This window comes from Bradyrhizobium sp. S3.12.5, from assembly GCF_040548225.1.
GTDB lineage: Bacteria > Pseudomonadota > Alphaproteobacteria > Rhizobiales > Xanthobacteraceae > Bradyrhizobium > Bradyrhizobium cytisi.
The window spans coordinates 57,498-114,898 of record NZ_JBEPRF010000020.1 but is presented as its reverse complement, the minus strand read 5'-3'; the positions used below and the strand labels follow the sequence as shown (position 1 = coordinate 114,898).

At 61.8% G+C, this 57,401-nt stretch carries 54 protein-coding genes (2 of these 54 cut by a window edge); 33 read left to right on the top strand and 21 right to left on the bottom strand.

Annotated features, from left to right (window positions below):
* The 5 genes from ABIC09_RS27195 to ABIC09_RS27175 form a co-directional block, all read left to right on the top strand.
* A protein-coding gene (locus ABIC09_RS27195) for a glycosyltransferase family 4 protein (RefSeq protein WP_354034603.1) crosses the window boundary here: on the top strand, nt 1–144 show its 3' portion. Its footprint begins 1,044 nt before the window's first position; 144 of the gene's 1,188 nt are visible here — the last part of the coding sequence; its start codon lies beyond the left edge, outside the window; it ends in the stop codon at nt 142–144.
* A 51-nt stretch (nt 145–195) separates the two neighbouring features.
* Nucleotides 196–1,395, top strand: a complete 1,200-nt coding sequence (locus ABIC09_RS27190; RefSeq protein ID WP_354034605.1) for a glycosyltransferase family 4 protein — start codon at nt 196–198, stop codon at nt 1,393–1,395.
* 3 nt (nt 1,396–1,398) lie between these two features.
* Entirely contained in the window at nt 1,399–2,811 is a 1,413-nt protein-coding gene (locus ABIC09_RS27185; protein ID WP_354111174.1) for a hypothetical protein, read from the top strand.
* A gap of 182 nt (nt 2,812–2,993) precedes the next feature.
* The gene (locus ABIC09_RS27180; RefSeq protein ID WP_354034609.1) at nt 2,994–4,436 is read left to right on the top strand and encodes an oligosaccharide flippase family protein; all 1,443 of its coding nucleotides are present in this window, start codon (nt 2,994–2,996) and stop codon (nt 4,434–4,436) included.
* Between the two features lie 131 nt (nt 4,437–4,567).
* A complete protein-coding gene (locus ABIC09_RS27175) occupies nt 4,568–5,332 on the top strand; it encodes a hypothetical protein (RefSeq protein WP_354111173.1) in 765 nt (254 codons plus the stop codon).
* 61 nt (nt 5,333–5,393) lie between these two features.
* On the opposite strand, the gene ABIC09_RS27170 is transcribed toward ABIC09_RS27175, so the two are convergent.
* A complete protein-coding gene (locus ABIC09_RS27170) occupies nt 5,394–6,494 on the bottom strand; it encodes a glycosyl hydrolase 53 family protein (protein WP_354034613.1) in 1,101 nt (366 codons plus the stop codon).
* A 246-nt stretch (nt 6,495–6,740) separates the two neighbouring features.
* Between ABIC09_RS27170 and ABIC09_RS27165 the strand changes: the two genes are divergently transcribed.
* The 4 genes from ABIC09_RS27165 to ABIC09_RS27150 all read left to right on the top strand — a co-directional run bounded on the left by ABIC09_RS27165 (nt 6,741) and on the right by ABIC09_RS27150 (nt 15,029).
* Entirely contained in the window at nt 6,741–7,853 is a 1,113-nt protein-coding gene (locus tag ABIC09_RS27165; RefSeq protein WP_354111172.1) for a glycosyltransferase, read from the top strand.
* A 274-nt stretch (nt 7,854–8,127) separates the two neighbouring features.
* The gene (locus ABIC09_RS27160; RefSeq protein WP_354111171.1) at nt 8,128–12,255 is read left to right on the top strand and encodes a beta strand repeat-containing protein; all 4,128 of its coding nucleotides are present in this window, start codon (nt 8,128–8,130) and stop codon (nt 12,253–12,255) included.
* Between the two features lie 189 nt (nt 12,256–12,444).
* Nucleotides 12,445–13,545, top strand: coding sequence for an acyltransferase family protein (locus tag ABIC09_RS27155; RefSeq protein WP_354111170.1), 1,101 nt, complete (start codon nt 12,445–12,447; stop codon nt 13,543–13,545).
* Nucleotides 13,546–13,682: 137 nt separating this feature from the next.
* Nucleotides 13,683–15,029, top strand: a complete 1,347-nt coding sequence (locus ABIC09_RS27150; RefSeq protein WP_354111169.1) for an acyltransferase family protein — start codon at nt 13,683–13,685, stop codon at nt 15,027–15,029.
* Between the two features lie 5 nt (nt 15,030–15,034).
* Here the strand turns inward: ABIC09_RS27150 and ABIC09_RS27145 are convergent, their stop codons facing one another.
* The 4 genes from ABIC09_RS27145 to ABIC09_RS27130 are packed head-to-tail and all read right to left on the bottom strand — an operon-like array spanning nt 15,035 to nt 19,836.
* A complete protein-coding gene (locus ABIC09_RS27145; protein ID WP_354111168.1) occupies nt 15,035–16,132 on the bottom strand; it encodes an acyltransferase family protein in 1,098 nt (365 codons plus the stop codon).
* A complete protein-coding gene (locus ABIC09_RS27140) occupies nt 16,129–17,235 on the bottom strand; it encodes an acyltransferase family protein (RefSeq protein WP_354034625.1) in 1,107 nt (368 codons plus the stop codon). The genes ABIC09_RS27145 and ABIC09_RS27140 overlap by 4 nt, the downstream gene beginning before the upstream one ends.
* 22 nt (nt 17,236–17,257) lie before the next feature.
* Nucleotides 17,258–18,598: a hypothetical protein gene (locus ABIC09_RS27135; protein WP_354034627.1), complete on the bottom strand. Its 1,341-nt coding sequence runs from the start codon at nt 18,596–18,598 to the stop codon at nt 17,258–17,260.
* A 14-nt stretch (nt 18,599–18,612) separates the two neighbouring features.
* Nucleotides 18,613–19,836, bottom strand: a complete 1,224-nt coding sequence (locus tag ABIC09_RS27130; RefSeq protein WP_354111167.1) for an acyltransferase family protein — start codon at nt 19,834–19,836, stop codon at nt 18,613–18,615.
* 371 nt (nt 19,837–20,207) lie between these two features.
* On the opposite strand from ABIC09_RS27130, the gene ABIC09_RS27125 reads away from it, so the two are divergent.
* The 6 genes from ABIC09_RS27125 to ABIC09_RS27100 all read left to right on the top strand — a co-directional run bounded on the left by ABIC09_RS27125 (nt 20,208) and on the right by ABIC09_RS27100 (nt 26,956).
* Nucleotides 20,208–21,563, top strand: a complete 1,356-nt coding sequence (locus ABIC09_RS27125; RefSeq protein ID WP_354034631.1) for an O-antigen ligase family protein — start codon at nt 20,208–20,210, stop codon at nt 21,561–21,563.
* Nucleotides 21,564–21,584: 21 nt separating this feature from the next.
* Nucleotides 21,585–22,253: a hypothetical protein gene (locus ABIC09_RS27120; RefSeq protein ID WP_354111166.1), complete on the top strand. Its 669-nt coding sequence runs from the start codon at nt 21,585–21,587 to the stop codon at nt 22,251–22,253.
* Between the two features lie 114 nt (nt 22,254–22,367).
* Nucleotides 22,368–23,051, top strand: a complete 684-nt coding sequence (locus tag ABIC09_RS27115) for a transglutaminase-like cysteine peptidase (protein ID WP_354111165.1) — start codon at nt 22,368–22,370, stop codon at nt 23,049–23,051.
* Between the two features lie 232 nt (nt 23,052–23,283).
* Complete coding sequence (locus tag ABIC09_RS27110; RefSeq protein ID WP_354111164.1) at nt 23,284–23,904, top strand: hypothetical protein; 621 nt, start codon at nt 23,284–23,286, stop codon at nt 23,902–23,904.
* A 27-nt stretch (nt 23,905–23,931) separates the two neighbouring features.
* Nucleotides 23,932–26,181 (top strand): polysaccharide biosynthesis tyrosine autokinase, encoded by a 2,250-nt coding sequence (locus ABIC09_RS27105; protein ID WP_354111163.1) that lies wholly within the window; start codon nt 23,932–23,934, stop codon nt 26,179–26,181.
* A 55-nt stretch (nt 26,182–26,236) separates the two neighbouring features.
* Nucleotides 26,237–26,956, top strand: coding sequence for a hypothetical protein (locus tag ABIC09_RS27100; RefSeq protein WP_354111162.1), 720 nt, complete (start codon nt 26,237–26,239; stop codon nt 26,954–26,956).
* 108 nt (nt 26,957–27,064) lie between these two features.
* Here ABIC09_RS27100 and ABIC09_RS27095 read toward each other — a convergent pair whose 3' ends face one another.
* A complete protein-coding gene (locus tag ABIC09_RS27095) occupies nt 27,065–28,489 on the bottom strand; it encodes an undecaprenyl-phosphate glucose phosphotransferase (protein ID WP_354084920.1) in 1,425 nt (474 codons plus the stop codon).
* A gap of 344 nt (nt 28,490–28,833) precedes the next feature.
* On the opposite strand from ABIC09_RS27095, the gene ABIC09_RS27090 reads away from it, so the two are divergent.
* The gene (locus ABIC09_RS27090) at nt 28,834–29,160 is read left to right on the top strand and encodes a hypothetical protein (protein WP_354111161.1); all 327 of its coding nucleotides are present in this window, start codon (nt 28,834–28,836) and stop codon (nt 29,158–29,160) included.
* Between the two features lie 121 nt (nt 29,161–29,281).
* The gene (locus ABIC09_RS27085) at nt 29,282–30,016 is read left to right on the top strand and encodes a metallophosphoesterase family protein (RefSeq protein WP_354111160.1); all 735 of its coding nucleotides are present in this window, start codon (nt 29,282–29,284) and stop codon (nt 30,014–30,016) included.
* Between the two features lie 33 nt (nt 30,017–30,049).
* On the opposite strand, the gene ABIC09_RS27080 is transcribed toward ABIC09_RS27085, so the two are convergent.
* The 3 genes from ABIC09_RS27080 to rfbC form a co-directional block, all read right to left on the bottom strand.
* Nucleotides 30,050–30,472: a hypothetical protein gene (locus ABIC09_RS27080; protein ID WP_234681973.1), complete on the bottom strand. Its 423-nt coding sequence runs from the start codon at nt 30,470–30,472 to the stop codon at nt 30,050–30,052.
* 110 nt (nt 30,473–30,582) lie between these two features.
* Nucleotides 30,583–31,479 carry a dTDP-4-dehydrorhamnose reductase gene (rfbD, locus tag ABIC09_RS27075; protein ID WP_354084922.1) on the bottom strand — a complete coding sequence of 299 codons (897 nt, stop codon included), beginning with the start codon at nt 31,477–31,479 and terminating at the stop codon, nt 30,583–30,585.
* A gap of 1 nt (nt 31,480) precedes the next feature.
* A complete protein-coding gene (rfbC, locus tag ABIC09_RS27070) occupies nt 31,481–32,035 on the bottom strand; it encodes a dTDP-4-dehydrorhamnose 3,5-epimerase (RefSeq protein WP_354034854.1) in 555 nt (184 codons plus the stop codon).
* An 86-nt stretch (nt 32,036–32,121) separates the two neighbouring features.
* On the opposite strand from rfbC, the gene rfbA reads away from it, so the two are divergent.
* The 3 genes from rfbA (at nt 32,122) to ABIC09_RS27055 (ending at nt 34,381) form a co-directional block, all read left to right on the top strand.
* Complete coding sequence (rfbA, locus tag ABIC09_RS27065; protein ID WP_354111159.1) at nt 32,122–33,003, top strand: glucose-1-phosphate thymidylyltransferase RfbA; 882 nt, start codon at nt 32,122–32,124, stop codon at nt 33,001–33,003.
* Nucleotides 33,004–33,015: 12 nt separating this feature from the next.
* Nucleotides 33,016–34,080 carry a dTDP-glucose 4,6-dehydratase gene (gene rfbB, locus ABIC09_RS27060; protein WP_354034653.1) on the top strand — a complete coding sequence of 355 codons (1,065 nt, stop codon included), beginning with the start codon at nt 33,016–33,018 and terminating at the stop codon, nt 34,078–34,080.
* A 94-nt stretch (nt 34,081–34,174) separates the two neighbouring features.
* Complete coding sequence (locus tag ABIC09_RS27055; RefSeq protein WP_354111158.1) at nt 34,175–34,381, top strand: hypothetical protein; 207 nt, start codon at nt 34,175–34,177, stop codon at nt 34,379–34,381.
* Nucleotides 34,382–34,398: 17 nt separating this feature from the next.
* Here ABIC09_RS27055 and ABIC09_RS27050 read toward each other — a convergent pair whose 3' ends face one another.
* Nucleotides 34,399–34,668: a hypothetical protein gene (locus tag ABIC09_RS27050; protein WP_354034655.1), complete on the bottom strand. Its 270-nt coding sequence runs from the start codon at nt 34,666–34,668 to the stop codon at nt 34,399–34,401.
* Nucleotides 34,669–35,229: 561 nt separating this feature from the next.
* On the bottom strand, nt 35,230–35,385 hold the full coding sequence (locus ABIC09_RS27045) for a hypothetical protein (RefSeq protein ID WP_354111157.1): 156 nt from the start codon (nt 35,383–35,385) through the stop codon (nt 35,230–35,232).
* Nucleotides 35,386–35,973: 588 nt separating this feature from the next.
* On the opposite strand from ABIC09_RS27045, the gene ABIC09_RS27040 reads away from it, so the two are divergent.
* From ABIC09_RS27040 to ABIC09_RS27025, 4 genes are all read left to right on the top strand, one after another.
* A complete protein-coding gene (locus tag ABIC09_RS27040) occupies nt 35,974–36,147 on the top strand; it encodes a hypothetical protein (protein WP_354034658.1) in 174 nt (57 codons plus the stop codon).
* Between the two features lie 566 nt (nt 36,148–36,713).
* A complete protein-coding gene (locus ABIC09_RS27035; protein ID WP_354111156.1) occupies nt 36,714–36,878 on the top strand; it encodes a hypothetical protein in 165 nt (54 codons plus the stop codon).
* 142 nt (nt 36,879–37,020) lie between these two features.
* A complete protein-coding gene (locus tag ABIC09_RS27030; RefSeq protein WP_354111155.1) occupies nt 37,021–38,613 on the top strand; it encodes an EAL domain-containing protein in 1,593 nt (530 codons plus the stop codon).
* Between the two features lie 152 nt (nt 38,614–38,765).
* Nucleotides 38,766–39,131, top strand: coding sequence for a VanZ family protein (locus ABIC09_RS27025; RefSeq protein WP_354034662.1), 366 nt, complete (start codon nt 38,766–38,768; stop codon nt 39,129–39,131).
* Nucleotides 39,132–39,185: 54 nt separating this feature from the next.
* Here the strand turns inward: ABIC09_RS27025 and ABIC09_RS27020 are convergent, their stop codons facing one another.
* The 4 genes from ABIC09_RS27020 to ABIC09_RS27005 form a co-directional block, all read right to left on the bottom strand.
* Entirely contained in the window at nt 39,186–39,614 is a 429-nt protein-coding gene (locus ABIC09_RS27020; RefSeq protein ID WP_354111154.1) for a CHRD domain-containing protein, read from the bottom strand.
* 130 nt (nt 39,615–39,744) lie between these two features.
* A complete protein-coding gene (locus ABIC09_RS27015; protein WP_354111153.1) occupies nt 39,745–40,029 on the bottom strand; it encodes a hypothetical protein in 285 nt (94 codons plus the stop codon).
* A gap of 126 nt (nt 40,030–40,155) precedes the next feature.
* The gene (locus ABIC09_RS27010; RefSeq protein ID WP_354111152.1) at nt 40,156–40,602 is read right to left on the bottom strand and encodes a hypothetical protein; all 447 of its coding nucleotides are present in this window, start codon (nt 40,600–40,602) and stop codon (nt 40,156–40,158) included.
* A gap of 149 nt (nt 40,603–40,751) precedes the next feature.
* A complete protein-coding gene (locus ABIC09_RS27005) occupies nt 40,752–41,693 on the bottom strand; it encodes a methyl-accepting chemotaxis protein (protein ID WP_354111151.1) in 942 nt (313 codons plus the stop codon).
* Between the two features lie 264 nt (nt 41,694–41,957).
* Between ABIC09_RS27005 and ABIC09_RS27000 the strand changes: the two genes are divergently transcribed.
* Together ABIC09_RS27000 and ABIC09_RS26995 are read left to right on the top strand one after the other, a co-directional pair.
* Complete coding sequence (locus ABIC09_RS27000; protein ID WP_354111150.1) at nt 41,958–42,626, top strand: hypothetical protein; 669 nt, start codon at nt 41,958–41,960, stop codon at nt 42,624–42,626.
* Between the two features lie 19 nt (nt 42,627–42,645).
* Nucleotides 42,646–44,796 (top strand): CHASE2 domain-containing protein, encoded by a 2,151-nt coding sequence (locus tag ABIC09_RS26995; protein WP_354111149.1) that lies wholly within the window; start codon nt 42,646–42,648, stop codon nt 44,794–44,796.
* A gap of 203 nt (nt 44,797–44,999) precedes the next feature.
* On the opposite strand, the gene pobA is transcribed toward ABIC09_RS26995, so the two are convergent.
* On the bottom strand, nt 45,000–46,172 hold the full coding sequence (pobA, locus tag ABIC09_RS26990) for a 4-hydroxybenzoate 3-monooxygenase (protein ID WP_354111148.1): 1,173 nt from the start codon (nt 46,170–46,172) through the stop codon (nt 45,000–45,002).
* A gap of 50 nt (nt 46,173–46,222) precedes the next feature.
* On the opposite strand from pobA, the gene ABIC09_RS26985 reads away from it, so the two are divergent.
* Entirely contained in the window at nt 46,223–47,128 is a 906-nt protein-coding gene (locus ABIC09_RS26985) for a helix-turn-helix domain-containing protein (protein WP_148755416.1), read from the top strand.
* Between the two features lie 8 nt (nt 47,129–47,136).
* Here the strand turns inward: ABIC09_RS26985 and ABIC09_RS26980 are convergent, their stop codons facing one another.
* Nucleotides 47,137–47,526, bottom strand: a complete 390-nt coding sequence (locus ABIC09_RS26980) for an SPW repeat protein (protein ID WP_354084931.1) — start codon at nt 47,524–47,526, stop codon at nt 47,137–47,139.
* A gap of 94 nt (nt 47,527–47,620) precedes the next feature.
* The gene (locus ABIC09_RS26975; protein WP_502917703.1) at nt 47,621–48,571 is read right to left on the bottom strand and encodes a GlxA family transcriptional regulator; all 951 of its coding nucleotides are present in this window, start codon (nt 48,569–48,571) and stop codon (nt 47,621–47,623) included.
* 119 nt (nt 48,572–48,690) lie between these two features.
* Here ABIC09_RS26975 and ABIC09_RS26970 point away from each other — a divergent pair, with 119 nt between their 5' ends.
* Nucleotides 48,691–49,080, top strand: a complete 390-nt coding sequence (locus ABIC09_RS26970) for a nuclear transport factor 2 family protein (protein ID WP_148755413.1) — start codon at nt 48,691–48,693, stop codon at nt 49,078–49,080.
* Between the two features lie 534 nt (nt 49,081–49,614).
* On the top strand, nt 49,615–50,229 hold the full coding sequence (locus tag ABIC09_RS26965) for a LabA-like NYN domain-containing protein (protein WP_354111146.1): 615 nt from the start codon (nt 49,615–49,617) through the stop codon (nt 50,227–50,229).
* A 25-nt stretch (nt 50,230–50,254) separates the two neighbouring features.
* Here the strand turns inward: ABIC09_RS26965 and pcaG are convergent, their stop codons facing one another.
* Both pcaG and pcaH read right to left on the bottom strand, forming a co-directional pair.
* Nucleotides 50,255–50,881: a protocatechuate 3,4-dioxygenase subunit alpha gene (gene pcaG / locus ABIC09_RS26960; protein WP_354111145.1), complete on the bottom strand. Its 627-nt coding sequence runs from the start codon at nt 50,879–50,881 to the stop codon at nt 50,255–50,257.
* Nucleotides 50,882–50,885: 4 nt separating this feature from the next.
* A complete protein-coding gene (gene pcaH, locus ABIC09_RS26955) occupies nt 50,886–51,668 on the bottom strand; it encodes a protocatechuate 3,4-dioxygenase subunit beta (protein ID WP_354111202.1) in 783 nt (260 codons plus the stop codon).
* A 106-nt stretch (nt 51,669–51,774) separates the two neighbouring features.
* On the opposite strand from pcaH, the gene ABIC09_RS26950 reads away from it, so the two are divergent.
* From ABIC09_RS26950 to ABIC09_RS26940, 3 genes are all read left to right on the top strand, one after another.
* Entirely contained in the window at nt 51,775–52,695 is a 921-nt protein-coding gene (locus tag ABIC09_RS26950; protein WP_354034678.1) for a LysR family transcriptional regulator, read from the top strand.
* 79 nt (nt 52,696–52,774) lie between these two features.
* Complete coding sequence (pncB, locus tag ABIC09_RS26945; protein WP_354111144.1) at nt 52,775–54,079, top strand: nicotinate phosphoribosyltransferase; 1,305 nt, start codon at nt 52,775–52,777, stop codon at nt 54,077–54,079.
* A gap of 234 nt (nt 54,080–54,313) precedes the next feature.
* Nucleotides 54,314–55,621, top strand: coding sequence for a GGDEF domain-containing protein (locus tag ABIC09_RS26940; RefSeq protein WP_354111143.1), 1,308 nt, complete (start codon nt 54,314–54,316; stop codon nt 55,619–55,621).
* Nucleotides 55,622–55,630: 9 nt separating this feature from the next.
* Here ABIC09_RS26940 and ABIC09_RS26935 read toward each other — a convergent pair whose 3' ends face one another.
* Nucleotides 55,631–56,251 (bottom strand): TetR/AcrR family transcriptional regulator, encoded by a 621-nt coding sequence (locus tag ABIC09_RS26935; protein WP_354111201.1) that lies wholly within the window; start codon nt 56,249–56,251, stop codon nt 55,631–55,633.
* Between the two features lie 672 nt (nt 56,252–56,923).
* Between ABIC09_RS26935 and ABIC09_RS26930 the strand changes: the two genes are divergently transcribed.
* On the top strand, nt 56,924–57,401 hold the 5' end (the start) of the coding sequence (locus ABIC09_RS26930) for an acyl-[ACP]--phospholipid O-acyltransferase (RefSeq protein WP_354111142.1). It continues 2,930 nt past the right edge of the window; 478 of the gene's 3,408 nt are visible here — the first part of the coding sequence; the start codon lies at nt 56,924–56,926; the stop codon falls past the right edge of the window.

Below are 57,401 nucleotides of genomic sequence, written 5' to 3'. Positions count from 1 at the left end.
CAGGCCATCAGCGAAGCGCCGAAATGGAAGCAGACTTTTCCGCCTCGGCCTGACTTTGCAGACAGCTTCACACCGGAAGCTGTCACCGGACAATATCTCGACGTCTATTTAGAAGGCAGCTCGAACACCGATGGAGAAAGATGAGAAGGGCTCTCGGGGTTCGTTCACAGATGATTATTGGATGAGATCCTTCCCATGAGGATATTGATCACATCGTCACTGTACCCGACACCGGGCGCACCGAAGGTGGTCGGCGGGGCCGAGATATTCGTGCGCCGCGTTGCCGACGGCCTTCTGAAGAATGGCGATGAAGTCGAAGTCGTTCGCGCCGCCTCGCTTCCTGAGCAGGCGATGGAGACAAGCAACGGCATCGACGTGTACTCGGCGCCGGTCAAGAACATCTACCGGCCCTTCACCGGACAGCGAAGCGCGCCTGCGCGCGGATTGTGGCACGCGACGGAGGACTGGCGTCAAAGCGCCGAACTTGTTGCCGACAGGATCAAGGCATTCAAGCCCGACGTGCTGCACTCGAACAACCTCTCGGGCCTCACCACGGCGGTATGGAAGACGGCGGCCGAGCTCAATGTGCCGGTGCTCCACACATTGCACGACTACTACCTCACCTGCCCGCGGTGCTCGCGCTTCTCGAAGGGGAAGGCCTGCGAGCATACCTGCATGAGCTGCAGGCTGCTGACCATCAACCGCCGAAGCGCAACCAGATATCTGCGCGGCGTCGTCGGCGTGAGCCAGCGCATCCTCGACATCCATCTGGAGGCGGGCCTGTTCGCCGATACGCAGCTGCGCAAGATCATCCCCCACGCATCGACGGTACCGGTCTCCGCGCCTTCGAAGTATTCCGCGGGTCCCGTCCTGACCCTCGGATTCATCGGCCGTGTGACCGAAGAAAAAGGCATCTACAATCTCGTCAAGGCGTTGGCCTATCTTCCCCATGACCGGGTGCGCCTTGTCATCGCGGGTGTCGCAGAGGCGGAGATGCAGGACGAGCTCAGGACCTTGGCGCCGAAGGCGAGCATCGAATTTCTCGGCTTCGTCGAGCCCGAGACGTTCTACAGCCAGATCGACGTCGTCGTGATTCCGCCGATCTGGGAGGAGCCGGGTCCGCTCGTCGTCGCCGACGCCCAAGCGGCGCGAAAGCCTTTCCTCGGGACGCAATTCGGGGGGATTCCCGAGGCCGTGAGGCGCGGTGCCGTCGGCTGGTTGACCGCGCCCGACCCGAAGTCGCTCGCGGACAGCATTCTGCGCATCATGTCGAATCCCGAGGAGCTGGCGGCGATGGTCGACGAGCTCGCCGAGAAGAACGACCATCGGACATTCACCGACGTCATCGCCGAATATCGCGACGCCTTCGAGCTCCTGAGCCGGCACAAGCAATAGCCCATGACCCGTCTGTTCGCGCTTGTCGGGGTCGTCTACCAGAGTGCGGCGGCGATCATCCTCATCTTTCTGCTCGGCCGTATCCTCTCGCCGCTCGCTTACGCCAATTTCTCCCTCACGCTCGCCTCCAGTCAGCTGCTCAGCGTGCTGATGTTCGAATGGCTGCAATTGGCCGGCGTGCGCTTTCTGGCCGCCGCCATGCAGGACGACGCCGCGCGACTGAGATATTCCCTGTTCGGCGCCGCGCTCGCCAGCGCGCTCGCACTTCTGGCGATCGGGGGCCTCGCCGTTTCGATCGCGACTCCGATCGCCACGAGCATAGGCTTGGTCGGCCTTGCGCTGGCCGTAGCCCAGGGCGCGACCGATCTCCACTTCATGGTCGTCCGCGTCTCGCACCGGCTTGGCGCAGCCGCGTTTCTCCTCATTCTGAGAGCCACGCTGATGGTGGGCGGCGCGACGGCCGGCGCGTGGCTCCACGGCACGGCGCACGCGGCGCTGCTCGGCATGCTGGGCGCCCAAATCGCCAGCCTGATCGCCGGGCAGTTGCTGCATCCCCACAAACTTCAGAAAGTGACGCGTCCGGCCCTGCTGGAGGATTGGAGCGGCTTCGCTCGCTACGGGATGCTCGCCGCCGGCGCCTCGGTGCTCCACCTCTCCGTCCCGGTCTCGATACGCTTCGTCGTCGTTTCAGCGCTGGGTGCGAGCGCTCCCGCGGTCACCGCGGGCTTCTCGATGGCGATCGACCTGCTGCAGCGGCCGTTTGCAGTGCTGGTCGCGGCCATCCACACCGTCAACTATCCCGAAGTCGTCCATCAATACGAACGCGGCAGTGCCGGCGACTCCCGCGCGGCCGTCGCGCATCTGCTCGATTTCATCATCTGCGCCACGTTGGTGATGCTTGGAGGCCTAATCGGCTTTCTGCCGGACGCGGGACAATTGTTCGTCCCCGCGCCCATCCTGGCAAGCTTTCTCCAGACCTCGGCGGCCGCAGCCGGCTTCTATTTCATGCACTGCCATCTGCAATCCACGCTCGCGATCGCACCCCATTTGACGAAGTCCGCCACGCGCCTCGTCGTCGTCGCCCTGTGCCAATTGTTGCTCGTCCTGGCGGTGGCGGTGCCGACGCAGGCGATCACAGGAGCGCCGACCTATGTCCTGGTCGGTGCGATCGTCGCAACTGCGATCGTCACCGTGCTCGCGGCGGGACCAATGGTGCGGTTCGGCGCAGCGCCGCGATGGGGGCTGCTGGCGACATCCATCGCAGGCGCCGCCTTCATCGGCGCATTTTCGGCCGTGCCCTCGGCGTCCGCGATTGCGCTGGTTGCGAAGATTGCGGCCGCAACCGCCATCGTCGCACTCCTCGCGTGGAAGGGGCGCTTCCTCGAGGCTGCCGGCGCATCCCGATCGGATGTGTAACGACGGCGTGACGCCGCGATGCTGCCCAGAATGAAAAATGGCCTGCCCAACAACTTGGCAATGCCTGCTGCCCGATTGCTTGTCTTGCCAGTTGTGCATGTGCGAGATAAACGCGCGGGTGCAGGGCTGGGCCGTATGGAACCTGAGTGGGCGTCATCCCGTGGCGCCCGGAGATCGACGTAATGCTGAAAAATCTGCTGTCGATGTCCGGCATGAACGTTCTCAAATCCGGCCTGCAGTTCGCGATGACCGTCATGATGACGTATTTCGCGGCACCGGCCGAATTCGGTCTCGTCACCTTTTCACTGCCGTTCGTCGGATTCATCGCGCTGTTAACCGATCTGGGCATGTCGAGCGCCATGGTGCAGCGGCCGACGCTGGATCGGGACGACGCGGGTGCCGCGATCACGCTGATCTGCGCCATCGGCTTGCTCTGCGCCGTGATCCTGGCGGTCATCTCCGCGCCTCTCGCTGCCGGTCTCGAGATGGAGGGATTGGGAAGCGTTCTCGCCACGCTGTCGATTTCGGTGGTGCTCTCCATTGCCGCTCTCGGCCCGCGTGCCGTGCTCGAACGGCACCTGCGCTACCAGGTCGTGGCGAGCGTCGAGATCATCGCCGTCATCGTGTCGGTGCTCACATGCGTTCTGGGCGCCTTCCTGGGCTGGGGCGTCTGGGCGCTGGTCGCCTACTATGTCGTCGTCCAGATCGTTCGCGCCGCGGCCTTCGCCATCATCGCGCGAAAGGATGTACAGCTCAACTTTCAATGGGGCCGCGTGCGCTCGATCCTGACCTTCGGCGGCTGGGTGCTGGCGAGCAATCTTCTCAACTTTGCCGGTCGCGCGGTTGGCAACGTCCTGATCGGCGGTGCCGTGGGCGCGGCCGCCGTCGGTCTGTACGGTCTGGCTTACCAGATCATGATCCTTCCGCTGATGGTGATCACCTGGCCTGGCAGCGGCGTGCTCATGGCGACACTCAGCCGCCAGGCCGCAAAAGGATCGCTGCAGGAACGCAACGAGATCATTTGCGGCGTGCTGTCGCTGACGGCCGCCGCGGTCTTTCCCGGCATGCTCTATCTCACGTTCGGCGCCGACTATCTTTTCACCGCGTTCTTTCCGGCCAAGTGGACCGGCATCATTCCGCTGGTCGGGCTGATGTCGATTGCCGGCGCAGCGCAGTCGATCACTGCTTATAGCGGCGCCATGCTGCTGTCGCGGGGCAAGGCTCAGCTGCAATTCTGGGTTTCGACCGCGAACAGCATCTCGACCATCGTGGCGTTCGTCATCGGCCTGAGATTTGGGCTCATCGGGATCATCAAGATCTATCTTGTGGTGACGCTCATCGTGTCCGTCGCCACGATGCTGATCACCTGCTGGGAAACCAGGCTGCCGGTGCTCGATCTGGTCAAGGCGCTCGCGCCCGCAACGGTCGCCACGACGCTCGGCCTCGTTGCCGCAAATCGCGTCATGGAGATGGCCGCCACGCCGAAGTCAGCCTGGCTGCTTGGCACGACCGCATACGTCCTGACGATCGCGATCAGCTACCTGCTGTTTCATCGCCAGCTGGCACGAAGCCTGCTCGGCCTGCGCGATCTCGAACTGAACAAGGAGCGCGTCGCTGCCATCTAGCCATCCGCTCGATGGCCGCGCGCGCGAACGGCCTGGAACCCTTCACACCATCGGACAAACCTGCAAGACTTCGACGAGCCATCGACAGCATTGCCGCAACGTCTCGCGCCGGACCGCGAGGGATTGATGAGATGACATCGAAAGGACCCATGAATATCCTGATCATGACGGCGACCATCACGCCGAAAGCCGACGTGCGAAGCCTCGGCCGGAAAGATCCCGCCCTCCGCCGCAAGGACTATGAGGATGCGCTCTGGTTCTACGGCCGGCTGGTCGGCCAGTGCATCGACCAGATCGTCTTCGTCGAGAACTCGGAATCCGACTTGTCCAGTCTCCAGGCCATCGCCGAGCAGTTGAACATCGCCGACAAGATCGAGTTCATTTCCTTTCCGGGGCTCGACTATCCCCAGATGTACGGCCGCGGCTACGGCGAGCTGTTCCTGCTCGACCACGCGATGGCGAATTCGCGCTTCATCAGGGAATGCGATGCCAACACCCCGATCTGGAAGGTCACCGGCCGCTACATCGTCCTGAATCTCGCCAAGCTGATCCGGAAGACCCCGAAAGGGTTCGCTTTCTACTGCAACATGCGGAACTACCCCAAGAGGGTGGTCGACATGTACATGATGGCGTGGACCACTGCGGGTTATCGCCAATATCTCCAGGGCAGATGCAAGCTCTACGAGGACTCTCCCGCTGCCGCGTTTCCCGAAAAGGCGCTGCGCGACGATTTCGAGGCGGCGCCGAAAACGTCAAAATTCGTTCCACGGTTCCGGACGGTGCCGCTCGTCAGCGGCATCCGCGGCCTCGACAACAAGGGATATGCAACCGACAACATCTGGAAGTTCTACATCCGGGTCGCACTGGACACCGTTTGCCCGTGGCTCTGGATCTAGGCCGAATGTTGCTATTGACGCGGCTCTTGGACGCGGCTCTTGGGTGCGGCTCTTGCCGCGCCTACATTCCTCGCTTGGTCAGCTCCTCCGCCTCGTGCGGCGCCAGGTTCTTTCCTGCAAACCGTGACAGCATATAGAGCGGGACCTTCGGTGTGTTGAGGTCGTACATCAGGCCGAAGCGGTTTTCCGGCGGCGCCTTCTTCGGCTCATCGAACAACTCGTAGATCAGCACGCTCTCGACGTTGGCATCGACCTGATTGGCGATGAAGCTCAACGTGGCGTGCAGGCTCTTGTAGCACGCCTCGGTGAGGGGTTTGCCGGCTTCGTTCTCATAGGCCGGCTTGTAGATCTCCGCGCAATTGACCTCATTGAAGACGACCGGCTTGCCATACGTCGCGAGCTTCTTGAACAGATTGTAGGGCTGCCTGCTGCCGCCCCAGGCGCGGTTTGGATTCTGATTCAGGGATTCATAATAGTGGTAGGAGATGACGTCGAATCCGACACCCTTCGACGCCATGAAATCGAGGAAGCCGAACATCGTCGAGGTGGTGTTGAGCACGCGCCGCAAATGCAGCCCGTGCTCGCGATTGATCTTGTCGATCGCATCCGACATGCCTTTGAGGATCGCGACCCAGTCATTCATGACCGGCATGTCGAATTCCTCGGCGGTCCAGCCGCGGCCGTAGAGCTTCTTGCCGGCGGGATCCAGCGCCAGAAGGTTGATCTCGTTGCCCATCTCCCAGTCCTTGATCTGATCCTTGAAATTGATCACGAAAGTGTAGGTTCTCGAATAGGCCTGCTGATACAGCGCATTCCAGTCGCCGGCCGGATACTTGCCGCCATCGGTGCGATCCCCCCAGGCAAACGGGGTCGCCAATATCGGCTTGAGCGTGATGCCGTAGGTCTTGGCCAGCGCCAGCATGTCCCGGTACATCTGGACCTCGTAGGGATCGGTGTCCCGCGCGAGATTTGCACTGACCCTGTACTGCGTGAGCCCGCGGGCTCGCATGACCTCGAAGATCGCCTTCAGGTCTGCGCGCCGTCCGTCCGGGCCATCGACCCCCCAGGTGAGCGGACCTGCACCGGCATTCTCGACGGATGCCACCAGACCGAGTGCCAGCAACAGCGCGGCCAGAACCACTCTCTTCATTGCCAGGAACATTGCGCCTCCGTGCGCCCGAGAAACTGCATGCATCCGTTTCCGATCCATCATCACCTGCATCTGCGCGACCGACCTTCACAATATGATCACAATAGACTCTCACCGGCAAAGCGCCGCCGCTGCCGGAGCGAACGACACGTTTGCACGCTTTTGTGGCGAAAATTGCCGGAGGAATTGCCGTTCCAATTCGACTGAGTATCTATAATGTCGCCCGGATGGAACGACTTAACGCCAAGCGAGAGTAAATTGTCGAACGCTCCCCTCGAATCGAAGCCACAGATCGTCCTCAATCGCTCGACCGAAGCGGGGCGCTCGGTCGCATGTGTGATCGTGACTTACGGGCGACGCGAGCAGCTGGTGCGGCGGACAGTTGCTGCCGTTCAGGCCAGCCCCGCGGTCAAACGTGTGATCGTGGTCGACAATGGATGCAACCGACCGGTGATGCTTGACGATTTCGCAACCATGCCCCCCGTCGATGTCATCAGGCTCGCCTCAAATCTGGGATCGGCCGGCGGCTTCCACGCCGGCATCACCGCGGCCCAGCGGCTCGATGACGACGATTTGGGGTTCGTCCTCATTCTGGACGACGATAATGTCGGCGAGGACGGCTTCCTGGACCGCTTGCTCGCGCTGCATACGGCACTCGGCGCGACGGACGATATCGGGCTGTGCGCATTGCGCAGGCATCGGGGCATCTATCCGACGTTACTCGCCGATCAGAATGCCGTGGCCATCCGCGCCAACTCGTTCCTGAACTTTCATCTCGCCTCGCTTCCGTCGAAACTGTGGCGGCGGTTGGCGCGTTCCGCGCGGCGAGTTCCGGAGAATTACGGAGGGTTTCATCTGCGCCGGATCGAGACCGCTCCGTATGGCGGGCTCCTGCTGCCGATTGCCGCGGTTCGGAAGGTCTCGCCTCCGAACAAGGAGTTCGTCCTCTATAGTGACGACCACGACTACTCGCTGCGCCTGATGGACGCCGGCGTTGCCATCTATCTGACCGATGTCGGTTGCATCAACGACGCGGAAGAATCCTGGGACACGAAGCCGAGCACCAGCGCGCGAAGCGCGCTCGTCAGCCCCGACGCGCCGGCGTGGCGGCTCTATTATGCCTGCCGGAACCGGATCTTGATTGAGAAACGGTATACGACCTCCCCGATTGTCTATCGTATCAACCGAACGAGCTACGTCGGCCTGCTCGCGATCGAGGCCATCCTGGCTTATCGAAATCTTAATGCCGCCAGAAAGGCGCTTCGTCCGCTGCTCGAAGCCATCGCCGACGGCGATGCCCAGCGACTCGGTTGGCGGACCGAGTATCAATTGCCCGGCGCATCACCATCGAGCACCACGTCCGCGCGTTAGCGCGCGACGAATCATTTTCGTTTGCGCAAACGATTCGATTCACGTCGCTCTCATGGAACATTCCGTAGAACAACGGGCCAATAGTGAATCGCAATTGGGCAATCGCGGCGAGTTCCCGTGCGGAACAAGCAGTGTCGCGCAATGTGCTGAAAATACTTGCAGTTCGTCCCGCGAAAAGCCGCGGATACCTACATCTTTAGCCTTCTTTCTAACGTCACTGACAAACTCTGCCGCTACGCATGAAGCAACACAGCGTGCATCACCAGAGTGACTCATGACGACCATCACCAGCAGCGATCAAACTGTTCTCTCGGCAAGCGCATTCACAAGTTCAATCGGCGTCAACACGCACGTCTCATATGCGTGGGGCAGCTACAACAATCTCGCACTCGTCGAAGCCGACCTCAAATATCTCGGCGTCACCACGCTTCGTGACAGCTTGACGAATATCCCGGGAGCGCAGCCGGTGCTCGACGGTTTGGCGAACGCTGGATACAAGTTCGATCTCGGCGTTTCATCGTCGGTCCCGGCAGCGGGCGCAGCCGGCCTGCAGCAATATATCAACGCGCTCGACGCGTTCGAGGCGGCACACCCGGGCAGCGTCATCGCGCTCGAAGGGCTGAACGAAGCAAATCTTCAGGCGTTCAGCTACAACGGCAGCTCGACCATCCAGGCGGCCGCGCAATTTCAGCAGGCACTCTACACCGCGATCAAGGCCGACGCGAACCTTTCGAAGCTTCCGGTCTACAATCTGACCCTCGCCTACGACGACCCCAACGATTTCGCCAAGCTCGGCAATCTCGGCTCGTCCTCGGACTACGCCAACTCACACGCCTATGTCAGCACCGGCACCACGCCGGGGGTTGCACTGGCAGCGGCGTTGAATCTCGCGAGCTCCGTGTCTCCCGGCGATCCCTCGGTGATCACGGAAACCGGCTACTCCACGTTGAGCACCACGCCGTATCTCGGCGTGAACGAGTCGGTTCAGGCGAAGTCGATCCTCAACACCTTGATGGACGCCTTCAAGGACGGTGTCGGCACGACTTATCTCTACGAACTGCTCGACCGCAATTCGTCGAGCAGCAATACCGATCCGCAGAGCCATTTCGGACTGTTCTATGACGACGGCACGCCCAAGCTGGCTGCCACCGCGGTCCATAACCTGACGACGATCCTCAACGACGACGGAACCGGCAGCGGCCAGCCGACGAGCCCGCTGAACTATACGCTCAGCAACATGCCGGAGTCCGGCAACAGCCTGGTGCTCGGCAAGAGCAACGGCGCCTACGATCTGGTCGTCTGGGCCGAGCCGAAGGTCTGGGATCCGTACACCAAGACCGAGATCAGCAATCCGAGCCAGACCGTCACGGTTCAGCTCGACGGCGTGCACCAGTCCATCAAGGTCTACGATCCGACCGGCGGAACCGACCCGATCGAGACCTTCACCAATGTCAGCTCATTCACGATTCCAGTGAGCGACCATCCCATCATCATCGAGATCGACGGCGTGGCTCGATCGGCGTCGAATCCTTCCCAGGCCGCCGACGTCACCGGCACGGCCGCCACGATTGTCGCGGAGCTCGCCGATCTCTCCGCATCCACGACCCTGCAGTCGATCACGCTGACGGACACCCACGTGCTCGCCGTCGCGTCGGTGTCGACGATGAACTACATCATCTCGCACTACGGAAACGCGCTCGCGGCGATCCAGGGCGGCTACTCGTTCTCCGTCACAACCTCCACGACGGCCTGGAGTGAGACGAAGTTCTTCAATGCAGCCGGCACGCAGACGGGGACGCAGACGTCGAACTTCTCTAACGGCGTCATCACCAGCAAATCGCTCGTCAACGTTGACGGGAGCAGCGACACGATCCTGTACGCGGCCGGCGTCAAGACGCAGGAAGCGATCGTCAGCGCAAACGGCGCGAAGCAGACCATCAACTACAATTCGGACGGCAGCATCTCGAGCGAAACGGTTGTCGGCTCCGACAAGACAGTCACGACCACCATTTACGCTAATGGATTGAAATCCAAGGTCTATGTGACCAATGCCGACGGAACGCACACCAACACGTTCTACGGCGTCACCGGCCAGGCCTACGCAACCCAGATTCTGACGACAAAGGCCGACGGAACGGTCACGTCGATCACCGACCTGCACGCCGACGGTACGACCCAGTACACGAAGGTGGTCAACGCCGACGGCAGCACCACCACCGGCCTCTACAACGCCGCCGGCCAGCAGACGTCGGAAGTACGCAACTATGCCGACGGCTCGAGCCTGACGACGAACTACAACACCTCGGGCGTCGTGACCCAGACCATCGCCAAGGCTGCCAACGGCGCCACGACCACGACCAACCTTAGCGCCGGCGTGCAGACGTCGATCTACATTACCAACGCCGACGGCACCAAGGAAACCAAGCTGTTCGCGGCCGGCGTGATCGCAAGCGATTTCGTCCAGAATACTGACGGATCGTCGACGACGACGGTCTATGCCAACGGCGTCAAATCCAAGGTGTATGTCACCAACGCCGACGGCACCCATACCAACACATTCTACAACATCACCGGCCAAGCCTACACGACGCAGATCCAGACCACCAAGGCCGACGGAACGGTGACCGCTCTCACTCAGCTGCACGCCGACGGCACGACGCAGTATACCAAGGTCCTGAACGCGGACGGCAGCGCCACCACCGGCCTCTACAACACCGCCGGCCAGAAGATCACGGAGGTGCGCAACTACGCTGACGGATCGAGCCTCACGACGACCTACAATACTTCAGGCGTCGCAACACAGACCGTGTCCAAGGCAACCGACGGCACCACCACGACCACGAACCTCAGCGCCGGCGTCCAGACCTCGATCTACATCACCAGCGCCGACGGCACCAAGGAAACCAAGCTGTTCGCTGCCGGCGCGATCGCCAGCGATCTCGTTCAGAAGACCGACGGGTCGTCGACCATGACGGTGTTCGCCAGCGGCGTGAAATCGAAGGTGTATGTCACCAACGCCGACGGCACCCACACCAACACCTTCTACAACATCACCGGCCAGGCCTATACGACCGAGATTCAGAAGATCAAGGCCGACGGCACCATCACGGCGATCACCGACCTCCACGCAGACGGCACCCTGCAGTACAGCAAGGTCGTCAACTCCGACGGCAGCGTTACCACCGACCAGTATGACAGTGCCGGTCACAAGACGACCGAGGTCCTGAACAGCACTGACGGCTCGACGCTGACGTCCACCTACGATACCGCAGGAAACGTCACGCAGACGGTGGCGAAGGACAGCGGCAACGCCACGACGACCAACTACAGCAGCGGCGTCAAGACGTCGGTCTACATCACCAACGCCGACGGCTCGAAGGAGTCCGATCTCTACACATCCGGCCACCTGACCAGCACGCTGATCCAGAAGACCGACGGCTCTTCGTCGACGACGGTCTACAGCAACGACGTCAAGACCGCGACCTACGAAACCCATGCCGACGGCACGCACACCAACACTGCTTACAATGTGACCGGCAAGGCCTACACGACCGAGATCCAGCAGAGCAAGGCGGACGGCACCATCACGTCGATCACCGACCTGCACGCCGACGGCACCCTGCAATACACCAAGGTCGTCAATTCGGACGGCAGCATCACGACGGATCTGTACGACTCGACCGGTCACAAGGCGACCGAGGTGCAGAACTACACCGACGGCTCGACCCTGTCGTCCACCTACGATACGACCGGCAGCGTGACCCAGACGGTGGCGAAGGCGTCCGGCAATACCACGACGACCAACTTCAGCAGCGGCGTGAAGACGTCGGTCTACATCACCAATGCCGACGGCTCGAAGGATACCCAGACCTATTCGAGCGGCAAGATTGCCAGCGACTACGTCCAGAACACCGACGGCTCGAACGCGACGACCGTTTACACGGACGGCGTCAAGGCAAAGATGTACGTCAACAACGCCGACGGGTCGCACGACAATTTCTACTTCAACGCGACCAACACGGAGCACGACTCCTACAACACGGCTGGCAATTTGGCCTATGTCGACATCCTGAACTCGGACGGCACGCACAATTCGTCGGCCAAGGTCGCGGGCATCACGCTTGCCGGCAGCGCCGGAAACGACACCTTTGCTGCGGCCGGCGTCGGATCGACCACGATCTCGTTCAGCGGCGGCAACGACACGGTGAACGGCTTCCACGCCGGTTCGGCAACCGGTCACGACACGGTCGCGATCGCCAAGCTGATGGCCACAGACTACAGCCATCTCCAGCTCAGCCAGTCCGGTGCCGATACCGTGATCCACGTCACCGCGAACGACACCATCCTGCTGAAGAGCGTCGTCGCCGCGAACGTGACCAGCAACGACTTCCTGTTCGTCTGAGCGAGCCGGAATTGCGTGCGGCGGGCCTCGGCCTCGCCGCACGCAACCCGGGATCGGCGGCACGCCCGCATGTGGCCGCCTTATCGCTGCAGCATTGCCTCATCCATCATCATCGCGCCAAAAATCAGGATTTGACCGATCGCGGATGCGATCGGTAAAATCGAGCACCAGCGCGGCATTGAGGCGACATTGACCGACATCGAGGGTGCACGCTCCCCCAAGGGCGGGATCGTACCGGGAATTCAATACCTGCGCGGTTTTGCAGCCATTCTGGTGGTGATCTGGCACGTCAACTGGCTGGTCAGCCTGCCGCCGTCTTACGGCGAGAGCCCGTTTGCGCTCGCCGAAACCGGCCTGTTCGGCGTCGCGATCTTCTTCGTCATCAGCGGCTTTATCATCACGATTGTTTCATTCGGCCCGATCCGCAACACGCGCGCGGAATTCTTCGTCCGGCGCTTCGTGCGCATCATTCCCTTCATGTGGGTCTGCGTGATCGGATACAACCTGCTGTCGGTGGCCGGCACGGCAAGGATCGATCTTCTGCCCGGCCTGCGAGCCATGGCGCTGTGGCCGATCGGAGAGCTGCGGCCCCACGTGGTCTGGACGCTCAGGCATGAGTTCATTTTCTACATCCTGTTCGCGATCACCATGTTGCGGCCGCGCCCTCTTTCATATGTGCTCGCCGCCTGGTTCCTTGCGCCGCTGGCGTGGCACGCGGCGTCTCACCTGCTGGCGTGGCCGGAACTGCTGCAGCCGGAGAGTTCGGGGCTCGCGCTTGCGACCGTGGTTGGTTACGGCAACATCATGATGCCAAACCTCCAGTTCGGCATGGGGTTTGCGCTGGGTCTGCTGTGGCTGAAGGGGAATCCCCTCGTGCAAAGTCGATTCCCGGCGGCGTTCCTGCTCACACTCGCTGCGACCATCCTGGCAACCGCTCTTGTCGGGGCGACACTGTCGGAAGACAACGGCCTCCGCGCCCTGTGGTGGACGCTGTTCGCGACAATCGTCGTCTGGCTGGGCGTCGTCTCGACCGAGAAGCCGGGGCCGCTGCATTCCCTCGGCATGCTGCTCGGCGACGCCTCCTATTCAATCTATCTCACCCACGCCGCGACCGCGGTCGTGCTGATTCAGATATCCGCGCGTCTCCGCAATCCATTGCCGTCCGCGCTGTTCGTCATGACAGCCGTGGTCGCATCGGTCCTCGCCGGGATCCTGATTCATTGGTATGTCGAGCAACCGCTCATTGCCTATTGCCGCAGGCTCGGACGCCGCCGTTCGATTATCGCATAGCGGCGATCGATCGGGCGAACGCCGCAATTCGATGCTATGCCAAGCCTATGCCAAGGCGGGCTCGCGGCCATGAATTGGCTTCAACTCCGTGGCATCCGCTGATGCCGCCAAAACAGGCGCACGAAAGGCTGACGAGAATGTCGCAACCGGATCGAGACGCAGAGCTCGCGACCGTTTCGTTGCCGGGCGCACTCGGCCGCGAGCGCCCCGCCGCTCCGACGCGCCTCTGGCGGCTGCCGGACACCATCCAGACTGGCCTGGCGCGGCAGGAGACCGCGGAAAGCATTCTGGCGAGGAACAAGGGTCTCGGACCGGGCTTCAACATGATGCGGCACCTGCTGTCGCTGGTCATCCTGTCGCATCATTGCAGAGTCGCTGTCGCCGGCCTGTTCGCCGGGGCCGCCTTCGTCAAAAAGCTCGATGAACCGGGAATGGCCGTCTACGTTCTCAGGGATCCCGGCGCCGCCGCCTTTGACAAGATGGGAGGACTGACCGCGCTGTCCTTCAGCCACCTCCATGCGTCCGAGATCGTCCAGGAACTGCTCCGACCCGGGCTGATCGCGCTCGTCGGGATGTTCTTCGCGCTGAGCGGCTTCCTGGTCACCGGCAGCGCCATCAAGAACCCGGATCTCAAGACGTTCTTCGTCAACCGCGTGTTGCGGATCATCCCGGCGCTCAGCGTCGAGGTGACGCTCTGCGCGCTCGTGGTCGGACCGCTGCTGACGCAATTGCCGCTGTCGCAATATCTGTCCGAGTACCAGTTCTACCGCTATTTCGGCAACATCGTCGGTCACGTCACGTTCGAGCTGCCGGGCCTGTTCCTGCACAATCCCTGGCCGGAGATGGTCAATGCCAATCTCTGGACCCTGCCCTGGGAGCTCTGGTGCTACGTCTTCGCCTTCGCGCTCCTGCTTGCGCGCATGATCTCCGGTGAGGCGCGAAAGATCCGCTGGATCACGCTTCTGGTGGGCGCAGCGCTCCTCGCCGAGCTGGTCGCTTACTTCGTCGATTCCGCGACCTTCAACGTCAGGTCCGATTCGACGAGGTTGGCCGGCTGGTACCTCGTCTTCATGTTCTTCTTCGGCATGGTGTTCCGCCTGCACGCGAAATACGTGCCGATCCACTGGGCGATCTTTGCGGCGTCGGCGCTCTGCTACGCGGCGATCATGTGGCTCAACGTCCTGCTGCCGCTTGCCGGGATCTTCCTGACCTATTGCACGGTCTATATCGGCATGCAGAGCTTCAAGGCATTCGATCGATTGTTCAGCCAGGATCTCTCCTACGGCATCTACCTCTACGGTTTCCCGATCACGCAGGCGACGATCGACATCTTCCAGCGCGTGCTGGGGCCAGATCACCGCCTCTCGCTGACGATGATCCTGCCGATTGTCATCGTGCTGACGCTCGGCTTTGCGGCTTTCTCCTGGAACTTCATCGAAAAGCCGGCGCTGCGGCTGCGCCGGTTCTACCAGAGGCCGGCCTAACGCGATCAGGCCGCCGGGCTCTGGGCCATTTTCCGCGCGAAGATGTGCCGGAACGTCCCGTCGATGATCCGGCGCAAACGTACTTCAATGATCTCGTAGCTGAGCGCGCTCGCGATCAAGGCGAGCGCGAGCCCGAAAATCACGAACCCGCTCCACAGTAGCCAGCGATCGACGCCGCGATCGACCAGCTTCAATCCGATGACCTGCAACGGAAACAGCACGAAGGGGTGAACGAGATAGAGGCTGTAGCTGATCTTGCCCATATATTGCAGCGGCGCCAAACTCAACAAGCCGGCCATCCCCGATCCCGTCGCCAGCACCATTCCGAACAGCAGAAAGCCCGGGATCAGCGCAGCAAACGGATGCAGCACGTCGAGTGCGGCATACATGGCGGCAAAACAAGTGAGCCCGACCATGACGCCCACTGCCCCCGTAATCCGAAAGCGCAAATTGCTCGCGCTGAACAGCATGCCAATCACGAAGAAGGCGGTAATCGGCCATTGCAGGATGCAGAGGAACCCGAGAAGGATCAGTGGCGCCGCAAGCCACCAGCTCTTCAGCCGTACCACGGCACCGAAGCACAACGCGAACAGGAAATAGAAGGCCCATTCGTAGGTCAGCGTCCAGGCGTTTTGCTGGGCGATCGGAAGCCCGATCGCGTCCTGCACGAAGAACAGGTTGGCGAAGAACACCTGGAGGTAGGTCGGCAGATCGATGCCCCGGAAGAACTTGTATCCAACGATGGGGCCGGCCACGAACAAAGCCAAATGCAGCACGACGAACACCGGCATGATGCGCAGGATGCGATCATACATGAACTTTCCGATTGACCCGTGCCGCACCAGACTGGCGGGGATCAGAAAGCCGCTGATCATGAAGAACAGCTCGACACCATGCCCGCCGGAGTTGATCACCGATTGCAGCCACGGCCAGATCGGCGGCAGAAAACCGGGATCGGGGATGTCGTAGACGCCTCCCTTCGGCATGTCGCAAAAATGGTCGATCAGGACGCTCAACGCGGCGACGCCGCGAAGCCCCTGAACGGACGGTACAAAGCCGCCGCCGGCCTCGGCATAGGACGACGCGTGCGCCGGCGCCGTCACTCTGCCCCCTGGCTTCGCAAGGAGGGCTGGAGCGGAACGGAAGCAAAGGCCCGAGGCGATCTGAACCGATGGCCGAAGTTGATACAGGGCTTTTCGACAGCCAGATAGGTCACCCAGCTGACGAGGATCGAAGCTGCGACCACGGCGCCTGTAAACAGGAGCCACTGCAAGGGACCATTGCCGACGCCAAAGAAGTAGAAGATCACGATCATGGCAATCGATCCCATCAGATAGATCGAAAAACTGATCGTTCCGACGAACGACATGAAGCTCCAAGCAGCCTTTTCGCCAAGAGCTGCGAAGCTAATGAACACGAAGGCTGCCAGAATGTAGGCGGCCCCCATTCCGTAAGCGCAGAAGAAATTCTCCTGGTAGTCGACGCCGTAACGCCTGTACGCAACGCCCGCAGCGAAGATCACGTACAAGACGGCGCAGATCCCGACGTGACGCCAATTGAGCTTGCCTTCCATGACGGCGTCGCGGATCACCTTGCCGAAGAACATCGCAGTCAAGTCAAGGGCTAGTTCGAGCACGCCCCACGCAGCATGAATCTTGACGACCGGGAAAGCGATGATGCCGACGACGCACGTCGCGATGACAATCTGGAACGCAGTCAGGCGGCGTGTGAGAAAGCCGGTCGCGAACAAGAAAATACAGGTGATGTAGAAGATCAGCTCCACCGCCAGAGTCCAATAGGCGATCCGGATGTTGGGAACGCCCATGAACATCTGAAACATGGTCGCGTTGGCCGCGACGTGCGACAGCGGGAAGCTTTTTCCCTCGACGACCGGGGAGAGAACCAACAAGACGACGAGCGACAGCCAGTACGCCGGATAAAGGCGGAAGAAGCGACTGATGGCGAAATCCCGAACCGGCGCGGCGCTGTTCGGAAAGCTGTAGGGGATCACGAAGCCGCTGACGAAGAAGAACAGCACGACGCCAAAGCGGCCGAAATTGAAATACTCTCCGAGCGCATAGTGAAACGCCCAATAGTAGCTTCCGGTCGGCTGGTTGAGCACAATCTGCTCCAGCGCGTGCTGTAGCACGACCGACAGCACGGCGATGCCGCGAAGCGTGTCAACGAATGCCAATCGTTTATGCATCACAATTCTTCCCTGGCTCGACCTACGAAGCGGGCCGCGGCACGCTCGCTCCGATGGCAGAACGTTCTTCTTCCGACAGACTTGCGCGTCCCAAATCCGGCCGTCGAGAAGGCACCTGCAGAGCAACAGACGCGCGACGTGAGAACACCTCACTGAAGCTCAGCGCGATCATCAACAGCCCCGTCGAGGGACCATAGTTCAGAACCGTGATCGTGAAGAGATTGACCGTGAATATCAGGGACAATTTGTAGATATCGGTGACCAGAAAAGTCGTCCGGAACACCATCCACATGAAGACGACGAACGGCAGCCCGAACATCAGGTACGTACCGAGATAGAAGTTATCGACCGGCACCCAATACGAAACCAGGTTCGAGAACAATTGCTGCGGGTAGTTGAAACAACCGGCGCCACACCCGGTGATGAAGCCAACCGGCATCAGCTCGCTCATGTACACGAAAGGCAGCTGCCAGCTGTTGTTGATCCGGTCCATCATGCTGAACAGCAGATCCTTGTTGCCAACCGACGCACCCGAGGCAAGCAGGATGAGAACCAATGGTGCGAAAATCGAGGCGAACGACCACAATGCGATCCTCCGCACCGCTGTGAACTTCATGCGCTCCGGCAGGCTCCGGACAACCAACAGCAGCACCATGTAAAGCAGGAGCACGAGCATGGTTGTCTTGCTCGTCGTCAGCTTGATTGCGTAGACCGCGATCGAACCGAATATGAGGCACCACAAGGTGCTTTTCCGGATCGAAGTCACGACAAAGGTAATCAGGATGAAGAACGCCGCCATCGTGTTGTCGGCTGCAAAGCCCGAGAGACGCTGCTCCGCGGCGGCCCACCACAACCGCCCCGCCTCTCGAACCGCGCCGAACGATTCATATTTGAAGCCGGTCCACGGCATGGTCGTATATTTGGACAGGAACACGCCAATGATGGAGGCGTAGAATACACCCGTGAAGATCATCAGCAGCTTCTTGTAGGAACCAAAATTGCTGTCGCAGAAAGAAAAACCGACGAACACGGGAAGCATCATCTTGAAGGATGATGAAAGAGCGTTGATCGTGCCCAGAAAAAAATACCCGATGCCGAGCGAGAGCACGATCTGGAGCAGAACGAGCGCGGCGACGATACTTCTGTTTCGTATAATGCAGCGCTGAACAAACAGGCCGATGCACAGCATCGCAACAACATCCGGCAGAAACCAGAGTGCGCCGACGTGAAGAATACTCGTGTAATATCGCGCCACGCCGCCAAAAGCATCGCGGAATATGTAGAGCGTGAGCGCCACGGCTTCGAGATTGAAGCCGAAATCAAGCTTTAACCTGTGTTGGGGCGCGACCGTGTGGGCCATCATCCGCACCGAACTCCCTAATTCGATGGCCGTGCGGACGGCACGGCGCGGGACGACGACACTTTGGGAATCCTGCCGAGGATGTTCCTGGTCCACCTGCCTGCTGGAAGCTCGATGTGGAGATAAGTCAGATTCGACAGGACCAGGACGGCGGCGAGAACGACAACCAGGTTCAGGGTCGTGGACAGCCCGGGATACACGGCATCAAGAGCCGCCACCGGCCGAGCTCCCAACGCCCGGACGAAATACTCCGCGAGCAGAACGACAAAGGCATGGATCATATAGATCGAATATGACCGCGCGCCGAGCCAAACCAGCGGCCTGGCAACAAGCATTGGGGGCACAACGGCAGCATTGGGAAATGCGAGAAGGGAGCCGAGGAACACCGCAAAGGTCAGAGGTGCGGCGAACGAGATCCAGGGATAGGCCTCCACAAGCCAGACATTCGCGACGGTCGCGACCATCGACGCCAATTGAAACGCGCCAAGCAGATACACGTTGGCGCCACGGATGGCGCTTGGCAACAGCGAGACGATCTTCACCGCGAGCACACCGAGGAAGAAGCTCGTAAAGCAGCGCAATAGACCAAAATCGTACTGTGCTCCGAGATCACGCTTGTCGAGGATCACCGCAAGCGTGAACCAGCTCGCGGCAGCAAGAAGCAACGCCGAAACATACAGCCATCCAAGCGAACCGAGCCTCTGCGCAATCAGCACGACGACACCGAAGACCAGATAGGTGTAAAACTCGACGCTTATGCTCCAACTCGGCGCATTCCAATTCAAGTAGTGAACGAAACCCAACGAATGGAGCAGGAAGACGTTCAGGAAGAACGAATATGCATTGTTGACTTCGAACACCGTTGGGACCGCGACGATAATCCCGGCCATGACGAGCCCGATGCGGACCAGCCGAAACAGAAGCGTGACGAAAAGCATCACGACATGCAGCGGATAAACACGCGCGAAGCGCCGGACCATGAAGTCGCGCAAGGAAAAATGACCGAAATCCGACTGCACGTAGCTCAACGACATCACCATGCCGCTGAGTACGAAAAACAGGTCGACCAGAAATCCGCCGCTGCGGAAGAACGCACAGTCGATCCACGCACGATTCGGAAATGCCGCAAGGAAGGTCGGCATCAGGATCACATGGTGAATCACCACGGTGACCGCGGCAATTCCCCGAATGCTGTCCAGAGTGAGGACATGCGCTTTCTCGCGATGAACGGTCACCGTCACGGCAATTCCCTTGCACTTTGCAGTGCAGCATTTCTACTGGGCATTCGAGGCGAATACAATGTCCGGCCCAGCAGTTGTCGCATGCATTTCCAATGAAGGAGTTTTGTCCGTCGGATGAACAGCGTGACAATTAATTTGTCGCGGGCGACTCGCCTGACGCGTGATGAACAGCTGTCTGCATCGAAGATGAGCAGCGAGCAGCGGAAGACGTGGGACTTCCCGCGCGACGCACGGTTCGCGTTAATGCTGTACGTCTCACTTGCTCGCGAAGCCGCGGAAATAGCCTATTCATTCGGCACGAATGTGGCAAAAGAGCACCGAGATTGGGAATTGAAACGCGGAGCCGCGATGCGGTCCTCGGGAGTTGGATCTTGGACAAGGTTTCGCGGTTTGCGGCGATTGGAGTGTTCGTGCTGGCCCCGCTGCCGTTCGGCTCCGCCGAGACGGTCTGGATCTGCGTCTGGACGATGCTGCTCGCGTTCAGCCTCGCCACCGCCGACCTAAGCAGCGCGACGCTCGATGATTTCTACCTGTTGCTGCCGCTGTTCGCCGTTCTCGTCGTCGTCGCGGCCGTGATCACGGTTCAGTTATGGCCGAATTCACCGCTTCACGAAGTCGATGCGGCATGGGCGGTGGCGCGAGGCGTAGTGGGAGCGGATCTGCCCGGCCGCGTCTCGATCACCGCCAACGGCCCATGGCTCGCATTCGGCTACCCGCTGTTGCTTGTGCTTGCCTTCACGCGCGCCGTCTACATCGCCACCGACGCGGAGGATGCGCGGCAGCTGCTGCGCATCCTCGCCTGGACGGGGTTTGCCTATGCTCTCTACGGAATCCTCGCGGGGATCGGCGATCCGACCACGCTCCTGCTCCGCCGCAAGGAGGCCTATATCGGCTTCGTCACGGGCACATTCGTCAACAGAAACACGGCTGCGACCTTCTTCGCGAGCTGCGCCCTGCTTTTTCTGCTGCCATTGCTGCGCTTCATCTATCGCCAGGATCGGCCAAATCGACCGCCTTCGCGACAAATGACGGCACTGATCGCGTATTATGCGTCCTCCCCCGTGGCGCTGGGAGGCGGCTTTGTCGTCTGCATGGTTGCAACGGCGATGACAGGCTCTCGCGCGGGGCTTCTGCTGCTGATCCTGACCGTCTTTATGGCGACCGCCCTCTTCTTCGCACCGCTGCGCATCGGCAAGCTTCGCCGCTGGGGCTGGCTCGCAGGAATCGCAGTGGCGGCGCTGTTGCTGTTTCAGCTCGTCGGCGGCGCAGTGGCAGGACGAATCCTGACTTACGGCCTCGTGGATGAACAGCGGTTCACGATGTATCGAACCGTACTGACCATGATCGAGGAGCATCCGCTGCTTGGGATCGGCTATGGAAACTTCGAAAGCGCATTTCCCGCCTACAGGCCGGATTCACTCGGCAGTCTCGGAGTATGGGACCGCGCGCACAGTACGCCGCTCGAGCTTGCAGTCGAGCTCGGCCTTCCTGCGGCCTGCTTGATTATAGTCACATGTCTCTGGTATCTTTACCATTTGTTAAATGGAAGCTTGCATCGACGGCGTGACCGCTACATACCGATTATCGGTGCAAGTGTGGCGGCGCTTGGCTTCCTGCATACGAGCATCGATTTCTCGTTGCAGATTCCAGGTTTCGGCGTTTTTTTTGCGGCGATCACCGGCTGCGGGCTGGCGCAAAGCAGACCTTCATCCGAGCAAAAAAAGTAGCGTAATTGCGGCTTTGGCAATATGTTGAATCAAACTTTACTCGATTGCAGGTTGGGGAGTCGAATGCGTAAATCCGTGGGGCTGGGGGCTGCCTTGCTTGCGATGACAGCAGCGACGCCTACTTTTGCAACACAGAACGGTTGCGTTCCAAATCCCGCGATCACTTCCGAGCGGGCAACTCAGTTCCTCGGTAATCCTGAGGCACTTCTCGACCAATTCAAGGACGGTCAGGGCGGCCTCGCCGCCCAGGTCCGGGACCTCCTGACCAATCGGCCAGAAAGCCTGGAAGGGATGGCCTCGCTCGCCAAGTCGAGCTCGGATGACCAGGGCCGCGCGATTGGCGCCGGAATGGGCACCGCCGCTGCCGTCTGCGTGCTGACGCAGCCACAGTTCGCGCAGGAGATTCAGGCGGTCGTGTTGAAGACCGAAAAGCCGGGGCTGATCCAGTCCTTCACGAGCATCACCGGCGAGATCCCGACCGAGGCCATCACAGGCGCAGACGCCAACGGCGATACAACCGCAGGCGGTGGACAGGCGGCTGCTCCGGAACCGCGTGCCGGCGGTGCAATCAGCCCGGCTCCGCCACCTTCGTTCTCCACCGGAGCCGGCCCGGTTTCCCAGTCGACGACGACGCTGTTTGCGGCGTCAACAGGAACCTCGTCCCTCACGGCCACTAGCCCGTCGCGCTAGCCCTGGAACGAATCCAAGCTCAGCCTATTAATTAACCAAGCCGGCCACGCGCACACGTGGCCGGTCATTTGCATTCAATTTTAGAGGTTCGGGGAACCCCGCTCTAAAAGCTTTGTGCGAGACCTGTTGCGTCAAGAAAGACGGATAACGGGGGATGACATGAAACTGTTGTACGCGCCGTTGCTCGCAGCCCTCATCGCCTGCGCCGGCAGCACCGCGAAGGCCGAATCGGATAGCGCACAGCGTCCGGCCGGAGCTTCGTTCATCGAAGAATTCGACAACGCACTTGCGCCGATGAACTTCGTCAAGTTCTGCATGAAGAACGATGCGGAATGCGGCACCGATACCAGCGAGCGCACACTGCCGCCTGCCGACACCGCCATGGCGATGCTTCGTCAGGTGAATCTTTCGGTCAACGAATCCATTGCGCCGATGCGCAAGCCGACGGATCCGGTGACCGCAAACTGGACGGTCTCGCCGTCAGCGGGGGACTGCAACGATTACGCGGTCACCAAGCGACACCAATTGATCGCGATGGGATGGCCGCAGGCGGCGCTGCGTCTTGCGGTTGTGCGGATTGACGGCGGACAGGGTCACCTGGTGCTGGTGGCACGGCTTTCGGAGGGCGACGTGGTGCTGGACAATCTGTTCTCGAGCGTTCGCCCCTGGAATTCGCTCGGCTACGAATGGATCTCGATGCAGTCCGGTACCAATCCGCGCTTCTGGGTGAACATCGGCGATCACGGACGCAAGCTTCGCGAGAAGCGCTTTGCTTCCCTCTCCGGTTCGTCGCTCTGATCGGCCGCACGTCGAATCCCCACTTCCCTCAATCAAGGGGCATCGTGCATCAACGCCCGTGGCTTTCGCCACGGGCGTTGATGCATACGCTGTTCGCAATGCGGCATTCGCCGCATGACGAAATTTGCTATGAATTTCCGAGGTTTCAGACTATATTTTGCACCGCACAAGAATTTGACATAGTTAAGCGCGACACTCGGCTTTAGCGAAGCCTTTGCGGCGGTTTGTTTGAATGAACGCGATGAGTGGTTTGGCCCTGCCCGGACAACGACAATCTGCCGATCGCGGCGCCGGCGGTTACCGCTTGGCGGTCGCGTTGGCGCTGCTGATTGCTGCGTGCGCCGCCGGCCGCTGCGAAGCTCAGTGCGTCGAGCAAGCGAACCGCGTACCCGCCGTTGTCCTGCAAGCCTTTCAGACTGAACCCGCATCACTGCTGCGGGAGATCCGCAACGATCGAAGCAAGCTCGCGGACCGCCTCGCTGCCTACATCGTAACCGATATCTCCATCCTGCCAAGAGTGCGCGACCTCGTCAGCGAGTCCGCAAACGTCGATCGCAACGCGATCGGCGTGGCCTTGCGCCGAGCGCAGCTGATCTGTGTCTCCCGCAAGCCTGAAACCGCCCAGAAGATCAGTGATTTTGTACGAAAGCTGGCGGACTCGGCCGTGAGTTCAGGATACTCAGCGGAGCTGGAGGCTGTGGAGTTCGACCCGAATTCAGTGGCTTCGCAGTCGGCGGGAGGTGCGCGATCGTCACCAACCAAAAAACCTTCTGATTCTGCGAACAGCTTGATGACCGGCGAATGGAACACGGACATCGCCGATCCGTTTGCCCCTGCACCGACTCCCCAATAACCTCACGTCAGGTTGATGAATATTCAAATGTACCAGCCCAGAGAGCAGTTTCACCTGCAAGAGAGGTCCGCGCTAGATCTGGCGGGAGCGACGCTGAGCGTCGAGCGTATACTGGGCATCCTGCGACGGCAGTGGCCGCTGATCGCAACGATCGTCGGCGGCGCCTTCGCACTCGTCGTCGTTTACCTGCTGACCGCGACGCCGATGTATACGGCGAACACGCGAATCCTGATGGATACCCGCCAGACCCAGGTGCTCGACAAGGACACCGGCGTCTCCAATGCGCTGATCGACCCCGGCTTCGTCGACAGCCAGGTCGAGATCATCACCTCCGACGATCTAATCCGGTCTGTTGTTCGCCGCATGAAGCTGACGGAAGATCCCGAGTTCAACGGTTCGGATCCGGGCCTCATCCCGGCGATCATCGGCAGGGTGATTGGACTTTTCGGATCAGATGGGCCGGCGTCGAAAGAGCGCATCGAGCGTGGAACGGTTGGCGCTGTGCAGGCCAACCTGAAGGTCGAGCGCGTCCTGACAACATACGTGCTGTCGGCCAGCTTCCGTTCGCGAGACCCCGACAAGGCCGCTCAGATCGCCAACGAGATCGCGGATGCCTATACCGTCGGCGCCCTCGACGCGAAGTACCAATCCACCAAACGCGCCAGCGAATGGTTGCAGCAGCGCAGCGCCGAGCTGCGCGAGCAGGCGACCGCCAGCGACCGCGCCGTGCAGACCTTCAAGAGCCAGAACAATATCGTCGGCACCAGCCGCGGCCTGATGAACGAACAGCAGCTGACCGACGTCAACACGCAGCTCATTCAGGCCCGTGCGGCCACCGCCGAAGCCAAGGCACGGCTGGACCGCATCGACGCGATCAGCGACAAGGATCTCGCCCAGCCGACCGTCACCGACGCGCTGAACAATCCCGTGATCACCCGGCTGCGCGCACAATATCTCGATCTTTCGGCGCAGTACTCGGATTGGTCGAGCCGGTATGGCAAGACTCATCAGGCGTCGGTCAATCTTGCCAATCGCATGGATGAGCTGCGCAAGTCGATCGCGGACGAGGTCAAGCGTATCGGCGATGCCTATCGCAGCGACTACGAAATCGCGAAGAGCCGTGAGACTTCGCTGGAGGAAAACCTCAAGAATCTCGTCAGCCAGGCCGGCAACACCGGACAGGCGCAGGTGAAGCTGCGCGACCTCGAGAGCGCGGCCGACACCTACCGCAACCTGTACAACAGCTTCCTGGAGAAGCAGCAGCAGGCATTGCAGAACCAGAGCTTCCCGATCAGCGAATCCCGCATCATCAGCACCGCCGTCAAGCCGGACCGCAAGAGCTCGCCGAAGACGGTGCTCTCGCTGATCGGAGCCCTGTTCGGTGGTCTTTGCTTCGGCCTGGGCGCCGCCTTTGCCCGGGAGATGCTGAGCGACGTGCTGCGCTCTCCGACCGAGGTCGAGGACGAGATCGGCGTCAAATGCCTCGGGGTGCTCCCCGCCATCGGCGCCAGGGCGATGGGCTTGCCGAAGATACGCGGCTCGCGATCGCCCGATGGCGCGCCGGTCGAGGCGAGCGGCCAGCTCTCCCGCTACGTCATCGACCATCCCTTCTCGCGCTATGCCGAGACCATGCGCAACATCAAGGTCTCAATCGATCTCGCCCGCCTGTCGCGGGAGGTGAAGATCATCGGCATCGTGTCGTCGCTTCCGAAAGAAGGCAAGACCACGGTCTCGGCCAACTTCGCGCACCTCACCGCATTCACCGGCAAGCGCGTGTTGCTGATCGACGGCGACCTCCATACGCGCTCGCTGACCAAGGAGCTCGACCCGACCGCCAAGAGCGGGTTGCTGGAGGCTCTCAAGAATCCGCAAGCGGTTGGACACCACATCCGGCGCAGCGCGGAGACCGGACTGGATTTCCTGCCCTCCTTTGCCGTCTCGCGCATGGTGAACTCCGCCGACATCATGGCCTCGAAGGCGATGGCCGATTTGCTGGCGCTTCTGCGTAACGAATACGACTACATCGTCATCGATCTGGCGCCGGTGATGCCGGTCACCGATGCCAAGGCCATCAGCCACCTCATTGACGCCTATGTCTATGTCATCGAATGGGGCCGCACCACGCGTACGGCCCTGCAGGAATCGATGTCGAGCTCCGAAGGCATTCAGAAGAAGGTGCTGGGCACCGTTCTCAACGGTGCAAACCCGAAGATGCTGAAGCGCATCGAGGGCTACAAAGGCTCGCACTACAACGCCTACTATGTCGAGGGAGCCTAAGGCCGAGGCCGGCGCACCTCGTCGCTCGCGCTGGCTCGCGCGCGGCGCCAATTGTTTGCTGGCGGCCTCCGCCCTGGCGTGGGCGGTATCGACTCTCCCCAATCTGACCGATCCCACGGTATCGCGGGTTGCCCGGCAAATCGCCGCCGGCGAGAGCTACGACGCGCCGTTGCTGAGGCGCATCGTGGCGGCGAACCTGCCCGCGGCTCAGCACCAGTGCGAACCAAAGGCGCTTCGGGAGTTGCTCGTCCTGCAATTGTCGGCCACCGACATGACCGTCCGCGGCACTGATCTGACACAGGCGGATTCGGATGTTGATGCCGTCCAGCGGATGAGCAGGATCCTGCTGGGATGCGCTCCGACCGAGTCGCTCGGATGGCTGGCGGCGTTCTGGGCTGGCTCCCGCCAGGACGGGCTAACGGCCAGAAGCGTAGCGCTTCTCGGCCAATCCTACCGCCTCGCACCGCATGAGGTCTGGCTGCAAATGATGCGCGTGCCTCTCGCCTTCCGGGCATTCGACGCGCTGCCCACGGCGTTGACGGACGCTACGGTACAGGATTTCAACGACGTCTTCCACGACCGGCTGTACCCCAGCGCCGCCGCGCTCTACGTCAAATCCCCGGCCTCGGCACGCGGCAAACTTCTCGATCTGACCTGCGACGGGTCCGAACGGGAGAAATTGGCTTTCTGGTATCTCGTCCGGGAGGCCGGAGGAAAGATCCAGCATCGGTGCTATCCGGCAGACGACCGTCCGCGCTACCTGCTCGAGAATTAGCCGGCTGCTCCCGGCTGCACCGACAGCGCGCGGACCGGAGCGCCACGTCAGCTCATGATCGATGCCGTGGAAAATATCTCGCCACCGACGGACAGCGGCCCGCGCTTCTCAGTAGGCTTCCTGATGGATTAGGGCCAGAGCGGTCTTCAGGATGATCCTGATGTCCAGCCAGATGCTCCAATTGCTGACGTACCAGACATCGTACTCGACCCGCTTCTCCATCAGGTCGATGGTCGGCGTCTCGCCGCGGAAACCGTTGACCTGGGCCCAACCGGTCAGGCCCGGCTTCATGTGGTGCCGATACACGTAGTTGCTGATCAGCTGGTCGTAATAATTGTCATGCGCGAGCGCATGCGGACGTGGTCCGACCAGCGACATCTCACCGCGCAGCACGTTCCAGAGCTGCGGCAACTCGTCAATGCTGGTCCGTCGCAGCACGCGACCGACGCGGGTGACGCGAGCGTCAGACTTCGTCGCCTGCGTCACGGTGTGGCCATTTTCCGCCACCGTCATGGAACGGAACTTCCAGATCTGGAACGGTTTGCCGTTGAACCCGCGCCGGGACTGCTTGAAGATCACATTGCCCATCGAGTCGAGCTTGATCATGATCGCCGCCGTCACCAGCAGCGGTGCCAGCAGCAACAGGGCAAACGAGGCAAGGCCGATATCCAGGCAGCGCTTCTGCGCACGCTCGAACACGGTGAGCGGCGCACGCTGGATCTCGATGGCAACCGTGCCGCTGACCGGCTGGAATGGCCGTGAGACGAGATCGGCGATCGGAAAGTCGGGCAACAGGCGAATCGGCTGGGGAACCACGCGCAGGTGCTGGCTCAGCCTCTGGAGCAGCGGCATCTCGTCCCAGTCGATGACCAGGAGATATTCCTCGACATCGGCTGCGCGCGCCTGACGCACGACGTCGCGAATCTCGTGATCCCAGCCAGAGCCATCTTCGGACGGCCCGAGAACGAAATGACGCACGACATTGAAGCCGTGCTTGCGCAGATCCTTGAAACGGCTCGAGGTGAAATCGAGCGGCTTGAGGCTGAGCAGCACGACCTTGCGATCGACCAGGCGGCCTTTGGCATAGCTCGAGTTCAGCGCGATGCGCCACAGCACCCGCAACCCGCCCAAGGCGGCACCGCCGGTTGCAGCAAACAGCAACGTGGTTCCGCGCGACAGATCCGCAGAGGATTTGAGCAGGAACGCCTCGACCGCGAGAATGGTGAGCGAGATGGCCCAGATCGCAAGCGACTTGCGAAGCTGCCAGACCGTGTTGAGTAAACGATGATGATCGTAGACGCCCTGGAAGTAGGAGATCGTCACGAATACCGCGGCGACCACGAGACCCGCGCCGACCGACGAATCCTGCTCGGCAACGAGCAGGCGATATAGACCACTCGCCGCGAAATAGCTCAACAGCAGCGCTAGAAAGTCACCAGCGATCAGAGCGATCTGGAGGGGACGTTGGAGGGCACCCCGACGGTTCGATACAACCGAATAATAGTTTTCCGAACCATAAGTTGCTACAGCCATCCGAACCTCGCTGCCTCGTCACACACGCGCAACCGCCGAATTGCAAGCAGTCGATTAAATGTGCGGTGCGTCCTCGACAATGTCTTAACTAAACAAAGCAACAATGCGGCACCGCACCAAAATAATCAAATCTATTTTCTGCAATGCCGCGCCTGCATACGTTGCATGCTCAAAGTGTCGCCACAAGCCTGACATTTATCTGAGCATCGCGTCGCGCTTCGCATCAAATCATTCTAATTTTACGCATTGTTGCGCGCACATTTGAACGGTTGTTCAACCCTGTTGCTTAAGCCGACCTTAGGCCGGCGCCATTAACACTCGTGGCAGTTTCTTGGGAGTGTGCCGTGAGTACCGTCGCCATTTTCAGTCTGCTGATCGGATCGTTGCTTGGCGGCCGATTCCGGATTTTCATTCTGCCTCCGGCGATCGTGCTGGGCGGCGCGATGATTGGCGCCGTTTCTGCATGGCAGGGACAGGGCTCGGCTCACATTGTCGTTATGATCGTTGTCTTTGCGGCCGTGCTCCAGCTCGGCTATCTCGGCGGCGCGCTTCTCATCCGCACGCGTGCGACAGCGTATCGCAACGAGACCGCACCGTCGTTTCGACAGCCGCAGCTTCGGCTGAGCGCACCCCGCGCGGCAAATCGACGCCTCATTGGACCACACGGGTGATAAGACAGCCGCTCGAACCGGCGTTCACGTGGCGTGGACGAAAAAAGCGGCTCGTGCCGACCCGAATTCGTCGATAGCATATTGACATCTCGGGCGAAGCTCTCTGAAAGAGTTGGACCCCATGGTCACGCCCCCGACTCAGAACTCGCCCCGGCCGAAGCTGCCGAACGGCGTGCGAATCTACGCACTCAGCGACATCCACGGCTGCGCGCATCTGCTCGAACAGATGTTCGCCGTCATCGATGCGGACATGGCGAACAGCCGGCCCTATCGCGCGATCGAGGTCTTTCTCGGCGACTACATCGATCGCGGACCGGACTCGCGTCACACCCTCGATCTGCTGATCGACCGCAGCCGCCGCCGCAACACGGTCTTTCTCAAGGGCAATCACGAAGCCTATTTCACCTCCGTGCTGGACGATCCCTCGCGCACCGCCGACTGGTTTCAGTTCGGCGGCCTCCAGACCCTGATGTCCTACGGAATCTCGGCAACGCCCGATCTCAGCAAGGACGAACAGTCCGATCTCGTGCGCGAGCTCACCTCCGCGATGCCGCCGCAGCACATCTCGTTCCTGCGCCAGTTGCGGCCGACATTCACATGCGGCGACTTCTTCTTCGTGCATGCCGGCGTTCGTCCGGGAATCCCCCTGTCTGAGCAGCGCGAGCAGGATCTGCTGTGGATCAGGGACGAGTTTCTCCAGAGCAGGAAGCGTTTCGGCAAATACGTCGTGCACGGCCATACGCCGGTGCGCCAGGCCGAGCTGCTCGAGAACCGTGCCAATATCGATACCGGAGCGTATGCGACCGGCAACCTGACCCTGCTGTCGATTCAGGGCAACAGCATGCTCGCGATCTAGCAAGCTAGCGACGCCTGCGCCCGGCGCGAAGCGTCAATTGGTCTGGCTTGCCGGCGGCCGGTATTCCGGAAACCGACTGAGCATCGCTGCCTTCAGGAATTTGAAGTGGGCGATCGAGGCGCTGAGCTCCTTGAGCCTGCGCTGGCCGTTCAGGATTTCCTTGTCGAACAGATCCTGATGGTGATTGTCCAGCGCCTCGCGCTCGAGATATTCGTCATTGCCGTTGCCGATGGTCACAGCCGCGCGCGCCAGCACGTCCTCCACCCGGCGGTTCAGCCCCGATTGCTCGCGCTCCGCCGCATGCAGCGCATCCTCGATTGCAACCATGATGGCTTCGATGCGCGTGCGATCAGTGTCGGCGTCGCGCTCGGGCGAGCGGGCACGGAATGTCTGCTCTCCGCCGAAGCGGTCTTTCAGGAAATTGTGAGTGCGGGCCCGCAAGAAGAGCTGAAACATGCGTGCACTTTCCGGTTCGAGGCGCCAGAACGGAAAATGGGCCCTGGATGGTTAACAAAGTTTAAAGGCTGCCGAACGTTGTACTCCGATGCGGCCCTGTGAACCGGCGTTCAGATCGTCGCCTTGAGGGCATCCAGCTCGCGATCGAGCGCCTGCTGCCAGCTCGGCGGCGTAATGCCGAACCGCTCGCGCAGCCGCGTGAGATCGAGGCGAGAGTTGGAGGGCCGCTTCGCCTTGACCGGAAATTCGTCGGAACGGATCGGAACGATTTCCTTCACGGCGAACTTGGCGCCCCTCGATCGCAGCCCGGCAACGATCGCAGTCGCAAAGCCGTGCCAGCTGGTCTCGCCCGCGCAGACCAGATTGACGACGCCGCTTCGCTGCTCGAACGCCTTGCGAAGATCGTCTCCGCTCCGCGGCAGCATTGCAACCACCGCTTGCGAAATCGTATCGGCTGTCGTCGGCGCGCCGATCTGGTCGCCGACGATCCGCAACTGCTCGCGCTCTCCGGCGAGGCGCACGATTGTCTTGAGAAAATTCGCGCCGGTGGCAGCGTACACCCAGGACGTGCGCGCGATCACATGCAAAGCACCCGCCTCGGCAATGGCCTGGTCGCCGGCGAGCTTGCTCTGGCCGTACACCGAGAGAGGCGCCGGCGTGCTGTCCTCGCGCCACGGACGATCGCCGGAGCCGTCGAAGACATAGTCCGTCGAAAAGTGCACCAGCGGCACGCCGCGGGGCGCCGCCCACTTGGCGATTGCCCTGGGAGATTCCGCGTTGATCCGAAACGCGAGCTCTCGCTCGTCTTCCGCACGGTCGACGGCGGTATAAGCGGCGGGATTGACGATCAGATCCGGCTTGATCGAATCCAGCTTGCCGGCAAGCTCGTCCGGCCGCGACAGGTCGAACTCTTCCAGCGCCGGTGCAACGATATCGGCCCGTCCCTGAAGCAGCGGAAGCAGCGCACCGCCCACCTGCCCCGCAGTGCCCGTCAGAAGGATCTTCATGTCAGATCTCCCCGTAACGCGGAAGATTCTTCACATCCGCGAGCAAGGGCGCATCGGCATCCTTGGGCGAAAGCGAGGGATCTCCGACGCCCCAGTCGATGCCAATCGCCGGATCGTTCCATCGAACCGAGATCTCATCCTTCGGGCTGTAGAGCGCGTCGCATTTGTAGAAGAAATCGGCCGTCTCGGAGAGAACGGCAAAACCATGGGCGAAGCCGCGAGGGACCCACAATTGCCGCCGATTCTCCTCATTCAGCTCGACAGCAACATGACGCCCAAAATTTGGGCTACCGACGCGGACGTCGACTGCAACATCCAGGACCCGGCCGCGGAGCGCCGTGACCAGCTTGCCCTGCGCGCCCGGATTTTGTAGGTGCAGCCCCCGCAACACTCCATGACGCGAGCGTGACAGGTTGTCCTGAACGAACGGCTGCGCAACCCCGCTCTGCGCGTAACGCTCGAATTGGTAGGTCTCCAAGAAAAAGCCGCGTTGATCGCCGAATAGCTTCGGCTCGATGATCAAAACTTCGGGCAGATCTGTCTTGATTACGTTCATTCCAGCGCCTTCAGCTCCGCACATACAACAATCTTGTGCAGCGCACACTATCTGATATTTTCAAATTGGTAAACCAGAGGGACCTAATGAAGGGAATTATACTCGCCGGCGGAACAGGCTCGCGCCTTTTTCCCGTCACGACAGTGGTATCGAAGCAGCTGCTTCCGGTTTTCGACAAGCCGATGATCTACTATCCGCTGTCGACGCTCATGCTCGCTGGCATTCGCGACATTCTCATCATCTCGACGCCGCAGGACAAGCCGTTGTTCCAGCGCTTGCTCGGTGATGGATCGGAGATCGGCGTCAACTTCTCTTACGCCACGCAGGACACCCCGCGCGGTCTTGCCGACGCCTTCATCGTCGGCCGCGAATTCGTGGGATCGGATTCAGTCGCCCTGGTTCTCGGCGACAATATCTTCTACGGCCACGGACTTCCGGAGATGCTGGCCAGGGCGGCAACACGCCAGAGCGGTGCCACGGTCTTCGGCTACGTCGTCAACTCACCCGAGCAATACGGCGTGGTCGAGCTCGATAGTGACGGACGTGCGCGCTCGATCGAAGAGAAGCCCAAGCAGCCGAAGTCGAATGTGGCCGTCACCGGCCTCTATTTCTACGACAACAGCGTGGTCGACATCGCTGCGGGGATCAAGCCTTCGGCGCGGGGCGAGATCGAGATCACCGACGTCAACAATGCCTACCTCGCGCGCGGCGACCTGTTCGTCGAAGTGCTCGGGCGCGGGTTTGCCTGGCTCGACACCGGCACGCACGCCTCGCTGGTCGAAGCCAGCCACTTCGTTCAGATACTGGAACAGCGCCAGGGCTTGCGCATCGCCTGCCCCGAGGAAATCGCCTTGCGGCGCGGTTACATTTCTCTCGAAGCCTTCAAGAAAGTTGCAGAGAAGACCGCCAAGAGCAGCTACGGCGAGTATCTGCAATCGGTTGCCCGCTCCTTCGCCGCTCAAGACTGAGGCAGATCACACATGCGTTTCGAAGGCTCCACGATTTTCGTCACGGGCGGTGCTGGTTTCATCGGCTCTGCAGTCGTCCGTCATCTCCTCCGCGACACGCACGCGCGAGTCGTCAACATCGACAAGCTGACTTATGCGGCGAACCTCGAGTCGATCCCTGACGCCGAGGCAAACCCCCGCTATGCATTCGAGCAGCAATGCATTTGCGAGGCAGCCTCGCTTCGCAAGCTGTTCGAGAAGTACCAGCCCGTCGCAGTGATGAACCTGGCGGCCGAGAGCCATGTAGATCGTTCGATCGACGGCCCTGGCGAATTCATCCAGACCAACATCGTCGGCACCTTCACGCTGCTGCAGGAGGCGCTGCGATACTGGAGGGCCCTGAGCCCGGATCGCCGCTCGCAATTCCGCTTTCTCCACATCTCCACCGACGAGGTGTTCGGGTCGCTCGGCAAGGACGGTTACTTTACCGAGACCACGTCCTATTCACCGAACTCGCCCTACTCGGCGAGCAAGGCATCCTCCGACCATCTGGTTCGCGCCTGGCGCGAGACCTACGACCTTCCGACGATGGTGACGAACTGCTCGAACAATTACGGGCCGTATCACTTCCCCGAGAAGCTGATTCCCCACATCATCATCAAGGGGCTCGCCGGCGAGCCCCTGCCGGTCTACGGCGACGGACAGAACATCCGCGACTGGCTCTACGTCGAGGACCACGCCAAGGCGCTCACGCTCGTGCTCGAGCGCGGTGCGATCGGCGAGACGTACAATGTCGGCGGTCGAAACGAGCGTACCAATTTGCACGTCGTCGAAAGCATTTGCGATATGCTGGACGAAATGTCGCCGCGCACGGCAGACCCCCGGCGCGGCCTCATTTCGTTCGTCGCCGACCGCCCCGGTCACGATCGCCGCTACGCGATCGATGCTTCGAAGCTCGAGCGCGAGCTCGGATGGCGCGCTGACGAGAATTTCGAAAGCGGCCTTGCCAAGACGGTTCGCTGGTTCTTCGACAACCGCATCTGGTGGCAAGCCATTCTCGATCGCGGCTATCAGCAGAAGCGGATCGGCCTCGGCTAGCTAGCGGGTCGACCACCCCTTCGTGGCAGCTGCCGTCCCGCAGGAGGTGACGGCAGGCTGACCGCGTCGATCTGCAGGAGGGACTGACACGAGGATGCACGAATCCTACTTCGTCTGGATTCGCGGCCTGGATGGTCGTCCGAGGCCACAGATCTGGGACGCGGACCAGTTTTCCGGCCCTGAATGGAAGTTCAGGCACGTCATGGCGCGGCATGCCCTGGACGCAAGAGTGCGTGGGATGGGGCTGGACCGCCTCGCGAAGCTTTTTCCCGCGCCGCCTTTCCCGGACGATTTGGCCTGAGATTCTGGCGCGTGAGACTAGAGATAAGGTTGATCGACCCGGCTCTGCGCCATCCAGACCTTCCATGCGTCTTCATGCTTGGCGTACAGCTCCAGCCAGCGCTGCTCGCCGGGAGCAGGCTGAGAGCTCCGCTCGATCCAGCTGGCTCCGGTTCGGCCGCCATCCGGCTCGCGGTCGAGCCGCTCGAACTCATAGGTCTCCTCGGGCGTCAGACCGATCAGAACACGCCTGCCGACCGCATCGACAAAATATCGCCGCGGCGCATTGTTGTTCCTGACGCTCGTCATGGCGCACCTCTTTCGCGATCCATGGGCCGTTCAGACCAACAGGACACCACCCGCAAGTCCGAACGACCAAGGGCAAATTGCCGGACCATCCGTGTCGGCTTCCCAAACTCAGTCACGCACGCAAGGACCATCAGGTGCCTGCAAGAACCGTGCGCAACTTAATGAGGGCATGTGAAGGGAACAGCATCGGGCACGGCCTGACCGGCCTCGTATGGTTACCTTCGCGCGGTATGATTTCGGCTGAATCCACTCAGAACGCACGGCGCGCCCTGGCTAACGACACGTGCTGGCGCTCCCAGGCCGCATGGACCGGTCGCTGCTCCCCGTGCGCCCGCCGCGCGCGCGTCGCGTAGCCGATGCAGAAGCCAACGAAGATCGAAATCAGAATCGAAACCCAACTCATTTGAAGGTCTCTCTATTTGGCGCGCGTCAGTCGCCTCCATTCGCCTAGCGAACATTCTCATCTTCGAGTTGTGTCGAGATCGTGATCATGGCCGCTGATTTTGTCGTCACAGGCGGGAATTTTTGGGCAGCAGCGTGCTTGCTTCCTGGCCGTTTGCATCAACCAACCAGCCAGAAGAAGAATTTGACTGACAGCAGAATGATAAAATAGGCCCAGCCCGCCATTGCGATCAGCGCAATGCCGAGAAAGGCACCTTCGAATGCCCGCTCTCTCATCTTCGCCAGAGGCTTTGCGGATAGCGTTTTTTGAAGCATACAGATCTTCTTTTTTATTCGTATCGCTCGCACGATCATAGCCCAACGAATTCGACGATCTCGTGACGGACGCAGACGAGAATCGGCTGATGTGCACGCGGACTCCTGCACGACATCGATCTTCAACGAATTTTGAATCGATGCGGCGCCCAGCATCGGGGTGACGGAACAATTTTTCCGATGGGCGCCTGAGCGGGATTTGAACGACTCAACAGTTTGCAGCTTTTACGCGAGATCGTCCGATCGCATCCGAAAAGTTTCACAAGCGGCCTTGCGGGAGGGCAGACCGGTTCTGCGGCAACCGGACGTCGTGACGGGGCGTCGGGCCGGATGGCTGCTGCCGTCGCTGATCGGCGCGAGATCAGAAAAACCCCGGAGTTGTACGGAGCGCCCGGCGCCGATTTCCTCGCGGTAAGGTTGAGAGGTTAGCTTAATCCCCGTTGTTTGTTGCGAAGTCTCACCGATCGCATATCCATTTTCGCACCGGGCTTCCCCAAGAGCCCGGCCCCACCCAAGCAAGGCCGTCGAGCGACATGGGTCCGCTTGGCGGCTTTGTCGTTATGTCGATGTAAGAGGATCATTTCGGTTATGGCGCGGAAGCCCTGGTCGTTCAAGGAAGACCGCCGGCTCATGGAGTTGGCCAAATCTTCGACGTCGTTGGAGGAGGCAGCGAGGCAGCTCGGGCGATCGCCCGACGCAATCAAGCGCATGGCCTTGCGTCTCGGCCTGGCGCTCAAGTCAAAGGCCGCCAAGAAGAGCTAGCGGGCGTACGCCGCGAGCGACACTTCGTGGATACGGGCCATTGCCGTCGGCACCAGCCGAATGCAAGTCGCAAAACGACGCATTCCAGACGCTTCGGCGCTCTCGATCTCTCCGTGCGCGGGTGTTAGACTCTCCGATTGAACATCGACTTTTTGTCGCCGAGGCAATTGCTCGAAGCCTCGGTATCGGATCGATAGTCTGATGGAGGATTGCACCATGTTGTCCCGCACACTCGCCGTAGTTTTGCTCCTGGCTCTGCCTTCCGTGGCGTCGGCGCAAGTTCCCGTGGGGTTCGGATTCCCGAAGGGGGCACCCTGGTGTGCGTTTGGCTTCGATTGTCGATTCCTGAATTTCCACGAATGTGCGGACCGGATCTATGATCCCGCGCGCAACTGCCTCAAGAACCCATACTTCGCGGCCCGCTACCCGACCGATGTCGACAAGGGCTGGTCCTACAATCGGCGTTGAACGCCGCGCCCTACCGGCGCCGATCGCTTACCCACGAGCGGAACTCCAGGGCCGCCTCGGCATTGTTCCCTAAAGGAATGCGGAAGGCGGAGCCGATCATGGCAAACTCTTTCCTAATTGTGATGTCGATTTGGTTCGGCGTTAATATCCTGTTCGTGACGTGGCGATTGTGGGTGACCAGGCCGGATAGCTGGAAAATGGGCACCGGTGCTCGCCATCTCAGTCCCGTCAGCGTGAAATCGCATTTGCGCCGCCACGCCTGACGCGGCCGACACCACCCGTCGCGGCGGAGACCTTCGGGTGCTGAACCGACGGTCACGTAACCGCATGCGATCGCCTTAAACCCTATCTTAGCGCCTCCGCGGTTAGAGTTCTGGTCATTCTCTCTGAACCTCTGCGGCCCGGATGAAAGCAGCATGGCCGAAACTCTCACTGGCGGTGCCCGTGCTTGCGGGCATGGTTGCGTTCGCGCTCGCCGGTCACATCGCGGCGACGCGGTTCATCCGGGATCAGCAGGCACGCCAGCTCGACGAGCTGACCGAAGTCGTGCTGCGCCGGTCCGAATTCGCTGTCGACTTCGCGACCGCGAGCCTTGACGAGCTGGCCGGCCGCGGGCTCGCCACATGCGATCCCGCATCGCTCCAGGCGATCCGCCTCCACGTCTACCAACGCTCCGCCGTGAAGGACGTCCGCCTCGTCAACTCCGACGGCTCGGTGATCTGCTCGGCCTATTCGGAGACGCTCGAATTCGACAAGGGTTGGGTCGATCGGGCCGACATGCTTGCGTCGCGCGATTCGAAGCTGATGCTGTTTCGTGTCGAGCAGTTCGGCGGCGACGCGCTCGGCGTGCTCAGGGACATCGGCGACAACAAGGCACTGGTTGCCATTCTCGGCATCAATTCCAGCCTGTTCGACATCATGCCGGCCGAGCTGCGCGCCCACAGCGAGGTTCTGCTTGCGCTCAGGAACGGTGCACAGCTCGGCGAGTTCGCGCTTGACGCCGGCAAGACGCTGCCGCATCCGATTGATTTTGAGAAAAGCTCAGCGCGCTATCCGTTGCGCGCGGTCATCCGCATTGACAGATCGGTACTGTCGACATGGAACAGCGAGGCCTACTGGCCGGCAATGGCGGCCGCGCTCGTGCTCGGCGCACTGTTCGGCATGCTGCTGTCGCGGACGCAGCGCTTGGAGGGGCCCGTCGCCGATCTCGATCGTGCACTGGCGCGGGGTGAATTCAAGCCTTACTTCCAGCCGATCTTCGATCTCCGCACCGGCGAGATCAGGGGCTGCGAGATCCTGGCGCGCTGGCTGCGCGAAGACGGCACCGTGGTGCCGCCGATGAACTTCATCCCGCTGGCGGAATCCAGCGGACGGATCGAGGCCATGACCTGGCAGCTGCTAGGCCGCGCGCTGGCCGACCTCCAGCCGCAGCTCAAAGCCGACAAGGATTTCAAGCTCTCGTTCAATGTCGTGCCCAGGCACATGCTCGGCGCAGGCTTCATCGAAACGCTCCGCAGCACCGTCACGGCGGCACGCGTATCCGCGCGGCAGATCGTGATCGAGGTGACCGAGCGCGACGAGCTCGACGATCTGGCGCGCGCCGCCGCCGTTGTGCGTGAGTTGCGCGACTACGGCTTTCGCGTGGCCATCGACGACGTCGGTGTCGGCCATAGCGGGCTGTCGCGGCTGAAGGGTCTCGGCGCCAACACGATCAAGATCGACAAGTTCTTCGTCGACACTATCACGGTCGACGCCTCGACCACGACGATCGTGGAGATGCTGGTGGCGCTCGCAAGGGATTTCCACATGACCGTGGTTGCGGAAGGCGTCGAAACCGAGGAGCAGGTCCGCGCGCTGATCTCGTGCGGTGTCGAGGACGGTCAGGGTTATCTCGTCGCCGCGCCCCTGCCCCTTGCGAAATTCAGCGAATTGATGGCGTCGCGGCGTGCGGCGACCGCAGTCGCGGCTCCAGCCGGCGACACTGCACTGGTGGCCTGACCGGGCCGGCTGGCCCGAATTCGAACAATTGTCTTCCGAACATGTCCCGGTGCGAACCACCAGTCGTGCACCCACAATCGACGACATACGCCCCTTAACGATATTCTCCGCTTTCGAGAGCGGCACACCGGTCGACCGGCTATGATGCTGCAATGCGCCGAAATCATCTCATCGCAGCTGCGGCCATCTGCCTTGCGCTGATCGTCTATGCCACGCTGGCTACGCTTGCGGGCAGACCGGTGCTGATGGGCCATGCCGAGGCCTATTGGGTCGTGGTCATCGAGCGCTTCAGCGCCTACAGCCTGCTGGGCTTCCTGCTGTCCTTCCTGCTGCCGGGACGCTTCAGGCTGGCTTGCGCATTCGTGATCGCCGTCGCCGTCGGGCTCGAGATGTTGCAGGCGATGGTGCCCGACCGCGATCCGCGGTTCATCGACGTGCTGCAAAAGGCGGCCGGCGGCATCCTCGGCGTCAGCCTGGCCCAGACCATTCTGGCTTTTCTGCCCAGACCGCCGTCCTGACGCGAGCGGCGTCGACCCACATCGCGAGCGCGATGCGCAGCTTGGTCCGGCAGATTATTTTGCCATCTGCCCGCGCAGCTCACCGCCTGGATTGGCCGCGGTATGGATGTTCGCATACCATTTGCCGGCCAAGAGATCGGCAGCCTGCGTCTCGGTGAGGGTTGCGGTGCCGTGGATCGGGCTTTGCGTTAACTTGAACGGCAGCGCGATGCCGGCATTCTTGCCGGATTCGCTCGGTCCATGGAAATGCGCGCCGAGCGCGGGACCGGTCAGATCCGCATAAGTGACGGTGTAGGTCAGGATCTTGGTATCGGTGTCGAAAGCCGCCTCGGCCTTGCCGGAGCCGGAGCTCGTGTTGGGCGGCACTTCGTTGCTGCCCCTGAGTTCCGCCTGCAGTTTGATCACTTCGGCATGGACCGCCGTCGCAAGAAGAGACGGGAGCGCAAAACCCAACGCACCCGCCAGGCACACGGCTCTCATCATGGTAACCTCCCAGCCCGGATCTCATTGGTTTCGACCTGCTCCGGTGTGAAACACCAGAGGTCGCGCCAAATTCCGGCTGGGTGATTATGCCTGATTCGAACGGAGCCGACTGCGGCCGGAAGCGGCGGACTTACGCCACGCCGCGCCTGAAGCTCTGCTGACCGGAGGTGAAACCGCCCGACATCTGCAGGTGGGTTTCGCGCAGCGCCGTGATTGCGTCATCGACGCCGAATTCGCCTTCGCGAATGGTTTCGAAGAACCGGGTCATCAAGGCGAAATCCAGCTTGACGCGGGTGTTTCCATCGCGGCTCTTGCGGCGATCGAGCGACAGATGCAGCGCCAGCACCCTGGCCTCGGCGGCACTGCAGCCGCTGAGCGTCGCGAGTTCGTCATAAGTCATCCAGATCTGAGGCATATCCCTGTCCGCCTTTTGTTATGGGCCTCAACCTAGATTTCACATCTAAAAGCACTCTTGCCGCGGTGCGGTCTTCAGGCGCTTTCGCGGCAACAGCGTCAACGCAAAGCTAAGGCGCAGGACACATCAGGACGCGGGAGGCCTGGAGGGCGTAAACGGCGGCCGCGGCCGCGACCGGCTGTCCAGTCCCTTGGGCAGCTTGTCGGGATTGAGCTTGACGACCGCGCATCTGGCGTCGGCTGGCAGCGCTTCTTCCTGGCTATAGATCAGCGTGCACTCGAACCTGACCTCCGGCGCCTCTCGCGCCGTGCCCGAGCACGTCGCCATCGCGCCGCTGCAGAGGCCGGTCAGATTGACCTCGACCTCATCAGGACCAAACACGCTCGGATTGCCTTCGGTATGGCGCTTCACTGCCAGGACAGCCGTGAAGCGTTGCTGATCGACCTGATAGGAGCCGCCATAGGTGAAGAAGCTGTCGCAGCCCGAGATCCGCCCCTCGATCAATTCGACAAGGCCTGTGCCCTGGCCACGCGGGGTTCTAAACCAGGCAGCGTATTTGCCGTCTCTCAGCATGAAAACATCCGTCGTAAAATTCAAACGTATTTGCGACGAACTCTGGGGCGCGACAATGACTGATGCGGCGCGTATTCCGGCACGGTTAATGCCTTGCAAAACCAATTCGTCAAATTTCCGGTGCCGCATGCGCGACGCCGGCTGCAAACTCAAAACAATTCGATGCCGTCATCCGCAGGCACGACCGCCTCGACCCGGCGGGCCGCGGCGCTCGACGACAGCCCGAGGGCTTGCAAAAATTCCCGGTGGACGTCGCGCTCCCGCTCCATCGTGTAGCGCGCGAACAGATCGTCGAGCAGCGCCTCGTCCTGCGGCTGCGGCCGATGCGCGCCTGCGCTTGCCGTCTCCAGGCGCGCAGCGACGGCGGGCAACGTCGCAGAAGACTCGCCGAGCGAGCTCATCAGGCCTTGCGCCGAATTCATCAGGCCCTCGAATTCGGCACCTTCGTCGACGAGCCGGCTCATAAGCTTGCCGAGCCGCTCGTTACCGGCCTCGACCTCGCGCAGCGCCCGGAGGATCTGCGGCTCCAGATTGGTGAGCTGCGTGGGATCGCCCTGGACGCGAAGCTCCTTCAACTCATTGGCGGAGCGCTCGATGCCGTCGAGCACGGGCCGCAAGCGGCCGGCGCCGGCCGAGACCTGATCGGCGGTCGTCTTGAGCTCGTTCGCGATGACGACGAAAGCGCTGCCGCGGCTGCCGAGATGGCTCGCCTTGAGGCCCGCATTCATGCCGATCAGGGTGATGTCGACCGTGGCTTCCGCCAGCCCCGCAATGACCTGACGGAATTTTGCCAGCGTATCCTCGACGACCGCGAGCGCCTGGTCGACCGAGCGTCCGGCGCTCTCGCAAGTGCCGATCAGGGTCGAGGCGTGAGCCAGCGTCTGCTTGATGCGGGTCAGGAACGAGGCGGAAGAACCGTTCTCGCTACCGAACAGCGTGCGGCCGTGACCGACGACGCCACTTGCATCGTTCAGGATCGCCGACAGCGCGCGGACGATCTGGCCGATGTCGCCGCCGAACTCGCGCTGCGCGTCCCTGAGCTGGGCCGCCGCCGGGCAAGCTGCGACGCCGTTGCCGAAACCAGAGGCCACCGTCGCACATATAGGCGCGGCCGGGAGCCATCCGGACCTGGACCGCGGGCGAAGCCGCCCCGGCCGTCTGCCATCGCGCCATCGCGTCTAGAGTCACGGTTTGCCGCGGCGCCGTTTTCTGCCATCACCGGTTTGAACCTGTTCCTGCCAGGGTGCACCAATACCAAGAGTGATTCTGATCACACTTGCTTGGGCGATCCCCTGCTAGGCTCCCGCTGGCACGTGGATCACTCGGGTATCTTGTTCGAACTGGATGAAAAAGTCATGAGAAGCCTGATCGGCGCGATCGCCGGCGTGTTTTGCCTCGCGGCTCCCGCCATTGGCGAGACGCCCGCCGCCATCGTCGAGGACGTGCAGGGCAAGGTCGACGGCATCGAATTCATGGACTACGTGGCGCCCGGCAAGATCATCAAGCTCGGCCCCAAGGCTGGCATCACGCTCAGCTATCTGAAATCCTGCCTGCGCGAGACCATCACCGAGGGCGTCGTGCTGGTCGGCGCGGAGCAAAGCACCGTGCAACTCGGCAACGTCCAGCGCGTCAAGGTGCCCTGCGACGCCAACGCCGCGCAGCTCTCCGAGCGCGAGGCGAACCAGAGCGCGGCAACCACGTTCCGCACCATGCGATCCGATGCCAACAGTGCGCCGGCCAAGCTGCCGACGATCTACGGTACAGCGCCACTGATTCAGGCCAAGAGCGGCAGCACGCTGGTGATCGAACGCACCGACGGCAAGGAGCCCACGATCAGCCTCCCGCTCAAGAACGACATCATGATCGCCGGAAAATTCTATGACCTCTCGAAAGCCGGCAAGTCGCTGACGCCGGGCGGCAGCTACCTCGCGAAGCTCGGCACCAAGCGCTACACCTTCCAGGTCGACGCCAGCGCGACCTCGTCGCCGACACCGATCGTCGGCCGTCTGCTTCGGCTCGAATAGCCGGCCAGCGACAGCAACGATGCGGCGGATCGGCAGGTGGGACATCGTTGCGGCGATCATGATAGCGCTCGTTACGGGCGCAACTTTCACGTCTCCGCCGCTCCAGACGCTGCAAGGGCTCTCGCTCGACATCCTCACGGCCTTGCGCTGGAAGCTCATCGGTGACCGCCGCGATCCCGCGACGTCACCGGTCGTCGTCGTGGCCATCGATGGGGAGACCTACGACACGCCGCCTTTCAAGGGATCGCCGACCCAGACATGGACGCGCGAGATCGGCCGGGTGCTCGGAAGTATCACTGACGGGGGCGCCAAGATCATCGGCTTCGACGTGATCTTTCAAAGCTCGATCGAGCAATCGGCGATTCCGTTCGGCGATGCGTCGTTCGGCAGCCGTTTGAAGGGATTTGACCGGGACTACCTTATCGCCGTGCGGAAGCTTTCCGACAGCGGCAAGCTCGTGCTCGGCGAAATTCTCAGCAACGACCATCCGGAGCGGCCGGATCGCGCGCAGCAACTGGCGGTGAAAGACAACATCCGCGCCCTCAACGTCCATACCGACGCCGACGACGTAATCCGGCGAATGCCGCTAAGCTTTTCCATCGCGGGCCAGCCAGTGTCCGCAATGGCCGTCGAGCTCGCCGCGCGCGCACTCGGTGCCAAGCCCGAGACCGGGCCGATCGGCGTAACGAAATTGTCCGGCTACGCGATCCCGAGCGCGGTCACCAACACGCTCACGCTCAATTTCCGCGGCATGGGCCGCGACGTCCCCACTTATTCCTTCGCCGATTTGCGCGCCTGCGTCGAAAAGGGCGACACCGAGTTCTTCCGCCGCGCCTTCGAGGGCAAGATCGTGCTGCTCGGCAGCATCCTCAATTTCGAAGACCGCAAGCTCACCTCAATGCGCCTGGCCAGCGGATATGACGGGACACCCGGGTCGCGATGCGCCCTGCCCGCGCCTGCAAGCACCGCGCAACAAGCCCGCAACGCGGTCGCCGGCGTCTTCGTTCACGCCACGGTCGTGCGAAATCTGCTCGAGCATGATGCCATCACCGAGCTCGGCTTCCCGCTGCGGACGATCCTGACAATTGTTTTCGCGGCGATCATTGCCGCTGCCGCCTGCCTGCTCGCTCCGACCGGCGCGGCGGTTACCTGGCTTGGGCTCACCGTCGCCTACGCTGCTGTCGCCGTCAGCACATTCGCGCATGCCATCGCGCTGCCCCTGACCGAGCCCGTGCTCGCCGGTCTCGCAGCGCTCGCCATGATGATCGGCTACCGCTTCGTGATCGCCGACCGCGAGGAGCGCTTCCTGCGCAAGAGCTTTGCGTTCTATCTCGCACCCGAGGTGATCGACGGCATGGTCGCCTCCGGCAAGATGCCCGTGCTCGGGGGCGAGATGCGCAACATCACCATGTTCTTCTCTGACCTCAGCGGCTTCTCCTCGATCGCCGAGAAGATGACGCCGAGCGAGCTGGTCGCATTGATGAACGACTATCTCTCCGCCATGACCGACATCATCGAAAGCCATGGCGGCTATGTCGACAAATATATCGGCGATTCCATCGTCGCGATGTTCGGCGCGCCGGCCGACGATCCCGATCATGCACGCAACGCGGTCGCCGCCGCGCTGCAATGCCGCGACCGGCTCGAGGAGCTCAACGAAAGCCATCCCGCGTTCCGTGGCCGCGGCCTCGCCCACCGCATCGGGTTGAACAGCGGCGAAGCCGTAGTCGGCAATATCGGCTCGCGCCGGCGCTTCAACTACACCGTCATGAGCGATACCGTGAACCTCGCCTCGCGGCTCGAAGGCGCCAACAAATACTTTGGCACCGTGATCATGGCGTCCGAGATGACTGTGAACCAGAGCCGCAGCGCCTACACCTGGCGCGAGCTCGACATGGTCAGGGTGCAGGGACGCGACGAGCCGATCAGGGTGTACGAGCCGCTCGCCGAGAAGAACCACGAGACGCAGGAGCAGGGCATCCGCACGGCAACTTACGCCAGCGGGCTTGCGTGCTGGCGTGCGCGCGACTTCGCCAAAGCGGCCGAGCTGTTCGAGAGCGCCGCCGGCGACGATCCGCCGTGCCGATATTTTGCCAAGCGTGCGCGGACACTGGCGGCGCATCCACCGCCGGCCAACTGGACGGCGGTGAATACGCTGGAAGGGAAGTAGCGGCGCGAGCCAGGTGCACCGATGCACTCTCTCCCCTTGTGGGAGAGGGTGGCTCGACGCGCAGCGGCGAGACGGGTGAGGGGTTCTATCCGCACATAACTCTCAGGCGGCGACATCCGCGGAGAAAACCCCTCATCCGGCGCTTCGCGCCACCTTCTCCCACAAGGGGAGAAGGAAAGAAGCCAGCATCAGACGTAACAAACCTAAAACGGCAGCCCCACATAATTCTCCGCGAGCAACCGCTGCGCCGTCTCGGACGACAACAGGTACTCCAGCTCGGTCTGCTGGAGACGATCTTCATACTCGGAACGATCGGGGAAACGGTGCAGCAGCATCGTCATCCACCACGAGAAGCGCTGCGCCTTCCATATCCGCGCCAATGCCTTGGCGGAATAGCCCGCCAGCCCGGAATCGTCGCCATCCTGATAGTGCGCGAGCATCGCGTGGTAGAGGTAATAGATGTCGGAAGCGGCGCTGTTCAGCCCGCGCGCGCCGGTCGGCGGCACGATGTGGGCGGCATCGCCGGCGAGGAACAGTCGGCCATAGCTCATCGGCTCGGCGACGAAGCTGCGCAAAGGCGCGATGCTCTTTTCGATCGAGGGGCCGGTGATCAAGCGGTCTGCGACCTCATCGGGCAGGCGACGCTTCAGCTCCGCCCAGAATGCATCGTCCGACCAGTCTTCGACCTTGTCAGTCAGCGGCACCTGGAGGTAATAGCGGCTCAGCACCTGTGAGCGCAGCGAGCAGAGCGCAAAGCCGCGCGCATGCTTCACGTAGATGAGCTCAGGCGACACCGGCCTGGTCCGCGACAACACGCCGAGCCAGCCGAACGGATAGACCTTTTCATATTCACGCAGCACATCCTTCGGGATCGATTTGCGGCTGACGCCGTGAAATCCGTCGGCGCCGACGATGTAGTTGCAATCAACGCGGACGGTCTCGCCGTTCGATCGATACGTCACGTAGGGCCGGTCGGAGGTCAGATCATGCGGCGTCACGTCCTCGGCATTATGCACGACCTTGCCACTGAGCCGGTCGCGCGCCTCATAGAGGTCGCGCGTCAGCTCGGTCTGGCCGTAGACCAGCACCGAATTGCCGCCGGAATGCTTGTTTAGATCGACATGGGAGAGCACGCCGTCATGGGCGATCTCGAAGCCGTTGTGGATCTCGCCCTCGCGGTCCATCCGCTCGCCGCATTGCGCCTCGCGCATCAGCCGGGCAAAGCCATGCTCGAGCACGCCGGCGCGGATGCGCGCCAGCACGTGCTCGCGGCTGTATTTCTCCAGCACGATGGTATCGATGCCCTTCAGGTGCAGGAGCTGGGACAGCAGCAGCCCGGACGGCCCGCCGCCGATGATGCAAACCTGAACTTTCATTTTTCCGTCCTCCCGTCGGCAATTTTTTGCAGATTCCGCCGCCTGTACCGATGGAGGCTTTCGCCATTGTCTTGTACTATTCGAACATGAGAACCGCAGCCCCCGCCCCGGCCATCCGGGTCTACAATCTGTTCGGTGAAGCCGGCGACCTGCCGGACGTCGTCCATTGCGAGACGATTGCGTCGCGCTCGGTGCTGCATGACTGGACGCTCGCCGTGCACCGCCACGCCCGGCTGCACCAGGTGCTGCTGATCGAGCGCGGCGGCGGCGAGGCGACACTCGACGGACGCGTGGTGCCGCTCAGGCCGATGCAGATCGTCAACGTGCCGGTCGGCCATGTCCACGGCTTCCGTTTCGTGCGGGAGACCCAGGGCTGGGTTCTGACCATCGCCGCGGAAATCCTGGACGAGGCACTGCTCGCCGCCGAGGGCCTGCGCGGCGTGCTGTCACGATCGGCCGTCGTTCGCGGCACGCCGCAGATCCGCGCGACGATGAAACAGATCTTTGCCGAGCACGCCGCGCGCGATTTCGGCCGCGCGCATGTGCTGCGCGCGTTGTCGGCCGCCATGATCGGCCTCGTGGCACGAGCGCTTACAGCCGAGAGCGGCACCAGCAGCAGCTCTGAATCAAATCTGTTCCGCCGCTTCGAAGCCCTGCTCGAACAGCATCATCTGGAGCGCCGGACCGTTGCGGACTACGCGAACGCGCTGGCGATCACGCCGACCCATCTCAACCGCATCACGCGCGCGGCAACCGGCGATACCGCCTCGCACCTGATCCTGAACCGGCTGATCCGCGAGGCACGCCGCAACCTCGTCTATACAAATCTTCCGGTCTCGACGATCGCCTATGCGCTCGGCTTCGAGGACCCCGCCTATTTCAGCCGGGTCTACGCCGCAGCCACCGGGCTGTCACCGCGCGCCTTTCGCGCTCAGATTCATGGCGATGAAGGCTGATCCACATGTTACTGGTGCGCTCGCTCCTGCGCGGATTCCACCGGCGCTTCGTCCGGATGCCGCTTCTCGTAATGCAGGAAGAGATCGAGCAGCGCCAGCAGCACGATGAGGACGCCGAAGCCGATGCTCAGATGCATCGCCCGCGTATGCGGAAATCCGAGCAGCCAGGGCGACGCGACGAGCCAGACGCCCATCAGGACGTTGATCCATTCCTCCCAGTCCCGGTAAGCGATGATGGCCGCCAGCGAGAGCACGACGATGATCGCGCTCGTGACCCAGAGGTCGATCTTGCCCTGACTATTTGTCAATTTGAACAGCCATGGCGATATGAAGAGAACGGCGGCGAGAAACAGATTATAGACGTCAGGGACAGTTTCGCGCTCTTGCAGCCTGCTCATGACACACCCTCCGCGGGGGACCCGTCGGAGCAAAGACTGGGAAGCGATTTGGTTCCCATTCGGCGTGGGCTTATTGGCTAGACTTTGGTCTCGCTCAGGAACCGAACCGACGACGATAGTCCTGCGGCGCCGTGGCCAGCACGCGCAGAAAACTGCGGCGCATGGTCTCCTCCGACCCGAAACCGCAGCGCTGGGATATCCGCTTCACCGGCAGGCGCGTCTCCGACAGCATTCGCCGCGCAGCTTCCACCCGCAACCGCTCGATGGCCCGCAGCGGCGTCAGTCCGGTCGTCTTGGCATAATGGCGGCTGAAACTGCGCTCGCTCATGCCGGCCTCGCGTGCCAGTCTGGACAGAGAGAGATCGCCGGCGAGATGCCTGCTGATCCACTGGTGAAGCGCGCCGAATTCATCCTCGGCGGATTGCAGCGACAGCGCCTCGCTGAACTGCGCCTGTCCGCCCGGCCGCTTGAGGAAGACGACGAGATAGCGCGCCACGGCCAGCGCGGTGGTGCGGCCGAGATCCTCCTCCACCAGGGCCAGCGCCAGATCGATGCCGGCGGTTACGCCTGCCGAGGTCCAGATCGAGCCATCGCGCACGAAGATCGGATCTGGCTCGACGCGCACGGCCGGGAAACGCCGCGCGAGCTCGGCGCAATACGACCAATGGGTCACCGCACGGCGTCCGTCGAGCGCGCCGGATGCACCGAGCAGAAATGCGCCGGTGCAAACCGACGCCACGCGCCGCGCCTTCTTCACGCGCTGCCGCAGCCAGTCCAACAGCACCGGATCGGAGGCGGCGAGATCGACACCCGGACCACCTGCGACAACCAACGTGTCCAGCCCGCTGCCGGCGCGCGGCAGCGGCTCCGTTGCAATCGCCAGTCCCGAGGACGCCGTCACCCGCGCGCGATCTTTCGCCACCACGCGAAGCGCATAAGGCGGCGTTCCGCCGGCCTCCACGATCTGCTCGTTGGCGGTCGCGAACACCTGGAGCGGTCCGGTGACGTCGAGCAGCTGTACCGATGGATAAGCCAGCACTTCGATCACGCGCACGGAACTCCGCGTGGCACGAGAAATGGAGCTTGGCGAGAAACGAGGGGTCTTTGGCATTTGCGCCAAAACTGCCCGGTTATGTTGCCGCTGTCCAGCCTCGAGGAGAGACCATGACCACGAAGACTTTTACCAAGACCGCCCCGCCGGAATGGCTTCTCGCGATGTGGAAGGAGATCGACGACAAGACCTTTGGCAAGGGTTTTGACTGTTTCGCCGACGATGCGATCTGCAATCTCGGCGTTGCCGACTGGCACGGCCGCGATGCGATCCGCAACAATCTGCGGCAGTTCATCGACCGTGGCTTCACCGCGCTGCATGACGTCGTCGAGTACTGGGACAGCCCTGAGCTCAAGATCTTCCACGGCAAGGTCGCGATGCGCTTCGACGATCCCAGCATCGAACCCGTGAGACCGACGATGGCCCATTTCTTCTATATGGACGAAAAAGATCCCACCAAGGTCAAGCGCTGGGTCGGAGCGGTGGGACCGACCGGGTTTTAGCTGGCACGTCACCGACGGAGCTCGGCGGTGCAAGCTCCACCACGACAAGAGAGCCGGCCTCACCATCGGATGCGGCCGGCTCATTCCTGATCACGTGAAGCAAACATCGAAGAACAAGACCTTCTCCGGCCCCTGCAAGTTGATCGCGAAGAATATACGACCATGACAGCGCGCTCGTCGCTCGAAAATCGAAGGCGGCCATAGCCGGGATCAGGCGAATTCGGACCGGGCCCGCCACTATTCCCGGCGCTTCTACTTACCTTGGTATAGAGCGACCAACCCTTTGGATAGAATTCGTTTACCTCCGTACGATTGAGCGCGGAATGCGCACGCCTTATCGTGGCTGCATTCGGCGCCCCAGACGCTGGTGGCACGGACCTCCCTAGCCTTGGCGCAAGACGGCCACACCCTGTCCGGTCGTCTGCGCTGCTTTTTCAGCAAGCCGTCAGCGACCTCAGTGTTTTCCCGGCCGACACATCGAGCCCTCGCGGTCGAAGCTGCCGGCTTCCATGCGAAACTGGAGTTTCGTGCTTAATGTCTTCGTTTGAGAAGATCGCGCTCTTCATCGATGGCTCCAATCTCTATGCCACCTCCAAGGCGCTCGGTTTCGACATCGATTACAGGCGTCTGCTCAGCGAATTTCGCGGCCGAGGCGCGTTGCTGCGGGCCTTCTACTACACGACACTCATTGACGATCAGGAATACTCGTCAATCCGCCCATTGATCGATTGGCTCGACTATAACGGGTATACCGTCGTCACCAAGCTCACCAAGGAGTTTGTCGACGCCACCACCGGCCGCCGCAAGGTGAAGGGCAGCATGGACGTGGACCTCGCCGTGACGGCGATGGAGCTCGCCGGGCACGTCGATCAGATCGTGTTGTTCTCAGGCGATGGAGATTTTCGTTCGCTGGTGGAAGCCGTGCAGCGCCGCGGCGTCCGGGTGACCGTCATCTCCACGCTGGCCAGCCAGCCGCCGATGATCGCCGACGAACTGCGCCGACAGGCGGACATCTTCGTTGACCTGGCGGAACTGAAGCCGAGAGTGGGGCGCGATCCGGCGGAACGGCCGGGATCGCGCGAGATGCGTCAGCAACCGCCGCAATTCATCGCGCGCGGAACGGTGAATCGAAGCGACCAGCTGGAATAATCTGGGCCTGACGATCCCTGGATCGTCAGACGTCGAAGAACACCGTCTCGTCCGGTCCCTGCAGATTGATCGCGAAGGAATATACGGCCTTGCCGGCGCGCTCGCTGCGGGTGGCGATCAGCGTGTTGCGACGCACCGGAGGCTCGACCAGATTGAGCACGGGATCGGCGGCGTTGGCGGCTGCTTCGTCGGAGAAATAGAGCCGGGTGTTGAGCCCGATATTGATGCCGCGGGCGACAATCCAGATGTCGACGTACGGCGCGCATTTGCGCCCGGCCCTGTCGACGATCGCACCCGGCTTGATGGTCTCGAAGGTGACGAGTCCGCTCTCGAAATCGGAGCCGGCACGGCCCCAGCCGCGGAAGTCCTCGTCCAGCGCGCCGGCCGAACGATCAGCCGGATGGTTGTAGCGGCCGGCCGCGTTGGCCTGCCAGATCTCCAAAAGAACGTCGCGCAGCACCGTGCCGCTGCCGTCGATCACCCTCCCTTCCAGCGTGATGCGTTCACCCTTCGTGTTCGGCGTCACCAGCACGTTGGAAAAGTTCTTCTCGAAAATGTCGAAGCCGGCCATGGCCGGGATCAGGCCGATATGAACGTAGGGTCCGGCGGTCTGCGAGGCGGTTTCCTTGAGATAGTTGAGCGGCTGCGGCATGGGCTCAGTTCCCTTCGGGACGGTTCTCGAAATAGGTGGAGCGCTGGCCGCGCAGCACGATGTCGAAGCGATAGGCGAGTGAGTCGAACGGCGTCGAGGCGTTGAGGTCGAGCGGCGCCACCAGGCGATCGAGCGCGTCCTTGTCCGGGATCGTCGTCAGGATCGGGCAGACCGGGATCAGCGGATCGCCCTCAAAGTACATCTGAGTGATCAGCCGCTGCGCAAAGCCCGAGCCGAACACCGAGAAATGGATGTGGGCGGGGCGCCAGCTGTTGACGAAATTGCGCCAGGGATAGGGCCCAGGCTTCACGGTGCGGAAGTAGTAATAGCCGGTGTCGTCGGTCAGAGCACGGCCGCAGCCGCCGAAATTCGGATCGATCGGCGCCAGATACGTGTCCTTCCTGTGCCGGTAGCGGCCGCCGGCATTGGCCTGCCAGAACTCGACCAGCGTGTTCGGCACGCCGCGGCCGGTCTCGTCCAGCACGCGGCCGTGGACGATGATGCGCTCTCCGACGGGATCGCCGTCCTTGGCGTAGTTGCGGATCAGATCGTTGTCGAGCGGGCCGAGATCGTTGTGGCCGAACACCGGCCCCGTGATCTCCGAGACCGAGCTCTCCAGCGACAGCAGCGCCTGACGCGGCGAGCGCAGCACCGAGGATTTGTAGCCGGGCGCGTAGGCCGGCGGGTGGATGGCGCGGTCGCGCTGGAAGAAGCCGCCATCACGCGGCGTAAACGGCTCGGGAGCGTTGAGGCGGCGATCCCTTAAGGCTGGCGCCTGGGCATTCATCGGCGTTGTCTCTCCCTTTGGCTGCGGCCGGTCCTGGCGCGCGGCTTCTCGGGAGATCATGGGCCGGCCTATTCCACAGATAAATAGATCGATTATAATATATTTCATGAAAAAAATCGATCATTTGGCGCTCGACGGGCACGCCCTCGAACTGTTCCTCGCGGTGCTGGAGGAAGGTTCGGTGACGGCCGCCGCAATCCGGCTCGGCCTGACACAGTCGGCCGTCAGTCACGCCCTGAACAAGCTGCGGCGGATCGCGGGCGATCCGCTGTTCGCCAAATCCGGCCGTGGCATTGTCGCGACCGCCCACGCCCAGGCTCTGGCCGCAAAAGCGCGGGCGCTGATCGACGAGATGCGCAGCTTCGCAGGCGGTGTCACGTTCGAGCCGGCGAGCGCGCAGCTCTCGCTGACGATCGCTGCCAACGACCTTCAGCGCGATTTGCTGCTGCCGCGCTTCTTCGGACATGTCGCCGCGCAGGTGAAGAGCCTCAATCTGCGTCTAATCCCATCGCAGTCGCCCTCGCCTGCGATGCTCCGCGAGAATCGTTGCGATCTCCTGATCACACCGCTGCCGCCGTCCGGCATCGACATCGTGCAGAAGCGGCTGCTGCGGGATCATTACGTCTGCTATTACGATCCCAAGGCGCGCACCGCACCAGGCAGCCGTAGCGCCTATCTCGCAGCGCGCCACATCACCGTGGTCTATACCGACAACGAGCGGCTCGATTTCGACCGCCGGCTCGCCGCGAACGGCTTCCACCGCGACATTGCCATCTCCGTGCCGAGCTTCTCCGGCGTGCCGTCGTTCCTGCGCGGGACGCAGATGCTGGCGAGCATGCCGAGCCTGCTGGCCTCCGGCGTGATGCGTGGCTTCGCGCATGCGCTGATACCGCTGGCCTCACGCACGCGAACGCTGGCCGAACTGCCGATGTTCATGGTCTGGCACCAGCGCTATCAGAAGGACCCGGCGCATCGCTGGATCAGGGCCCAACTCGAAGCCGTGGCCGCGACCGCCGCGGAGACTTGAGACCCCGTCCCAAGTTTCGGAAGCCCGCCCCTCGCCAAACCCACTGGTTGCGCAGGGAGAGCCACGCTAGAATTCCCACATGACAGTGACCGATATCGCGAGCCGAACCTACAATCACAGCTGGCGGCTGGATCCCATCATCCGCAGCCTGCTTGATACCGACTTCTATAAGCTATTGATGTTACAGCTGATTCGGGAATCATACCCGGATCAACAGGTGACGTTTTCGGTCATCAATCGTTCGCGCCATGTGCGCCTTGCCGAGATCATCGACGAGGGCGAGCTGCGCGCCCAGCTCGATCATGCCCGCACCATCCGCTTCACCAAGAAGGAGTTGATCTGGCTCGCCGGCAACACCTTCTACGGCAAGACGCACATGTTCTCCGCGGATTTCATCCGCTGGCTCGCCGAATTCCGCCTTCCCGAATACGAGCTGCGCCAGGTCGAGGGCCAGTACGAGCTGCATTTCCACGGGCCCTGGACCCATACCACCATGTGGGAGATTCCGGCGCTCGCCATCCTCAACGAATTGCGCTCGCGTTCGGCGATGAAGGGCCGCGGCCGCTTCGAGCTGGACGTGCTCTATGCCCGCGCCAAGGCCAAGCTATGGACCAAGGTGGAGCGGCTGCGCGAGCTGGAAAATTTGCGGCTGTCCGACTTCGGCACCCGCCGCCGCCACGGCTTCCTGTGGCAGCGCTGGTGCGTAGAAGCGGTGAAGGAGGGCCTGGGTTCGTCCTTCATCGGCACCTCCAACGTGCTGCTGGCGATGGACAACGATCTCGAAGCCATCGGCACCAATGCGCATGAGCTGCCGATGGTCGCCGCCGCGCTCGCCAAGGACGACGAAGAATTGCGCTGGGCGCCGTATCGCGTTCTCGACCAGTGGCGTCAGACCTATGGCGGTAATCTGCTGATCGCGCTGCCGGATGCTTTCGGCACCAAAGCCTTCCTGCGCGATGCGCCGGAATGGGTGGCGGACTGGACCGGCTTCCGCCCCGACAGCGCGCCGCCAATCCAGGCCGGCGAAGAGATCATCGCATGGTGGGCGAAGAAGGGCCGCAACCCCAAGGACAAGCTGCTCGTGTTCTCCGACGCGATGGATGTCGGCTCGATCGAGGAGACCTATCACCACTTCTCCGGTCGCTCGCGGCTCTCCTTCGGCTGGGGCACCAACCTCACCAACGATTTCGTCGGCTGCGCGCCGGATGGCTCATTCAATCTCGATCCGATCTCGATCGTGTGCAAGGTGTCATCGGTCGACGGACATCCGGCCGTCAAGCTCTCCGACAATCCGGAGAAGGCAACCGGTCTTCCCTCGGAGATCGAGCGCTATTTGCGCGTGTTCGGCGATGCCGGCCGCGTGCGCAAGCCTGTGCTGGTCTAGTCCCGATCCAAATTCTCTCAATCGAGTAAATCGCGGGAGTCGGATTCGCGGCATCGGCGCGCGGGTTCCGGCTCAGCGGCATTTGCAGCGATCTGCGCGCATCCGTTTCACAACGCTTTCACCCTGCAAGACAATCTCTCGGCTCTTTCAGGTCGAGTTAAGCAGCGTTCTCGCGTAATCCGCGTTATCAGCCGACGCTCCGCTGGGGTCGTTGAGCGATTTGGGGAACGCAGGGTGTTTCGCAGAACAGCAACGTCGGCGAAGGAACGCAGCTTCCTTCACGTCATCAAGCTTGTCTCGCCTTTCGTGACGGTCGTCATGCTTCAGGCGGCGATCGCGGGATTCAGCTTAGAGGTGATGTCATCGGTTCGCGCCTATGTCGCGGGCGAGGCGATGTGGTCGCGCTCGCAGAAGAACGCCGTTTATTTCCTCAATCTCTATCTGCATTCGGGCCAGGCCAGCCAGTTCGCGCAATATCAGACCTCGCTCGCCGTCCCGATCGGCGACGAATACGCGAGATGGGCACTCGACGGCGATCCGGTCGACGTCGAGCTCGCGCGCATCGGCTTCCTGCAGGGTGGCAACCATCCAGATGACGTTCCCGGCCTGATCTGGTTGTTCCGCTATTTCAACCGCGTCAGCTTCCTCCGCGAAGCGATCCGGGAGTGGGCTGCCACCGATCCGATGCTGCTGGAGCTCAGCGTCTTCGGTGAAGTCATCAAGAGTGAACTAAAAAACGGTCCCGTCAGGGACAGCGACCGTCTGCAATTCCTGTCGTCGCGCCTTTCGGAGCTGAACGGGCAGTTCACAGGGCATGCCGAGCGATTCTCGACTGTGCTCGGCGAAGGGTCCCGCGCCATCAAGCTGACGCTGACATGGCTCAACATCGCCACCGCCGCGATCCTGATCCTGCTTCTGATCTGGCACACGCGTCGACTGGTGCTGCAGCGGCAGGCGTTCGAGGATGCGCTGCATGCCGAGAAGGAGCGCCTCGCCTTTCAGGCCTCGCATGACTGGTTGACCGGCATCGCCAACCGGCGGGCCTTCGAGGCGCGCCTGCAGAGGGAGCTCGATGATAGCGGCGAAAATTCGCTCAGCCTGATCCTGCTCGACCTCGACCAGTTCAAGAGCGTCAATGACAGCTGCGGCCATCTTGCCGGGGATCGACTGCTGTGTCAGGTCGCGCGCCTGCTGCAGCAGGACCGGCGGCCGCACGATCTGGTCGCACGGCTCGGCGGTGACGAGTTCGGCCTGATCCTGCCGCAATGCGCGCCGTACGACGCCGTCGATATCGCCGAGCGGCTGCGGCGATCACTCGAGATGTTCAATTTCGCCTGGGACGATCGCTATTTTGCGGTGACCGCCAGCATCGGCGTTGCCTGCATTGCCGACGCCAACACCACGCTCGAGGAGGCGATGCGCCGGACGGATGCCGCCTGCTATTGCGCCAAGGAAAAGGGGCGTAACCGGGTTCAAGTCGACAACGGAAGGCCGGACGTCGCTCTCGTCGCTGCGCCGTCGCGCGAAGCTGCCCGCGCGTGACCGTCGCCGTTATCGTGCCGGCAAGATCCCGAGACCCAGGAGATGCGCGTCCAGGAACTGCGTGACCTGCTGGCGCAGCATCTGCGGCGGCACGGCGACCATGCGTTCTTCGAGGCCGAGCGAGATGATCCCATGCACTGCGGAAAACAACGTCCGCGACAGCAGTGCGATCTTCACGTCATCCGCATCCGGTAGCAAACGCACCAGAGGCGGATGCATCAGCGCGAAGGCGTCCATCACCATCTGAAGAATGTCGTCGGGATAAGGACGGTCGTCCTCCATCCGATGCTCGAACAGCGAGCGCAACAGATTGGCGTTGTCGGCGAAGAATTCGAGATAGGTCTCCGCCAGACCATAGAGCTGGCGGACCGGGTCCTCAGCCGGAACCCGGCCCAGCCGCAGCGTCAACGCCTGAACCGTCTCCCGATTGACCGTCAGGATCACCCCGTCGAAGTCGCCGAACTCGTTATAGACGCTGCCGACCGAGCAGCCGGCGGCCTCGGCCACGTCTCGAACCTTCAACGATCTCAATCCTTTAGTCGCAATAATGCTGCGGGCGATCTCCAGGATCTGGAGACGCCGTCGATTTTTTTTCTGGTCCCGCAATGATTCTTCTTGAACATTGTTCATTTTAAAGCTACTCACGTGAACATTGTTCAAACTAACCCGGAGACCTGCAAAATGCAAACCCTCGCTGTCGATATCGCCTCCACCTTCGTCGACGACGCCACGGCTCTCTTGAGCGGCTCCGGCCGCGCCCTGCTGCGGGTCGTCATGGCCCCGATCGATCGGATCGCGAATGCTTGCGATATTGCCGGCGTGCTCGCTGAGCGCCGCGCGACCTTCCGGATGTGGCGGACCACCCGTTCCCGCCACGAGCGCCGCCGCTTCAGCGTGCTCGGCCGCTTAAACCCCTTTCGCCACCTCGCTCACCTCACCTGAAGAGAAACCGGTGCGCATGCGAGCCGGTTCGAATGCGAGGACAGGCCGCAACAAAGACTTATTATGTCCGGACATTCGTGGCCGATCCCGCGGTTGTGAGAGAGAGACGATTCAGCTTTTGCTTATCGGCCAGAGCGACGTCCCGTAAGCGCGGCATTTCCGCCCGAAACCGCGGCCGCAACCGGATATTTGCGAACCTGACGAGACCACTTGGAGACCAACAGGATCGGAGGGACCGAGGGGACAGAGCAGGCCGATGACCGTCGTCACCCTGCAATCGTTCCTCCCACACCCTTCCGGTCGTGACGTTTCACCGATAACGCAACACCTTCAGGCTGCTCTTCCAAAACAGGACTCGTCATGATCAGGGATTTGATGTCGTCACGCCGATTTGCGCCGCTGTTCTGGGCGCAATTCTTCTCGGCGCTCAACGACAACGTGCTCAAGAACGCACTCGTCATCATCCTGCTTTACAGCGCCGCGACCGGCCACGGCGATGCGCTGGTGACGGTCGCCGGCGCCGTCTTTATCTTCCCCTATTTCATCCTGTCCGGGCTCGGCGGCCAGCTCGCCGACAAATACGTCAAATCGGTCGTCGCAAGGCGGCTGAAATTCACCGAGATCTTCGCTGCGGCCTTCGCCGCCGCCGGCTTCTTCCTGCACTCGGTGCCGCTGCTGTTCGCGGCGCTTGCGCTGTTCGGCATCATCGCCGCCCTGTTCGGCCCCGTAAAATACTCCATGCTGCCGGACCAGCTCGAACTCGGTGAGCTCGCGACCGGCAACGCGCTGGTCGAGGGCGCGACTTTCATGGCCATCCTGCTCGGCACCGTCGCGGGCG

Coding starts and splice junctions, on each gene's coding strand:
- ABIC09_RS27190 (WP_354034605.1), top strand. CDS start 196: ATGAGGATATTGATCACATCGTCACTGTACCCGACACCGGGCGCACCG.
- ABIC09_RS27185 (WP_354111174.1), top strand. CDS start 1,399: ATGACCCGTCTGTTCGCGCTTGTCGGGGTCGTCTACCAGAGTGCGGCG.
- ABIC09_RS27180 (WP_354034609.1), top strand. CDS start 2,994: ATGCTGAAAAATCTGCTGTCGATGTCCGGCATGAACGTTCTCAAATCC.
- ABIC09_RS27175 (WP_354111173.1), top strand. CDS start 4,568: ATGACATCGAAAGGACCCATGAATATCCTGATCATGACGGCGACCATC.
- ABIC09_RS27170 (WP_354034613.1), bottom strand. CDS start 6,494: ATGTTCCTGGCAATGAAGAGAGTGGTTCTGGCCGCGCTGTTGCTGGCA.
- ABIC09_RS27160 (WP_354111171.1), top strand. CDS start 8,128: ATGACGACCATCACCAGCAGCGATCAAACTGTTCTCTCGGCAAGCGCA.
- ABIC09_RS27150 (WP_354111169.1), top strand. CDS start 13,683: ATGTCGCAACCGGATCGAGACGCAGAGCTCGCGACCGTTTCGTTGCCG.
- ABIC09_RS27140 (WP_354034625.1), bottom strand. CDS start 17,235: ATGCATAAACGATTGGCATTCGTTGACACGCTTCGCGGCATCGCCGTG.
- ABIC09_RS27135 (WP_354034627.1), bottom strand. CDS start 18,598: ATGATGGCCCACACGGTCGCGCCCCAACACAGGTTAAAGCTTGATTTC.
- ABIC09_RS27120 (WP_354111166.1), top strand. CDS start 21,585: ATGTTGAATCAAACTTTACTCGATTGCAGGTTGGGGAGTCGAATGCGT.
- ABIC09_RS27110 (WP_354111164.1), top strand. CDS start 23,284: ATGAACGCGATGAGTGGTTTGGCCCTGCCCGGACAACGACAATCTGCC.
- ABIC09_RS27105 (WP_354111163.1), top strand. CDS start 23,932: ATGTACCAGCCCAGAGAGCAGTTTCACCTGCAAGAGAGGTCCGCGCTA.
- ABIC09_RS27095 (WP_354084920.1), bottom strand. CDS start 28,489: ATGGCTGTAGCAACTTATGGTTCGGAAAACTATTATTCGGTTGTATCG.
- ABIC09_RS27085 (WP_354111160.1), top strand. CDS start 29,282: ATGGTCACGCCCCCGACTCAGAACTCGCCCCGGCCGAAGCTGCCGAAC.
- ABIC09_RS27080 (WP_234681973.1), bottom strand. CDS start 30,472: ATGTTTCAGCTCTTCTTGCGGGCCCGCACTCACAATTTCCTGAAAGAC.
- rfbD (WP_354084922.1), bottom strand. CDS start 31,479: ATGAAGATCCTTCTGACGGGCACTGCGGGGCAGGTGGGCGGTGCGCTG.
- rfbC (WP_354034854.1), bottom strand. CDS start 32,035: ATGAACGTAATCAAGACAGATCTGCCCGAAGTTTTGATCATCGAGCCG.
- rfbA (WP_354111159.1), top strand. CDS start 32,122: ATGAAGGGAATTATACTCGCCGGCGGAACAGGCTCGCGCCTTTTTCCC.
- rfbB (WP_354034653.1), top strand. CDS start 33,016: ATGCGTTTCGAAGGCTCCACGATTTTCGTCACGGGCGGTGCTGGTTTC.
- ABIC09_RS27055 (WP_354111158.1), top strand. CDS start 34,175: ATGCACGAATCCTACTTCGTCTGGATTCGCGGCCTGGATGGTCGTCCG.
- ABIC09_RS27050 (WP_354034655.1), bottom strand. CDS start 34,668: ATGACGAGCGTCAGGAACAACAATGCGCCGCGGCGATATTTTGTCGAT.
- ABIC09_RS27045 (WP_354111157.1), bottom strand. CDS start 35,385: ATGCTTCAAAAAACGCTATCCGCAAAGCCTCTGGCGAAGATGAGAGAG.
- ABIC09_RS27040 (WP_354034658.1), top strand. CDS start 35,974: ATGGCGCGGAAGCCCTGGTCGTTCAAGGAAGACCGCCGGCTCATGGAG.
- ABIC09_RS27035 (WP_354111156.1), top strand. CDS start 36,714: ATGGCAAACTCTTTCCTAATTGTGATGTCGATTTGGTTCGGCGTTAAT.
- ABIC09_RS27030 (WP_354111155.1), top strand. CDS start 37,021: ATGAAAGCAGCATGGCCGAAACTCTCACTGGCGGTGCCCGTGCTTGCG.
- ABIC09_RS27025 (WP_354034662.1), top strand. CDS start 38,766: ATGCGCCGAAATCATCTCATCGCAGCTGCGGCCATCTGCCTTGCGCTG.
- ABIC09_RS27020 (WP_354111154.1), bottom strand. CDS start 39,614: ATGATGAGAGCCGTGTGCCTGGCGGGTGCGTTGGGTTTTGCGCTCCCG.
- ABIC09_RS27015 (WP_354111153.1), bottom strand. CDS start 40,029: ATGCCTCAGATCTGGATGACTTATGACGAACTCGCGACGCTCAGCGGC.
- ABIC09_RS27010 (WP_354111152.1), bottom strand. CDS start 40,602: ATGCTGAGAGACGGCAAATACGCTGCCTGGTTTAGAACCCCGCGTGGC.
- ABIC09_RS27000 (WP_354111150.1), top strand. CDS start 41,958: ATGAGAAGCCTGATCGGCGCGATCGCCGGCGTGTTTTGCCTCGCGGCT.
- ABIC09_RS26995 (WP_354111149.1), top strand. CDS start 42,646: ATGCGGCGGATCGGCAGGTGGGACATCGTTGCGGCGATCATGATAGCG.
- pobA (WP_354111148.1), bottom strand. CDS start 46,172: ATGAAAGTTCAGGTTTGCATCATCGGCGGCGGGCCGTCCGGGCTGCTG.
- ABIC09_RS26985 (WP_148755416.1), top strand. CDS start 46,223: ATGGAGGCTTTCGCCATTGTCTTGTACTATTCGAACATGAGAACCGCA.
- ABIC09_RS26980 (WP_354084931.1), bottom strand. CDS start 47,526: ATGAGCAGGCTGCAAGAGCGCGAAACTGTCCCTGACGTCTATAATCTG.
- ABIC09_RS26970 (WP_148755413.1), top strand. CDS start 48,691: ATGACCACGAAGACTTTTACCAAGACCGCCCCGCCGGAATGGCTTCTC.
- ABIC09_RS26965 (WP_354111146.1), top strand. CDS start 49,615: ATGTCTTCGTTTGAGAAGATCGCGCTCTTCATCGATGGCTCCAATCTC.
- pcaG (WP_354111145.1), bottom strand. CDS start 50,881: ATGCCGCAGCCGCTCAACTATCTCAAGGAAACCGCCTCGCAGACCGCC.
- pcaH (WP_354111202.1), bottom strand. CDS start 51,668: ATGAATGCCCAGGCGCCAGCCTTAAGGGATCGCCGCCTCAACGCTCCC.
- ABIC09_RS26950 (WP_354034678.1), top strand. CDS start 51,775: ATGAAAAAAATCGATCATTTGGCGCTCGACGGGCACGCCCTCGAACTG.
- pncB (WP_354111144.1), top strand. CDS start 52,775: ATGACAGTGACCGATATCGCGAGCCGAACCTACAATCACAGCTGGCGG.
- ABIC09_RS26935 (WP_354111201.1), bottom strand. CDS start 56,251: ATGAACAATGTTCAAGAAGAATCATTGCGGGACCAGAAAAAAAATCGA.